The organism is Phytohabitans sp. LJ34, assembly GCF_052068095.1.
GTDB lineage: Bacteria > Actinomycetota > Actinomycetes > Mycobacteriales > Micromonosporaceae > Phytohabitans.
This window is the reverse complement of the sequence record NZ_JBQHDG010000014.1, coordinates 114,104-171,151: the sequence shown is the minus strand read 5'-3', so window position 1 is coordinate 171,151 and position 57,048 is coordinate 114,104. Positions and strand designations below refer to the sequence as shown.

General features: G+C 71.3%; 51 protein-coding genes (2 of these 51 only partly in view). 19 read left to right on the top strand and 32 right to left on the bottom strand.

Annotated elements, in window-relative coordinates; all coding sequences use genetic code 11:
- From ACTMTJ_RS24870 to ACTMTJ_RS24830, 9 genes are all read right to left on the bottom strand, one after another.
- Window positions 1–386, bottom strand: partial view of a TIR domain-containing protein gene (locus tag ACTMTJ_RS24870; RefSeq protein ID WP_441220120.1) — the 5' portion only. It extends 2,695 nt beyond the left edge of the window; the window shows 386 of its 3,081 coding nt (coding positions 1–386); its start codon is at window positions 384–386; the stop codon falls past the left edge of the window.
- Between the two features lie 113 nt (window positions 387–499).
- Complete coding sequence (locus tag ACTMTJ_RS24865) at window positions 500–2,110, bottom strand: pectate lyase family protein (protein ID WP_441220119.1); 1,611 nt, start codon at window positions 2,108–2,110, stop codon at window positions 500–502.
- Window positions 2,111–2,250: 140 nt separating this feature from the next.
- A complete protein-coding gene (locus tag ACTMTJ_RS24860) occupies window positions 2,251–3,840 on the bottom strand; it encodes a pectate lyase family protein (RefSeq protein WP_441220118.1) in 1,590 nt (529 codons plus the stop codon).
- A 15-nt stretch (window positions 3,841–3,855) separates the two neighbouring features.
- Entirely contained in the window at window positions 3,856–5,169 is a 1,314-nt protein-coding gene (locus tag ACTMTJ_RS24855; RefSeq protein ID WP_441220117.1) for a pectate lyase family protein, read from the bottom strand.
- 199 nt (window positions 5,170–5,368) lie between these two features.
- A complete protein-coding gene (locus ACTMTJ_RS24850; RefSeq protein ID WP_441220116.1) occupies window positions 5,369–6,538 on the bottom strand; it encodes a Gfo/Idh/MocA family protein in 1,170 nt (389 codons plus the stop codon).
- Window positions 6,535–8,010, bottom strand: coding sequence for a mannitol dehydrogenase family protein (locus ACTMTJ_RS24845; protein WP_441220115.1), 1,476 nt, complete (start codon window positions 8,008–8,010; stop codon window positions 6,535–6,537). Before ACTMTJ_RS24845 ends, ACTMTJ_RS24850 begins: the two co-directional genes overlap by 4 nt.
- A complete protein-coding gene (locus ACTMTJ_RS24840; RefSeq protein WP_441220114.1) occupies window positions 8,001–9,281 on the bottom strand; it encodes an enolase C-terminal domain-like protein in 1,281 nt (426 codons plus the stop codon). Before ACTMTJ_RS24840 ends, ACTMTJ_RS24845 begins: the two co-directional genes overlap by 10 nt.
- Window positions 9,278–10,687, bottom strand: coding sequence for a glucuronate isomerase (gene uxaC / locus ACTMTJ_RS24835; protein WP_441220113.1), 1,410 nt, complete (start codon window positions 10,685–10,687; stop codon window positions 9,278–9,280). The genes ACTMTJ_RS24840 and uxaC overlap by 4 nt, the downstream gene beginning before the upstream one ends.
- Before the next feature lie 9 nt (window positions 10,688–10,696).
- Window positions 10,697–12,019, bottom strand: coding sequence for a Gfo/Idh/MocA family protein (locus ACTMTJ_RS24830; protein ID WP_441220112.1), 1,323 nt, complete (start codon window positions 12,017–12,019; stop codon window positions 10,697–10,699).
- 233 nt (window positions 12,020–12,252) lie between these two features.
- Between ACTMTJ_RS24830 and ACTMTJ_RS24825 the strand changes: the two genes are divergently transcribed.
- The 6 genes from ACTMTJ_RS24825 (at window position 12,253) to ACTMTJ_RS24800 (ending at window position 18,496) form a co-directional block, all read left to right on the top strand.
- On the top strand, window positions 12,253–13,257 hold the full coding sequence (locus ACTMTJ_RS24825) for a LacI family DNA-binding transcriptional regulator (protein WP_441220111.1): 1,005 nt from the start codon (window positions 12,253–12,255) through the stop codon (window positions 13,255–13,257).
- A gap of 83 nt (window positions 13,258–13,340) precedes the next feature.
- A complete protein-coding gene (locus ACTMTJ_RS24820) occupies window positions 13,341–14,639 on the top strand; it encodes an ABC transporter substrate-binding protein (protein ID WP_441220110.1) in 1,299 nt (432 codons plus the stop codon).
- Between the two features lie 28 nt (window positions 14,640–14,667).
- Window positions 14,668–15,651, top strand: coding sequence for a carbohydrate ABC transporter permease (locus tag ACTMTJ_RS24815; RefSeq protein WP_441220109.1), 984 nt, complete (start codon window positions 14,668–14,670; stop codon window positions 15,649–15,651).
- Window positions 15,651–16,532, top strand: coding sequence for a carbohydrate ABC transporter permease (locus ACTMTJ_RS24810; RefSeq protein WP_441220108.1), 882 nt, complete (start codon window positions 15,651–15,653; stop codon window positions 16,530–16,532). Before ACTMTJ_RS24815 ends, ACTMTJ_RS24810 begins: the two co-directional genes overlap by 1 nt.
- Window positions 16,529–17,131, top strand: a complete 603-nt coding sequence (locus tag ACTMTJ_RS24805) for a hypothetical protein (RefSeq protein WP_441220107.1) — start codon at window positions 16,529–16,531, stop codon at window positions 17,129–17,131. The genes ACTMTJ_RS24810 and ACTMTJ_RS24805 overlap by 4 nt, the downstream gene beginning before the upstream one ends.
- Window positions 17,132–17,209: 78 nt before the next feature.
- Complete coding sequence (locus tag ACTMTJ_RS24800; RefSeq protein WP_441220222.1) at window positions 17,210–18,496, top strand: ABC transporter substrate-binding protein; 1,287 nt, start codon at window positions 17,210–17,212, stop codon at window positions 18,494–18,496.
- A 234-nt stretch (window positions 18,497–18,730) separates the two neighbouring features.
- Here ACTMTJ_RS24800 and ACTMTJ_RS24795 read toward each other — a convergent pair whose 3' ends face one another.
- From ACTMTJ_RS24795 to cysS, 3 genes are all read right to left on the bottom strand, one after another.
- Entirely contained in the window at window positions 18,731–21,361 is a 2,631-nt protein-coding gene (locus tag ACTMTJ_RS24795) for an Hsp70 family protein (protein WP_441220106.1), read from the bottom strand.
- Window positions 21,362–21,455: 94 nt separating this feature from the next.
- Window positions 21,456–22,577, bottom strand: coding sequence for a 23S rRNA (guanosine(2251)-2'-O)-methyltransferase RlmB (rlmB, locus tag ACTMTJ_RS24790; protein WP_441220105.1), 1,122 nt, complete (start codon window positions 22,575–22,577; stop codon window positions 21,456–21,458).
- Window positions 22,567–23,979 carry a cysteine--tRNA ligase gene (gene cysS / locus ACTMTJ_RS24785; RefSeq protein ID WP_441220104.1) on the bottom strand — a complete coding sequence of 471 codons (1,413 nt, stop codon included), beginning with the start codon at window positions 23,977–23,979 and terminating at the stop codon, window positions 22,567–22,569. The genes rlmB and cysS overlap by 11 nt, the downstream gene beginning before the upstream one ends.
- A 48-nt stretch (window positions 23,980–24,027) precedes the next feature.
- Here cysS and ACTMTJ_RS24780 point away from each other — a divergent pair, with 48 nt between their 5' ends.
- Together ACTMTJ_RS24780 and ACTMTJ_RS24775 are read left to right on the top strand one after the other, a co-directional pair.
- Complete coding sequence (locus tag ACTMTJ_RS24780) at window positions 24,028–24,678, top strand: IclR family transcriptional regulator (RefSeq protein ID WP_441220103.1); 651 nt, start codon at window positions 24,028–24,030, stop codon at window positions 24,676–24,678.
- Between the two features lie 123 nt (window positions 24,679–24,801).
- Entirely contained in the window at window positions 24,802–25,722 is a 921-nt protein-coding gene (locus ACTMTJ_RS24775) for a hypothetical protein (RefSeq protein WP_441220102.1), read from the top strand.
- On the opposite strand, the gene ACTMTJ_RS24770 is transcribed toward ACTMTJ_RS24775, so the two are convergent.
- The 5 genes from ACTMTJ_RS24770 to ACTMTJ_RS24750 all read right to left on the bottom strand — a co-directional run bounded on the left by ACTMTJ_RS24770 (window position 25,676) and on the right by ACTMTJ_RS24750 (window position 34,261).
- Window positions 25,676–26,407: an HAD family hydrolase gene (locus tag ACTMTJ_RS24770; protein WP_441220101.1), complete on the bottom strand. Its 732-nt coding sequence runs from the start codon at window positions 26,405–26,407 to the stop codon at window positions 25,676–25,678. The genes ACTMTJ_RS24775 and ACTMTJ_RS24770 overlap by 47 nt on opposite strands.
- A 5-nt stretch (window positions 26,408–26,412) precedes the next feature.
- Complete coding sequence (locus ACTMTJ_RS24765; protein ID WP_441220100.1) at window positions 26,413–27,804, bottom strand: class II fumarate hydratase; 1,392 nt, start codon at window positions 27,802–27,804, stop codon at window positions 26,413–26,415.
- Between the two features lie 49 nt (window positions 27,805–27,853).
- Entirely contained in the window at window positions 27,854–30,871 is a 3,018-nt protein-coding gene (locus ACTMTJ_RS24760; RefSeq protein WP_441220099.1) for a BTAD domain-containing putative transcriptional regulator, read from the bottom strand.
- 243 nt (window positions 30,872–31,114) lie between these two features.
- Window positions 31,115–32,782 carry a fumarate hydratase gene (locus tag ACTMTJ_RS24755; RefSeq protein WP_441220098.1) on the bottom strand — a complete coding sequence of 556 codons (1,668 nt, stop codon included), beginning with the start codon at window positions 32,780–32,782 and terminating at the stop codon, window positions 31,115–31,117.
- Window positions 32,783–32,857: 75 nt separating this feature from the next.
- Window positions 32,858–34,261, bottom strand: coding sequence for a hypothetical protein (locus tag ACTMTJ_RS24750; RefSeq protein ID WP_441220097.1), 1,404 nt, complete (start codon window positions 34,259–34,261; stop codon window positions 32,858–32,860).
- A 131-nt stretch (window positions 34,262–34,392) separates the two neighbouring features.
- Between ACTMTJ_RS24750 and ACTMTJ_RS24745 the strand changes: the two genes are divergently transcribed.
- The 3 genes from ACTMTJ_RS24745 to hisC all read left to right on the top strand — a co-directional run bounded on the left by ACTMTJ_RS24745 (window position 34,393) and on the right by hisC (window position 37,140).
- Window positions 34,393–35,016, top strand: a complete 624-nt coding sequence (locus ACTMTJ_RS24745; RefSeq protein WP_441220096.1) for an RDD family protein — start codon at window positions 34,393–34,395, stop codon at window positions 35,014–35,016.
- Window positions 35,017–35,137: 121 nt separating this feature from the next.
- The gene (locus tag ACTMTJ_RS24740; protein WP_441220095.1) at window positions 35,138–36,067 is read left to right on the top strand and encodes an RDD family protein; all 930 of its coding nucleotides are present in this window, start codon (window positions 35,138–35,140) and stop codon (window positions 36,065–36,067) included.
- On the top strand, window positions 36,064–37,140 hold the full coding sequence (gene hisC, locus ACTMTJ_RS24735; RefSeq protein WP_441220094.1) for a histidinol-phosphate transaminase: 1,077 nt from the start codon (window positions 36,064–36,066) through the stop codon (window positions 37,138–37,140). Before ACTMTJ_RS24740 ends, hisC begins: the two co-directional genes overlap by 4 nt.
- Window positions 37,141–37,679: 539 nt before the next feature.
- On the opposite strand, the gene ACTMTJ_RS24730 is transcribed toward hisC, so the two are convergent.
- Window positions 37,680–38,282: a GNAT family N-acetyltransferase gene (locus ACTMTJ_RS24730; RefSeq protein WP_441220093.1), complete on the bottom strand. Its 603-nt coding sequence runs from the start codon at window positions 38,280–38,282 to the stop codon at window positions 37,680–37,682.
- 200 nt (window positions 38,283–38,482) lie between these two features.
- Here ACTMTJ_RS24730 and ACTMTJ_RS24725 point away from each other — a divergent pair, with 200 nt between their 5' ends.
- Window positions 38,483–39,325: a helix-turn-helix domain-containing protein gene (locus ACTMTJ_RS24725; RefSeq protein WP_441220092.1), complete on the top strand. Its 843-nt coding sequence runs from the start codon at window positions 38,483–38,485 to the stop codon at window positions 39,323–39,325.
- 25 nt (window positions 39,326–39,350) lie between these two features.
- Complete coding sequence (locus ACTMTJ_RS24720) at window positions 39,351–39,560, top strand: DUF397 domain-containing protein (protein ID WP_441220091.1); 210 nt, start codon at window positions 39,351–39,353, stop codon at window positions 39,558–39,560.
- Window positions 39,561–39,671: 111 nt separating this feature from the next.
- Here ACTMTJ_RS24720 and ACTMTJ_RS24715 read toward each other — a convergent pair whose 3' ends face one another.
- The 3 genes from ACTMTJ_RS24715 to ACTMTJ_RS24705 form a co-directional block, all read right to left on the bottom strand.
- A complete protein-coding gene (locus ACTMTJ_RS24715; RefSeq protein ID WP_441220090.1) occupies window positions 39,672–40,928 on the bottom strand; it encodes an outer membrane protein assembly factor BamB family protein in 1,257 nt (418 codons plus the stop codon).
- A gap of 19 nt (window positions 40,929–40,947) precedes the next feature.
- The gene (locus tag ACTMTJ_RS24710) at window positions 40,948–41,424 is read right to left on the bottom strand and encodes an SRPBCC family protein (protein ID WP_441220089.1); all 477 of its coding nucleotides are present in this window, start codon (window positions 41,422–41,424) and stop codon (window positions 40,948–40,950) included.
- A gap of 74 nt (window positions 41,425–41,498) precedes the next feature.
- Window positions 41,499–42,356 carry a hypothetical protein gene (locus ACTMTJ_RS24705; RefSeq protein ID WP_441220088.1) on the bottom strand — a complete coding sequence of 286 codons (858 nt, stop codon included), beginning with the start codon at window positions 42,354–42,356 and terminating at the stop codon, window positions 41,499–41,501.
- A 96-nt stretch (window positions 42,357–42,452) separates the two neighbouring features.
- On the opposite strand from ACTMTJ_RS24705, the gene ACTMTJ_RS24700 reads away from it, so the two are divergent.
- Window positions 42,453–43,622, top strand: a complete 1,170-nt coding sequence (locus ACTMTJ_RS24700; protein WP_441220087.1) for a homogentisate 1,2-dioxygenase — start codon at window positions 42,453–42,455, stop codon at window positions 43,620–43,622.
- A 226-nt stretch (window positions 43,623–43,848) separates the two neighbouring features.
- Here the strand turns inward: ACTMTJ_RS24700 and ACTMTJ_RS24695 are convergent, their stop codons facing one another.
- The 4 genes from ACTMTJ_RS24695 to ACTMTJ_RS24680 are packed head-to-tail and all read right to left on the bottom strand — an operon-like array spanning window position 43,849 to window position 46,579.
- Window positions 43,849–44,868, bottom strand: a complete 1,020-nt coding sequence (locus tag ACTMTJ_RS24695; protein ID WP_441220086.1) for a tetratricopeptide repeat protein — start codon at window positions 44,866–44,868, stop codon at window positions 43,849–43,851.
- Window positions 44,869–44,883: 15 nt separating this feature from the next.
- Window positions 44,884–45,357, bottom strand: coding sequence for a 2-C-methyl-D-erythritol 2,4-cyclodiphosphate synthase (gene ispF, locus ACTMTJ_RS24690; protein ID WP_441220085.1), 474 nt, complete (start codon window positions 45,355–45,357; stop codon window positions 44,884–44,886).
- On the bottom strand, window positions 45,354–46,049 hold the full coding sequence (gene ispD, locus ACTMTJ_RS24685) for a 2-C-methyl-D-erythritol 4-phosphate cytidylyltransferase (protein WP_441220084.1): 696 nt from the start codon (window positions 46,047–46,049) through the stop codon (window positions 45,354–45,356). Before ispD ends, ispF begins: the two co-directional genes overlap by 4 nt.
- Window positions 46,050–46,093: 44 nt before the next feature.
- Entirely contained in the window at window positions 46,094–46,579 is a 486-nt protein-coding gene (locus tag ACTMTJ_RS24680; protein ID WP_091551228.1) for a CarD family transcriptional regulator, read from the bottom strand.
- Window positions 46,580–46,882: 303 nt separating this feature from the next.
- Between ACTMTJ_RS24680 and ACTMTJ_RS24675 the strand changes: the two genes are divergently transcribed.
- Window positions 46,883–47,644 (top strand): hypothetical protein, encoded by a 762-nt coding sequence (locus ACTMTJ_RS24675; protein WP_441220083.1) that lies wholly within the window; start codon window positions 46,883–46,885, stop codon window positions 47,642–47,644.
- Window positions 47,645–47,655: 11 nt separating this feature from the next.
- Here the strand turns inward: ACTMTJ_RS24675 and ACTMTJ_RS24670 are convergent, their stop codons facing one another.
- The 4 genes from ACTMTJ_RS24670 to ACTMTJ_RS24655 all read right to left on the bottom strand — a co-directional run bounded on the left by ACTMTJ_RS24670 (window position 47,656) and on the right by ACTMTJ_RS24655 (window position 51,180).
- Window positions 47,656–48,156 carry a DUF6023 family protein gene (locus ACTMTJ_RS24670; protein WP_441220082.1) on the bottom strand — a complete coding sequence of 167 codons (501 nt, stop codon included), beginning with the start codon at window positions 48,154–48,156 and terminating at the stop codon, window positions 47,656–47,658.
- Between the two features lie 82 nt (window positions 48,157–48,238).
- The gene (locus ACTMTJ_RS24665; protein ID WP_441220081.1) at window positions 48,239–49,291 is read right to left on the bottom strand and encodes a type III polyketide synthase; all 1,053 of its coding nucleotides are present in this window, start codon (window positions 49,289–49,291) and stop codon (window positions 48,239–48,241) included.
- A complete protein-coding gene (locus ACTMTJ_RS24660) occupies window positions 49,285–50,454 on the bottom strand; it encodes an acyl-CoA dehydrogenase family protein (RefSeq protein ID WP_441220080.1) in 1,170 nt (389 codons plus the stop codon). The genes ACTMTJ_RS24665 and ACTMTJ_RS24660 overlap by 7 nt, the downstream gene beginning before the upstream one ends.
- Window positions 50,455–50,475: 21 nt before the next feature.
- Window positions 50,476–51,180 (bottom strand): methyltransferase domain-containing protein, encoded by a 705-nt coding sequence (locus tag ACTMTJ_RS24655; RefSeq protein WP_441220079.1) that lies wholly within the window; start codon window positions 51,178–51,180, stop codon window positions 50,476–50,478.
- Between the two features lie 47 nt (window positions 51,181–51,227).
- Here ACTMTJ_RS24655 and ACTMTJ_RS24650 point away from each other — a divergent pair, with 47 nt between their 5' ends.
- The 4 genes from ACTMTJ_RS24650 (at window position 51,228) to disA (ending at window position 55,635) form a co-directional block, all read left to right on the top strand.
- Window positions 51,228–52,064: a UbiA family prenyltransferase gene (locus ACTMTJ_RS24650; protein ID WP_441220078.1), complete on the top strand. Its 837-nt coding sequence runs from the start codon at window positions 51,228–51,230 to the stop codon at window positions 52,062–52,064.
- 97 nt (window positions 52,065–52,161) lie between these two features.
- Window positions 52,162–52,866 (top strand): hypothetical protein, encoded by a 705-nt coding sequence (locus ACTMTJ_RS24645; RefSeq protein ID WP_441220077.1) that lies wholly within the window; start codon window positions 52,162–52,164, stop codon window positions 52,864–52,866.
- A 37-nt stretch (window positions 52,867–52,903) separates the two neighbouring features.
- Entirely contained in the window at window positions 52,904–54,346 is a 1,443-nt protein-coding gene (gene radA, locus ACTMTJ_RS24640; RefSeq protein WP_441220076.1) for a DNA repair protein RadA, read from the top strand.
- An 89-nt stretch (window positions 54,347–54,435) separates the two neighbouring features.
- Complete coding sequence (disA, locus tag ACTMTJ_RS24635) at window positions 54,436–55,635, top strand: DNA integrity scanning diadenylate cyclase DisA (RefSeq protein WP_441220075.1); 1,200 nt, start codon at window positions 54,436–54,438, stop codon at window positions 55,633–55,635.
- Window positions 55,636–55,645: 10 nt separating this feature from the next.
- Here the strand turns inward: disA and ACTMTJ_RS24630 are convergent, their stop codons facing one another.
- The 3 genes in view from ACTMTJ_RS24630 to ACTMTJ_RS24620 are tightly spaced (at most 52 nt apart) and all read right to left on the bottom strand, a layout consistent with a single transcriptional unit that may run on beyond the window.
- Entirely contained in the window at window positions 55,646–56,332 is a 687-nt protein-coding gene (locus ACTMTJ_RS24630; protein WP_441220074.1) for a hypothetical protein, read from the bottom strand.
- A 52-nt stretch (window positions 56,333–56,384) separates the two neighbouring features.
- Window positions 56,385–56,936, bottom strand: coding sequence for a peptide deformylase (locus ACTMTJ_RS24625; RefSeq protein ID WP_441220073.1), 552 nt, complete (start codon window positions 56,934–56,936; stop codon window positions 56,385–56,387).
- Window positions 56,933–57,048: the final stretch of a glycine cleavage system protein R gene (locus ACTMTJ_RS24620; RefSeq protein WP_441220072.1), read on the bottom strand. 397 nt of this gene lie beyond the right edge of the window; 116 of the gene's 513 nt are visible here — the last part of the coding sequence; its start codon lies off the right edge, out of view — the gene reads right to left on this strand; the stop codon is at window positions 56,933–56,935. Before ACTMTJ_RS24620 ends, ACTMTJ_RS24625 begins: the two co-directional genes overlap by 4 nt.

Genomic DNA, 57,048 nt, shown 5'->3' with positions numbered 1-57,048 from the left:
CCGCGCACGCCGATGGCGAGCAGGTGCTCGGCCGGGCTGAACTCCAGCACCTGGCAGTCGGGCACGGTCAACGCCGACAGCGGCCGCCAGCTGCCGACCCGCCACAGCCGGACCGCGCCGTCGTCGCCACCGGTCGCGAGGACCTTGCCACCGCGGTCGAACACCGCGGCGCGGACCAGGTCCGGATGGCCGGTGAGCGTGTGGACGTGCTGCCCGGTCGCGCCGTCCCAGACGCGCACCGTGCCGTCGCGCGAAGGGGTCGCGAGCAGCCGCCCGTCGGGCGACCACGCGATGCGGCCGATGTGGTCACTGTGACCGCGCAGCGTCGCGGCGAGGACCACGCCGTCCGGCAGGCCGGCTTTCGGGGTGCGCCTTCTCAGAGCCACGACGTCTCACACCGATGAGGGAACGGGATGAGTCATCCTAAGTGAACGCCGCCGGGGCGCGGTCAAAACCGCGACACCCGGCGGCGCTCTGTGTGGGAACAGTCGAGCTGAGGTCAGACGGTGATCCGGCCGGCGCCCGCGTTCGCGGAGACGTTGGCCTTCACGTCGCACTGCGGGGTGAGCGAGTACGAGTAGGACGGGTTCGAGACGCTGCCGCCGGTCTGGCCGGAGCCGGAGTTGACCAGGCAGTTGTTGCGCGCGACGAGGCGGCCGTCGCTCGAGTCGCCCTCACCGAGGTGGAACGGGTCGTCGACGCCCTCGAAGTAGTTGCCCTCGACGATGACGCCCGCGTTCTGGGTGGACGCGACACCGTAGTTGCCGGTGTTCAGGTAGTAGTTGTTGTAGACATGCACCTGGTCGCCGAAGCGGACCCGCGGGTTGCGCTGGTTGGTGTTGTCGAAGAAGTTGTGGTGGTAGGAGACCTTCAGCCGGCCGACGTCCTGTGCGGAGTTGTCGTCGTCGTGGCCGAGCAGCATGTTCTTGTCGGTGCCGTCCGCGTGGTTGTACGAGATCGTCACGTACGACGAGCCGCGCTTGACGTCGACGCCACCGTCCGCACCAGTCGTCCACGTGTTGTGGTCGATCCAGATGTGGTGGGAGAACATCTGCACGTTGATCGCGTCATCGTCCCAGCTGCGGAAGTTCAGGTTGCGGATGATGACGTTGTGCACGGCGTTCGCCGGCGGCGACGTGATGCTGTCGCTGAGCGGCAGGCCGATGTTGAGGCCGCCGCTGGTAAAGCCGGAGCCGGACCCGACGCCGACGATTGTCTTGTCGGAGGTCACGTCGTGCATCGGTCCGGGCAGGTCGATCATGCCCTGCACCCGGATGACGCGCGGGCCGGCGGTGGCCACCTCGGCGAGGAACTCGGCCGCGGTGTCCACAGTGACCGTCGGGCCACCGGTGCCGCCGGTGGTGCCGTTCTGGCCCCAGGCGTCCACCGAGGCCCAGCCGTCGGCCTGGTTGGGGCCCGGGTTGGTCGGCGGGCCGGTGGTCGGCGGGGTCGTCGTCGGCATGCTGGTGGGCGGCGTAGTGGGCGTGGAGCCGATCGTGCTCACCAGGACGTCGTCGAAGTTGGCCGAGCCGTAGAACGTGGCCACACCGATCCGGCCGGATGAGTACTGGCTGTCGGTCGCCTCGGTCAGCAGGTTGCCGTTGACGTACCCACGCAGTGAGGTGCCGGAGACTTCGAGCCGCACGGTATACCAGGTGTTGGTGCTCACGGTGAGGCTGGCGGTGTCCAATGTGGTGGACGAGCCGTTGACGAGCTTCTTGAGCTCGACCGTGTTGTTGCTGCGCAGGGCCACGTAGTAGTAGCTGGTGTTGCTCTGCACCCGGGCGAGCACCGCGACGAACCGGTTGCTGCCGTTGAACGCGGTCGGCTTGACGCGAGCCTGCACCGAGTACGCGGTCCAGCTCTGCGTGCCGGCGGTGAAACGCGCGTCGCTGCTGGTGCCGCCCTGGCGGAGCACGCGGCTGCCGTCGGTCGCGACCGACCAGCTCCCGCCGGAGCCGCTCCAGCCGGTGGAGTTGCCGTCTTCGAAGTCGTCCGAAAACAGGGTGTCGGCGTACGCCACGGCGCTGTAGCCGAGCGCGATGAGCACGGCGGCGAGTGCCGCGGCCATCGGTGCGAGGATCCGCATCCGGGCATGTGTGAGCTGCACAGGGCCTCCTCGGGAGGTGGGATGGGAGGACCGGCCGGGGTGGGACGCGGGAGACCCGGGCTGTGTCGCCCGTGCCCCGACCCCGGCCGGCTGTGGTGCCCGCGGGCGGTGTCTGCCCACCGCCCGCGGTCACATCTGCGTCACAGTCGCCCGGTGCCCGCGCCGGCCATCACGACCGACTTGACGGTGTTCGGGTCCGCGACCGTGTAGCGGTAGTACGTCGACGGTTCCTGCACGCTCCCGCCGCAGTCCGGCTGGCCGGATTCGCCGGCGAACACGTTGTTGCGCGCCACGCACCGGCCGGACGGGCCGGCGTAGCTGTTGGTCACCGGCTCCTCGACGTCCTCGAAGTAGTTGCCCTCGACCACGCAGCCGGCGTTCGCCTGGCAGGCCACCCCGGTGTCGGTGTTGTAGACGTAGTAGTTGTTGAACACGTGCACCGGCTCGCCGAAGCGCACGCGCGGGTTGCGCTGCGGGGTGCGGTCGAACCAGTTGTGGTGGTAGGTCACCTTCAGCTGGCCGGTGTCCTGGGCCGCGTTGCTGTCGTCGTGGCCGAGCAGCATGTTCTTGGTGTGGTTGTGGGTGTGGTTCCACGACACCGTCACGTACGACGAGCCGCGCTTGACGTCGATCAGCCCGTCGTACCCCTCGGCGAGGTCGTTGTGGTCGATCCAGACGTGGTGCGAGTACATCTGCACGTTGATCGAGTCGTCAGCCGCGTCCCGGAAGTTGAGGTTCCGGATGATCACGTTGTGCACCGCGTTGGCCGGCGGCGACGTGACGTCACTGATCGGCAGGCCGATGTTGAAACCGGCACCGGTGATGCCGGAGCTCGCGCCGACGCCGATGATCGTCTTGTCCGAGGTGACGTCGTGCATCGGGCCGGGCAGGGCGATCATCCCCTGCACCCGGATGTTGAGCGGGCCGGGCTGCGCGATGGCGGTCAGCAGTTCGGACGCGGTGTCCACGGTGACGGTCGGGCCACCCGCACCACCCGTCGTGCCGTTCTGGCCGAGCGCGTTGACCGAGGCGAACCCGATCGGCGGCGCGCTGGGGTCGAGCGGCGGCTCGGTCGGCGGGAGCGTCGGGCCACCCGTCGTCGGGCCAGGGCTGGGCGTACCGGTGACCGTGCTGACCACCACGTCGTCGACCGTGACGCTGGCGTAGCTGGCGGCGACACCGGCCCGGCCCGCGCTGAACGCGCTGTCCGTGGCCTGCACCGCGAGGTTGCCGTTCACGTACCCGTAGAGCTGGCTCCCGGAGGCCGCCAGCATGAGCGTGGTCCAGGTGCCGGTGCCGCCGGCGCCCGAGCCGGTGCCGAGCACGACCGGGTCGCCACCGGCCCGCTTGATCAGCTGTACCCCGCCCGAGCTGGTGAGCACGAGCGCGTAGTAGTTGCTGCTGCTCTGCGCGCGGGCGATCAGGCCGGCGTAGCGGTTGGCCGCGCCGAAGCCGGTCGGCTTCACCCGGGCCTGCACCGAGTAGTCGGTCCAGGTCGTGGCGCCGGCAAGGCTCCGGGCGTCACTGCTGGTGCCGGACTGCCGGTACGCGAGCGAGCCGTCCGTCACCACCGACCAGGTGCCGCCCGACTTGGACCAGCCGTTGGAGTTGCCGTCCTGGAAGTCGTCGGATAGCAGCGTGTCCGCGAACGCGTTGGTGGTGCCGAAGGCGACCAGCGCGGCGGCGAGTGCCCCCGCCAGCCCCGCGGCCGCCAGACGCTTGCGTTTCATTCGTCGACCTCCTGGTCAGAGCCGCGCGCCGGCCAGCGCCAGCGTGGCGAGTGGGACGAGCGGGGTGGGGAGCACCGGGCCGTGGCGCAGCGTGGGCGTCCAGCCGGAGTCCGCGCCGAGGTCGGGGTCGTGGGTGGCGTTGTACGCGCCGAGCAGGCTCACCGGCCGGGCCCGGTCGGAGCCGGCGCGCACCCAGCTGCCCTTCTCGGTGATGGCCGTGCCGCCCCAGTCGAAGATGACGTCCTCGGCCGCGATGCCCTCGCCCAGCGCGAAGAAGTTGTTCTCCGCGTAGATGGACGACTGGACCCCGACGCCCCAGGCGTACGAGAACGCGTCGCCGGCCAGCCGGTAGTAGTTGTTGTAGATGTCGACCTGGCCGAAGCGCACCCGCGGCAGCCGCTGCATCGTGCCGTCGAAGACGTTGTGGTGGAGCGTCACGTTGAGCCGGCCGACGTCCGGTCCGACCGTGTTGGACGAGCCGATCAACATCACCTTGTCGCGGCTGACGAAGCGGTTGAACGACACGGTGACGAGGCTGGCCGTGTGCGTGATGTCGAGCGAGCCGTCGTGCACCTGGTACGGCCGTCCGAAGTAGACCGGCTGGCCGCTGTCCGGGTTGTCGCCGTCGTTGAACGTATTGTGGTCGACCCAGACGTTTTCGCTGCGCCGCACCGACATGAGGTCGAACTGCGAGTTCCAGTTGCCGGCGTCACCGTCGTTCGGCGACCAGGCCGGGAAGCAGTCGAACGCGTCGACGAAGTTGATGTTGCGGACGATCGAGTTGCTGGCCGAATCGAGCATCAGCGTGAGGTTCTCCAGCTTCGCGCCGCGCAGGCCGACGATCGTCGTGTTCGGACCGACGTTGATCTGCGTGTAGCGAGTCTGGTTGGCCACCGACCGCACCCGCGCCTCCTCCAGCGGACCGCTCGGGTTGACACGCCCCCACACCGCCGGGTCGTACGCGGCGAGGTAGGCGTCCAGCGAGTACGCCGGGTCGGCGAGGTCGGCGCACTTGCCGGGCAGCCCTTCGAAACCGTTGATGGTGCCCCGGACCACGATGATCTTCGGGGTGGCGTTGGTGCGGTTGGTGGCGTTGTCGCCGCCCAGCGCGTCGATCAGCTCCGCTCGGGTGTCCACTGTGTGCACGTCGGCGGGAGAGGCCGCCGAGCCACCCGTCGTGCCGGGACCGGCGGCCGCCCAGCCGTCGCCCGCGGGCAGGACCTGGCGGCCCAGCCCGGACTTGCCGTGATTGTTGCCAGCTAGCGCGGCACCCGAGGGGCCCAGTGCCGCGACGAGACCTATACCGACCGCCGCGGCGGTCAATCGCATGAGTTGCATCGCACTCTCCGCGTTTGCCCAATACTCGAAGTGGATCTCGTAACAAACCCGAAATCCACTTAACGAGAAAGTAGGTATTTACGCTTAAGAGTGTCAATGCCCTGTGTTTGCAGATATGTTGCAGTAAAACCAGGCAAGGGCGAATTACTCGGCGTCGAATTGCCGAGAAAGCTGGTGTCCCGTCCGTTTTTTACGGGACGGTTGTCTCCGTAGTTTGCAGTTCGTTTTCCGATGTTGCGGCGAGGCGCACGCGATGCGGACCCACCGCCCACGGCACCGGCAGCTCCGACAGCAGCGCCAGCTTGTCCGCCGCCTGCCGGAGCGCCGCGTTTACGCCCTTGATCGTCACTTTCCGTGCCGGCGCCTCGCCTTCCTCGACAACAAGATCGCCATCGAGAAAGGCCGGCTCGGGCGCCGAGTTGAGCACGCCGAGCACCGCGGTGAACGGCTCCGTCCGCGCCAGTGGCGCGATGAGTGGAGTGCCGTCGGCGCGGTGCCGTACGAGGTTTTCCAACAGGTTTACCCGCCCGGGGATCTCCCGGAAGTCCGTGTCTCCCGGCAGCCGGAGCCGATCGGTCGGGTATTCGAGCACGGCGCGGCCGGCCGTGCCGTGCACGACGACCTCGCCCGGGATGAACTCCTCGCCGCACAGCGAGACCGCGACCACGACCGGCCGCCCGGAGGCGAGCGTGATGCGCAGGCAGGCGGTGTCGTCCACCTCGATGTCGCGGCAGCGGTAGCGTTCCAACTCGACGCCGACCGGCCGATCACCGTCCATGATGGCCAGACACTGCATCCAGGCGTGCGCGAACGGGTTGGCGAGTGCACCGTCGAGCGACGGACGACCGTCCACAGTGCGCCGGCCGGCCCACGGTGAACGCCGGTAGTACGCGTCGTCGCGCTGCCACGAGCCGACGGTCGAGATGCCGACGACCGTGCCGATCACGCCGTAGGCGATGGAGCGCCGCAGCTCGTCCAGGGCCGCCGAGCCGAGCGCCTGGAAGCCGACCTGGCAGGCGCGACCGGTCTCCCGGAGCACCTCGCTCAGCGCGCGGTGCTCGTCGAGCGAGAGCACCGGTGGCTTCTCCAGCAGTACGTCCGCGCCGGCCCGAAGCGCGTCTGTCGCGATCGGACGGTGGGTGTGCGGCGGTGTGCAGATGACCACCGCGTCGGGTGCCGCCTCGCGCAGCATCTCGCGGTGGTCGGTGAAGTGCCGGGCCGCGTCCGGTCCGGGCTCGATGGGTCGCACGTCGACGAGCGCGACGAGCTCGACGGTGCCGGCCTCGTGCAGCGCGGCGATGTGCCGCCGATGCCAGCGCCCGTGCCCATTGGCCCCGATCAGCGCGACCCTGGCGGTCATCGCAGATCCGCCAGGACCGCCTCGACGCCGTGCCGTTCGAGCGCGCCCAACCAGTCGGCGACAAGCTCGCGCACGGTGTCGTCGCCGGCGAGCTCGGCCGGGAAGACCTCGCTCAGGCCGAAGAGCGCGTCGACGACCCCCGCCGGGGTCCGCCGGCCGGCGGCGAGCGCCTTGCGGATCCGCTCGGCCAGCGGGTCGTCCAGCGGCAGCGGCTGGCCCGCGTCGCTCTCCCCCTGCACGAAGCGCATCCACGCCGCCAGCACAAGCGCACCCCACCGCGGCGAGGCACCGGCCGCACGGCGGTCGACGATCGTGTGCAGCACCCGCTGGGGCAGCTTTTGCGAGCCGTCCATCGCCACCTGGGTCGTGCGGTAGCGGATGGCCGCGTTGGCGAAGCGCTCCAGCACCGAGTCGCCGTACTCGACGACGGAGACGCCGTCGGGCGGCGTGAGGCTGCCGGCCACGTCTTCGGCCACGAAGCGCCGCAGCATCGCGGTCATGCCCGGGATCTCCAGCGCCTCGGCGATCATCTCGCGGCCGGCGAGCGCACCGAGGTACGCGATGGCCGAGTGCACACCGTTGAGCGAGCGCAGCTTGAGCCCCTCCCACGGGCTCGCGTCGCCGGTGAGCACCGCGCCGGCCCGCTCCCACGCCGGGCGGCCGGCCGGGAAGTCGTCTTCGATCACCCACTGCATGTATGGCTCGGCCGCCACGGCCGCCTGGTCGGAGACGCCGAGGACCCGCTCGGCGGTGGCCAGCGTCTCGGCCGTGGTGGCCGGGACGATCCGGTCGACCATCGTGCCGGGAAAGGTCACGTTGCCGCGCACCCATTCCACGAGCGCGTCCTCGGTGCCGCCGTACGCCAGCGCCTGCGTGACAAGGCCGCGCAGGCGCTTTCCGTTGGAGGGCAGGTTGTCGCAGCTCACCAGCGCGACCGGCCCGGCGCCGGCCCGTGCCCGGGCGATCAGGCCGCGCACCAGCAGCCCGGGCACGGTCGCCGGCGGGCCGTCGCCCACCAGGTCGGCAGCCACGGCCGGGTCGGGTCGCAGCCGCCCGGTCGCGGGATCCATCTGGTACGCCTTCTCGGTGACCGTGAGCGTCACGACCCGGATCGCGGGGTCGGCGAGCAGCGCGACCACCGCCATCGGGTCGCTGGCCGCGTGGCGCACGCCGGCGAGGGCGCCGATCACATGGGTGCGCGCCTCGCCGTTGGAGAGCGAGGTGACGCTGAAGAGGTTGTCCTGCTCGGCGAGGCGGCTGAACACCTCGGTGCTCCGCGGCGCCACGCCGACGATGCCCCAGTCGCCGCCCGCCTCCGCGATCGCCGCCTCCGTGTACACCGCCTGGTGCGCGCGGTGGAAGGCACCGAGTCCGAGATGGACGATCCCGGCCGGCACGGTGCCGGGCCGCACGCGCGGACGGCTCGCGACGGGAACCTGTCGCAGGGTGCCGATGCCCAACCTCATCGCCATGCCGGACCCTCCGGAAAGCTGAACTCCGCGATGGACGCGGGCTTCATCGTCGCGCTGTATCCCGGCTCGGCGGGCAGCAGATATCGCCCGCCGCGGGTGCGCACCGGGTCGGTGAAGTGCTCGTGCAGGTGGTCGACGTACTCCACCATGCGGCCGTCCAGCGAGGTGCCCACCCGCAGGTAGTCGAAGACGGCGAGGTGCTGCACGAGCTCGCAGAGCCCGACGCCACCCGCGTGCGGGCAGATCGGCACGCAGAACTTGGCCGCCATCAGGATCTCCGAGAGCACCTCGTTGACCCCACCGACCCGGCAAGCGTCGATCTGCATCACACCGATCGCCTCGGCCTGGAGCAGCTGCTTGAAGATGACCCGGTTGGCGGCGACCTCGCCGGTGGCGACCCTGATCGGTGTCACCGCGCGCTGGATGCGGGCGTGGCCGAGCACGTCGTCGGCGTGCGTCGGCTCCTCGATCCAGTACGGGTCGAACTCGGCGAGGCGGGCCATGTTGGCGATCGCCTCGTCGACGTCCCACACCTGGTTGGCGTCCATCATCAGCAGCGCGTCCGGGCCGATCTCCTCGCGGATGACGCGGGCGCGGCGCACGTCGTCGTCGATCGGGCCGCCGACCTTCATCTTCATGGCGCGCCAGCCCTCGGCGTACGCCTGCCGGGTCAGCGCCCGCACCTTGTCGTCCGGGTAGCCCAGCCAGCCCACCGACGTGGTGTACGACGGGAAACCGTCGCGCTCCAGCTGGGCCCGGCGATCGTCCAGACCGGACAGTCCCTTGTCGAGGATCGCGGCGGCCTCGTCCGGCGTAAGCGCGTCGGTGATGTGGTGGAAGTCGACGTTGCGGACGAGCTCGTCGGTCGGCATCTCGGCGAGCAACCGCCAGAGCGGCTTGCCTTCGAGCTTGGCGCGCAGGTCCCACACGGCGTTGACGATCGCGCCGGCGGCCATGTGGATGACGCCCTTCTCCGGCCCGAGCCAGCGCAGCTGCACGTCCGCGGTGAGCGAGCGCCAGAACGCGACCGGCTCGGCGAAGATGTCCGCCACCGAACGCCCGACCACGTGGTGGGCGAGCGCGCGCACGGCGGCGCAGGTGATCTCGTTGCCCCGCCCGTTGGTGAACGTGAAGCCAGCGCCTTCCACGCCGCTTTCCGTCTTCAACGACACGTAGGTGGCCGAGTAGTCACCTCGGTTGATCGCGTCGGAACCGTCGCCGGCGTCCGCGGTCGGAAACCGCACATCGTGGACATCAAGAGCGGTGATCACAGTCGGAAGATCCCCTTGGGCAGTCGGTAGGCCAGGTCGACGATGGTCTCGGCCGCCTCGTCCAGCGGCAGGCGGTGCTCGGCCACCAGCCGGGCGAGGAAGCCGGCGTCGATCCGGCGGGCCACGTCGTGGCGCACCGGGATGGAGCAGAACGCCCGGGTGTCGTCGACGAAGCCGGAGGTGTTGTAGAAGCCGGCGGTCTCGGTGACGGCCTCGCGGAAGCGGCGCAGCACCTCGGGCGAGTCGAGGAACCACCACGGTGCGCCGAGGTACATGGCCGCGTAGCCGCCGGCCAGCGGGGCCAGCTCGCGGGTGAACGTGTCCTCGTCCAACGTGTACACGACCAGGCGCAGCCGCGGGTCGTTGCCGTATCTCTCCAGCAGCGGGCTCAGGCTCCACACGTAGTCGGTGGCACGCGGGATGTCGCCACCGACGTCGCGGCCGTGCCGGTCGTAGAGCCATTTGTTGTGGTTGCGCACCGCGCCGGGGTGCAACTGCATCACCAGACCGTCCTCGATGGACATCCGGGCGAACTCGACGAGCATGTGCGCGCGGAAGTACTCGGCGTCGATTTGACCCGCCTCACCGCTGAGGCCGCGCTCGAAGAGGTCGGCCGCCTCCGTCTCGTCGAGTAGCTCGGTCTTGGCCGTGGGGTGGCCGTGGTCGGACGACGTCGCGCCGGCCGCGATGAAGGCCTCCCGCCGCTTGCGCAGTGCCGCTATGTAGCCGCGATAGGTCCCGGTGTCCTCATCGGAAATCTCGCCGAGCTTGGCCACGTTGTCGGCCCAGCCTTCGAACTCCATGTCGACCACGTTGTCCGGGCGGAACGTGGTGATGACCCGGCCGCCCGGCCCGCCCCAGCCGTCGGCGGCGAGCTTGGCGTGCCGGCCCAGGTCGTCCAATGGGGACTCGGTCGTCGCCAGCACCTCGATGTTGAACCGCTCGAAGAGTGCCCGCGGGCGGAACTCCGGCTCGGCCAGCTTCGCCGCGATGCCGTCGTACACCTCGTCGGCCGTCTCCGGGCTGAGCGGCGTGGTCACCCCGAACACGTTGGTGAACGTCTCCTCCAGCCACAGCCGCGAGGGGGTGCCCCGGAAGAGGCGCCAGTGCTCGGCGAACCGCCGCCAGATCGTGCGTCCGTCCGTCTCGTACGGCTGGCCGTCGCGGGTCGGCACGCCCAGCTCCGAGGGCGGCACGCCCTGGCTGAGCAGCATCCGCGTGACGTAGTGGTCGGGGCAGATGATCAGCTGGGCCGGGTCGGGAAACGGCGCGTCGTCGGCGAGTAGTGCTGGGTCGACGTGCCCGTGCGGCGAGATGATCGGCTGGTCCTTCGCGTGGGCGTACAGCTCCCGGGCGATGGCCCGCTGCGTGGGCTCGGCGGGGAAGAGCAGGTCGGCTCGGGTCACGTCGGGCTCCTATCCGAGGGTGAGCAGGTCGGCGACCTGGACGGGCTGACCGGTCTCGAACGAGCGGTTGGCGGCCAAGCCGGTGAGCAGCGCCAAGGCGCCGTCGCGGGCACTCGCCTCCCGACCCATAGGGTCATTTTCACCGCCGAACAGCACCGCGGTCATGCGGGCGTCCGCGCCTCCGTGGCCTTCGCGCGTGTGTCCGGGCACCGGCACCTCGCGCGGCCGCTCCCAGAACGGGTGCACGGTGATCCGGGCCGAGCCCTCCTCGACGGCCGCCTCGGCACCGTGCAGGGCGCCCTTGAGGCCCTTCGCCCCGGCCGGGCTGACGAAGTCGTTTTCCACCACGAGCAGCTCCAGCCGGCCACGGCTGCCGTTGAACATCACCCGGTAGCCCTCCCACGGCGAGTACGCGGTCAGGTGGTAGGTCATCGTGGCGCCGTTGGTGTAACGGGCGAGCACCGCCATGTCGTCCTCGATGGTCACTCCGGGCGCGAAGACGTTCTGGTCGCGGTGGTAGCCGTCTTCGCCCTCGGCGTCCAGGTAGAGCGCGCGCAGATGCGGGTTGGCCGCCATGTCGATGGCGAACGGGTCGCCGGCCGCCTCGGTCGAGCCGTGCGCGCGGGCGTAGTCGCGGGCGTACCCGTGGCGGTGGCCCGCCTCGCCGTAGAAGAAGAGCCGCCCGTATGCCATCACCTCGACCGGCGCCGCGCCGAGCCACCAGTTGACGAGGTCGAAGTGGTGGCTCGCCTTGTGCACCATCAGGCCGCCGGAGTTGGCCTTGTCGCGGTGCCAGCGCCGGAAGTAGTCCGCGCCGTGCCGCACGTCGAGCAGCCACTCGAAGTGCACCGAGCCGACCTCGCCGATCTCGCCGGAGGCGAGCACCTCGCGCACCTTCTCGTGCAGCGGGTTGTACCGGTAGTTGAAGGCCACGGTCACCTGGCGCCCGGTTTCCGCCACCGCGTCGAGGATGCGCTGGCAGCGGGGCACGTCGGTGGTCATCGGCTTTTCGGTCACCACGTCGCACCCGGCCTGGAGCGCGGCCACGATGTACTCGTCGTGGGTGCGGTCGACGCTGGTCACCAGCGCGACGTCGACCCGCTCCTTGTCCAGCATGGTCGCGAAGTCGCCGGCCCGGTAGGTCGGCACCGTGGGCGCGCCCGCCCCGGCCAGCCACGCGTTGTGCGCGTCCATCCGGGCCTGGTTGACGTCGGCGAATGCGACAAGCTCGGCACGGTCCGGGTGGTCGAGCAGCGACCGGACGAACATCTCCGCGCGGGAGCCGGTGCCGACGAGGGCGTAGCGACGCCGCCGCGACGCTTGATCCGGCATCGAGCATCCTCTCTGGGTATGCAAAGGTTTGCAGACGCAAGGTGCCACGAGCGGCCCCAGCGAGTCAACGCTGGCTGCCAAATGTCCCGCTATGTCGCCTTCACCGCGTGAAGCAAGCGCTTTCCACAGCCCTTGTCGTAACGAACCCGCAATCAAAGCCCGTTGACACGTGAGCAACCGTTTGCATTAATTGGCGCACCTGAGTGACGGGCGACACACGGAGAGGAGTGCGCGTGCCAGCCACGATTCGCGACGTCGCGCGTGCGTCGGGAGTGCACATCTCCACCGTGTCGCGCACGTTCTCGGCGCCGCACCTGGTCAACCCGGAGACCCGCAGCCGCGTGCTCGCCTGCGCGGAGCACCTGGGTTACCGCCCCAACCGGGCCGCCCGCGCGCTCATCACCGGCCGTACGCACAACATCGGCCTGATCGTCGCCGACATCGCCAACCCGTTCTTCCCGCCCCTGATCAAGGCGGCGGAGAGCGCCGCACGCCACCGCGACTACCACATCTTCGTCACCGATACCAACGAGGACCCGGCGGTCGAGGAGGAGCTCGTCCACGCTCTCGCCAAGCAGGTCGACGGGGTGCTGCTGTGCAGCCCACGCATGAGCAACAGCCTGATCGAGCAGCTCAGCCGCGAGGTGCCGCTCGTCGTCATCAACCGGCAGGTGACCGGCCTGCCGTCCGTGGTGATGGACGTCGGCCAAGGTGCCCGCCTCGCGGTGGAGCACCTGACTGGTCTCGGGCACCGCCACATCGCCCTGCTGGGCGGGCCGCGGGGCTCCTGGACCAGCCGCGAGATCCGCCGGGCCGCCACCGCCGCGGCCCGCACCGCCGACGCGGAGCTCACCGTGCTCGGGCCCAACCAGCCCACCGAGCACGGCGGCATCGGCCAGGCGGAGCAGGTGCGCCGCGCCGGCGCCACCGCGGTGCTCGCCTACAACGACCTGATGGCGATCGGCCTGATCGAAGGGCTCGACTCGCTGGGGGTACGGGTGCCGGAGGAGGTCAGCATCGTCGGCATCGACGACATATCGCTGAGCCGCCTCACCCGACCCAAGCTGACGACGGTGGCCAACCCCACCGGGGCCGCCGGCCGGGCGGCCGTCGACATGCTGCTACAGCACGGCGACGACCGTCGCACCACCGCACAGGTAACGCTCCAGACCGAACTGGTGATCCGCGACTCGACAGGCCCAGCACCGACGGGCAAACCGCACACTGTCAAGGAGTGAACCAAGAGATGCACCCCGGCATTCGTAGAGCCAAATCGGAATTCGGGTCAGGCGCCGCCGTGCGCGGCCGCGGCTCCTATTCGATGCTGAAAGTCCCCCGAAGCCTGCTTCGCGGGCTCGCCGCGGCAGCCATTGCCGTCCCGTTGGTCCTCGGCGCCGCTGGATGCGGCGACGACGAGGGCGGCGACGGCGGTTCCGGCGCCAACGACAAGGTCCAACTCTCCGTCTTCTACTGGGGCAGCGAGGCTCGCGCCAAGCTGACCGAGGAGGCGCTCAACGCCTACAAGGCCAAGCACCCGAACGTCGAGTTCCAGGTGACCTGGCAGGCCAACCAGGGCTACGCCGACAAGCTGGCCACGCTCGCCGCCGGTGGCGACGTGCCCGACCTGTTCGCCCTCGACGACAACATGCTCGCCGACTTCGCCACCCGCAACGTGACCGCGGACCTGACGGAGTACAAGGGCGGCAAGATCGACGTGTCCAAGTTCCCGCCGAGCCTCGTGGACTACGGCACGGTCGACGGCAAGCTGGTCGGCATCGCGGCCGGTGAAAACACGCAGGGCCTGGTCTACAACAAGACCCTGCTGACCAAAAACGGCCTGCCCGAGCCGACCACCGGCCAGACCTGGGAGCAGCACATCGACTGGGCCGCACAGGTCGCCGCGAAGACCAAGGTCCCCGGCACGCAGGACCCGAGCGCCGACTACAAGGCGTTCTGGGTATGGCTGCGCCAGCAGGGCAAGGACCTCTACAGCGGCAAGCAGCTCGGCTTCACCGAAGCCGACCTGGCCGGTTGGTTCACGCTGTGGAAGGGCGCCCGCGACAAGAAGGCCACCCCGACACCCGACGTGATCCACGAGGGCAACGTCACCGACATCAGCAAGCAGCTCGTCGTCACCGGCAAGGCGGCCACCTCCTGGGTGTGGGCCAACCAGATGCCGGAGCTGAAGAAGAACACCAAGGACGAGCTCGGCGTCGTGGCCTACCCGGGTGACCCGAGCGGCCAGTGGGCCCGCGCCTCCATGTACTGGAGCGTGGCGCGCAGCAGCGAGAAGAAGGACACCGCCATCGACGTGATCAACTTCCTGGTCAACGACTCGGCGGCCGTCAACATCCTCGGCACCGACCGCGGCCTTCCGTCCAACATGGACCTGCGGACCGCGTTCGCCAGCACCGTGACCGACGCCAACATGAAGCTGTCGATCCAGGTGGAGAACGACCTCGCCGCCAAGTTCGGCAAGGCCCCGCAGGTGCCGCCGAAGGGTCACAGCACCTTCCGCTCCGAGCTGGTGAAGGCCGCGGAGAACGTCCAGTTCGGACGCGCGACGCCGGAGAAGGCCGCCGCCGACCTGATCGCCGTCGTCCAGCCCAAGCTCGGTTAGCCGGCAAGGTACGGAGAGGAGTTCGCTCGTGGCGTTGACCACGGCGGAACAGCCGTCGGTGCGCGCGAGCCGAGTCCCCGGGATCCCCGCCAAGCGGCGGGGGTCCCGGCGTGGCCGGCGTAGCGAGGCAGTGGCGGGTTACGTCTTCCTATCGCCGTGGCTGCTCGGCCTGATGGCCGTCACCGCGGTGCCGATGCTTCTGTCGCTCTACATCAGCTTCACCAACTACGACATCCTCAGCCCGCTGAGCGAGGCCGAGTGGGTGGGGCTGGACAACTACAAGCGGATGTTCACCAACGACCCGTCGTACTGGCGGTCGGTGACGGTGACCATCTCGTTCGCGCTGATCGCCGTGCCGCTCAAGCTCGCGGTCGCGCTCGGCGTGGCGCTACTGCTCAACCGGGCCTGGCGCGGTGTCGGCCTCTTCCGGGGCCTGTTCTACCTGCCCTCCCTGATCGGCGGCAGCGTCGCGCTGGCCATCGTGTGGGTGAACATGTTCAACCGCGAGGGCGCGTTCAACGGCTTCCTCGGCCTCTTCGGCATCGAGGGCAAGCCCTGGGTCAACGACCCGTCCTGGGCGCTGGAAACCCTGATGGTGCTGGCCATCTGGCAGTTCGGCGCGCCGATGGTGATCTTCCTGGCCGGCCTGAAGCAGGTGCCGACCGAGCTGTACGAGGCGGCCTCGGTCGACGGCGCCGGGCGGTTCCGCCAGTTTCGCAGCGTCACGCTGCCGATGCTCTCCCCGGTCATCTTCTTCAACCTGGTGCTGGAGACCATCAACGGCTTCCAGGGATTTACCGCCGCCTTCGTGTTGAGCAACGGCACGGGCGGTCCGGTCGACTCCACCCTCATGTACACGCTCAACCTCTACCTCAAAGGCTTCAAGGACTTCGAGATGGGCTACGCCTCCGCGTTGGCGTGGGTGTTCCTGTTGGCGATCGGCATCATCACCGCCATCTTCTTCACGACCGGGCGGTTCTGGGTGCACTACTCGGATGGAGAGGACCGCTGATGGGCGCGCACACGGTCGCGGTTTCCCGCCGCCCCTCCGGCCTCGCGCGCGGCGCCGTCCGCATGCTGGTCCTCATCGCGATCCTCGCCGTCGTGCTGTATCCCCTCGCCTGGATGGTCGGTACGTCACTCAAGTCGCAGCCCGAGATCGCGAGCAACACGGGCCTGCTGCCGAAGGAGCTCACGCCCGGCAACTACACCGACGGGTGGAACCACTTCGACGTGAGCTTCGCGCGGTTCTTCCTCAACAGCACGCTTGTGGCGCTGCTGACGGTGGTCGGAAACGCCGCGTCCTGCCTTGTCGCCGCGTACGCCTTCGCGCGGCTCCGGTTTCCGCTGCGCGGCTTCTGGTTCGCCATCATGATCGGCACACTGCTGCTGCCACAGCACGTGCTCACCGTGCCGCAGTACATCCTCTTCAAGCAGTTCGACCTGATCGGCGGCGACTGGCCGTGGACCTACCTGCCGCTGCTCGTGCCCCAGTACCTCGCGACCGAGGCGTTCTTCGTCTTCCTGATGGTGCAGTTCATGCGCGGTATCCCGCGGGAGCTGGACGAGGCCGCGAAGATCGACGGGGCGAGCCCGTTCGGCATCTTCCGGTACGTGATGCTGCCGCTCAGCCGCCCGGCGCTGGTGACCACCGCGATCTTCTCGTTCATCTGGACCTGGAACGAGTTCTTCCGGCAGCTTGTCTACATCTCCAACCTGGAGGACTACACGCTGCCGGTGGCGATGACGCTCTTCATCGACTCGAGCGGGCAGAGCTCGATCGGGCCGATGTTCGCGATGTCGGTGCTGTCGCTGCTGCCGGTGTTCCTGTTCTTCGTCGCCTTCCAGAAGATGCTCGTCGAGGGCATCAACACGAGCGGACTCAAGGGATGACCACTGAAGATGTTCCCCGGTGGGTGCACGGCGGGTGGCGCGACACCGTCCGCAACGCCAGTGACCTGGCCCTGCTGGGCATCCTCGTCACGATTGGCTCGCTCGGCGTCGTGACGGCAGGCGCAGCGGTGGCGGCCGCCAGCGCCGCCGTGCACGACTGGTCCGCGGACGAGCGGTGGCCGGGGGTGCGGGTCACCGTCGGTCGCTTCGTCCGCGGCCTGCTGCCGGGCATCCTGCCTACGCTCGTGGCGACCGTCGGCGGGGCGCTGCTGGTACTCAACCTGGCCGCGATCACCCGTGGCGTCGTGCCCGGCGGGGTCGCCCTCGCGATACCCACGCTGCTCATCCTGGTCGCGGCCGCGGGCCTGGCCGGCCTGACGGTGGTCGAGGTGGGCAGGTCCGGCGGTGCAGGGTGGCGCGCCGCCGCCGCGGCGGCGCTCGCCCGCGGGCAGCGCCGGCCGGTCGCGGTGCTGGCGTGCGCCGGCGTGGTCGCGTTGGTCGGTGCGCTGGGCCTGATGATCATCCCGGTACTCGTACCGGTGCTCGCCGGTTACGCCGTCTTCGCCATGCACGCGGTCGCCCGGCGCCTGCCCGGGTGATCGCCCGCTGGCTGCCGTGATCGTCCGTACGGCCCTCCCACCAGGAGGAAACGCGCTCTAAGGTCGATATCCGTGCGGATGACTATCGGGATGCGCGCGATCGGGTGCCTGGCCGCGGCGGCGTTGCTCGCCACGACCGGGTGCGGTGGTGACTCGGACGACACCCCGATCCAAGACCAGAAGATCGAGATCAACGTCTTCTGGTGGGGCGGCGAAAAGCGGGCCGAGATGACCGAGCAGGCGCTCACGCTCTACACCAAGCGCCACCCCAACGTCACGTTCAAGACGCACTGGCAGGGCAACCAGGGGTACTACGACAACCTGGCCACCCAGGCCGCCGGGCCGGACGGGCCCGACCTGTTCCAGATCGACGACAACTACCTGACCGAGTACGCCGAGCGAAACGTCACGCTCGACCTCACGCCGTACGTGACGAGCGGGGCGCTCAACCTCGACAAGCTCCCCGACAGCCTCGCCAAGTACGGGCAGGTCGGCGGCCGCACGGTCGGTGTGGCGGGTGCCGAAAACACGCCCGCGATGGTCTACAACCGCAGCCTGGTGCGCCGCCTCAACCTGCCCGAGCCCACGGTCGGCATGACCTACGAGCAGCTGTTCACCTGGGCCACCCAGATCACCCAGGCCACCGACGGCCGGGTGGCGGGCACGATGGACCCGTCGGCCGACTACAAGGCGCTGTGGCTGTGGCTGCGTGCGCAGGGCAAGGAGCTGTACGCGGGCAAGCAGATGGGCTTCACCGCCAGCGACCTCACCAACTGGTTCCAGATGTGGAAGACCGCGCGCGACACCGGCGCCGCGCCCGCCACCGCGGTGATCCAGGAGGCCAACGGCGGCGACGTGACCAAGCAGCTTGTCGCGACCGGCCGCGCGGCGACGAGCTTCATGTGGTCCAACCAGCTGCCCGAGCTCCAGGGCAAGACGAAAGACGAGCTGGCCCTCGTGTCGTACCCGGGTGATCCGAAGGGGCAGTGGGCGCGCGCGTCGATGTACTGGTCCGCGTTCCGTGGAACGCGCCACCCCGAGGTGGTGGTCGACGTGATGAACTTCCTGGTCAACGACCCCGCGGCCGGCAAGATCCTGGGCACTGAGCGAGGGCTCAGCCCCAACACCGAGGTGCGGAAGGTGGTCGGCGAAGCACTGACCGACCCCACCGCCCGCGCCACGATCGAGTTCGAAAACGCGATCACCCCCCGCTTCGGCGCCGCGCCCGCACCGCCACCGAAGGGCCACGCGAAGATCCGTTCACTGCTGACCGCGGCCGCGGAGAGCGTGCAACTCGGCCAGAAGACACCCAAGCAGGCGGCCGAGCAGTTCCTCGGCCAGGCCAACGGCACACTCGCCACCTAGCCCAGCCCAGCCCCCAACCCCCTTGCGATGTCCCAAGAGGGCAGCCCTCTTGGGGGCCGAGCGTCGGCGCGCGGTGGCGCGGCGGCGCAGGTGGTGGGCTTGGACGGCGGGCCTGGCAGTGGGGGTCGGGGTTTCGGCGAGCCCTGGCGAGCCGCCGACCTCCACGGTCTCCGGCGGGAGCAGCGGCCCGCAGCTGACGCCGACCCGGGACATGAATCTGGGGGTGGGGGTTCGCTAGTCGCGGGCGAAGCGGGCGATCAGGAAGTCGGTGCTGCCGGCGCAGACGACGTGCGTAGCGTTCCAGGAGCAGCTGTCGGTCTTCACGTCCTTCAGCTGGCCCATCTCGATCACATCCGTGGAGCCGGCGTGCAGTCCGGCGACGCTGTAGTTGTCCGCGCTGCTGGAGATCTCGTCGAAGAGGAGCATGTTGGCGGCGTCGATCCGGCCGACGGCGCCCTCCCGCTTGAGGATCTCGTTGCCGTCCGGGTCGAAGACGCGGACCAGGTTTTCGCTGCTCGTGGCCCGCGCGACGACCTCCTGGTCGAAGTGGACGAGCACATCGGCGCCGGGTGCGGGCTTGCGCCAGAGCTCACCGCCCTTCTCCAGGTCGATCGCCACCAGAGAGGTCGACTCGCTGTCGGAGCCGACCGAGTCGAGCAGGCAGGCCCTCGCCTCGCCGCACATCGCGAGGACGTCGAGCTGGTGGCGGTCGTCCGGTGCGGTGTAGAGGTTGACCGGCTCGCCCATCGTGTCGAGGTCGTACGCGGACAGGCGGTATCCGTCCTCGGCCACGGCGACCAGCAGCCGCCCGTTGTAGGCCACGACGTCGTCGCCCGGGTCGGCCACGTTGGTGCGCTTCTTCAGCTCCCTGCCGTCGGTCGCGTCGAAGACGGTGGCCGAGCGGTCCGCGCCGATCTGCACGAACCGCTGGTCGTCGGTCACCGGCGCGAACGGGCGGCCGCTGGTGCTCGCCGGGCCGGTGACGTCCGCGACCGTCTGCACCGGGTAGATCGCAGTGCCGGTGAGCCCCTTCGACTTGCCCGGGTTCTGCTTCTCCCAGCGGACGTCTCCGGTCTGGAGGTCGAGCCCGAGTAGGCGCCGCTCGGCCGCCTCGGAGAGCACCAGCACGTCCTTGAACATGTACACCCGGTCGTCGCCGCGGATGAGCCGGTGCCACATCTGCTCGCCGTTGGCGGGATCGTGCACCACCATGTCTCGGGTGGCGGTGCTGGGGATGCTGCTGCTCTGGAACGCGATGACGGCGTTGGGGAGGGCGGTGATCCCATCCCACCGGTCGGTGACGCTCTGCGTCTTGGCCTTCCACAGCACCTTCGCCGTTGCCAGCTCGACGGCGATGATGGTCAGCGGCTCGTCGGTCTGCTCGTAGGCCAGGTATCCCCGATCGCCCACCACATCGGTGTAGACGTAGTACGGCTGGCTGTCGGCGGACGGGATGCGGCCCACCTCGGCCACGGTCTGGAATTTGACCTCGTCGTTGCCGAGCAGCACCAGCGCCGCGGCGGTGACCACGCCGGCGAGGGCGACCGCGGCGGCGGCGATCCACAGGACCGGGCGCTTGTAGAGCGGGCGTCCCGGTGCCGGCGGCGCCGCCGGCGAGACAGACATTCCGGGTACCGCCGAGATGGGCGCCCCAGGCGGTGACACCGGCACGGACGACACCGGCAGGCCGGGTCCACTGGTCGGCGTCGGCGCGGCCTCCGTTGCGGCGGTGGCCGCGGCCGCTGCCGGCACGCTCGCGACGGCCCGGGCCCGGGGCGCAGCGATCTCGGCGAGGGCGCCCTCCGCAACCGGCAGCTCGGGCTGCTCCAGCACGGTCGGCGCGATGCCCAGCTCGGCGTGCAGCATGCGGGCCACGAGCGGCACCCGCGACGAGCCGCCGACCAGGAAGAGGCCGGCGAGCTGGTTCGGGGTGAGGCCGCAGCCGCCGATCACCGATGCGGCCTCGTAGACGCCACGGCGCAGCAGCGGGGTGACGAGCCGCTCCAGCTCCTCGCGAGTCAGGTGGAGGGCCTGGTCGAGACCCGGCACCGGCACGGGCGCGGCGGCGGTGCGGGAAAGCATCTCCTTCGCGCCGCGAACGTCGTCCCAGAACTGCCGCCGGCTGCGCCACTGTGCGGCGTTGGCGGGATGGGTCAGCGCCTGCCACGCCTGCGGATGGGCGGCGCCCAGCACGCGGCCGAGGTGGTCGACCAACGCCGCGTCGAGGTCGAGCCCGCCCAGCTCGGCGACGCCGCCCGAGCCGATCACCGCGAACCCGCTGCCCTCGTTGCGGACGACCGCGATGTCGAGCGTGCCGCCGCCGAAGTCGAAGACCGCGAGCGAGGCGCCAACGGGCACCGGCCGGCGCAGCACCTCGGCGAAGTAACGCGCGGCGGCGACCGGCTCGGGCAGCAGCTTGGTGCCCTGGTCGCCGACCGGCGGCCAGCCGGCGCGGGTAATGGCCGCGCCGAGCACGTCGCGCCGGCGCGAGCCCCAGGCGGCCGGGTGGGTCACGACGGCCGGCGGGAGGAAGCCAACCGCCTCCACGGCGGTGCGGGCGACGGCGCTGAGCACGGCCGCGAGCAGGTCGGCGGTGGGCACCTCGCGCCCGCCGAGCAGCACGCTCGGCTCGTCGACCCGGCGCTTGGGGTTGGGCTCGAACCGCGACGGGTCGCCCTGGGCCAGCCGCTGGGCGTCGCGGCCCACGTGCAGGCCGGCGTCGTCGAGGAAGACGGCCGACGGCATGATCGGCTGGCCGTCGAAGAGCAGGGGGCGGGTGCGGCCGTCGGGCCAGCGCAAGACGGCCACGGTGTTGGACGTGCCAACGTCGACGCCGAGCGCGTAACCGCCCTCCGGGCCTGCCATCTCTGCCGCTCCTCACAGGGGGTGAGGGGATCCCCGGCCAAGCATGTTACGGGGGTCGCGCAGCCCCTCCCGCGCCTGCTGCCGGCGGCCCGCCTCAGCCCGAGGCGCGGCGGCGGGTGATCTCGGCGAGGGTGACCGCGGCCGCGACACTCGCGTTGAGCGACTCGACCGCGGAGGCCATCGGGATGCTCACCCGCAGGTCACAGGTCTCGCCGACGAGCCGGGACAGGCCACGCCCCTCGGAGCCGACCACGACCACCAACGGGTCGACGGCCGCCTCCAGGTCGTAGACGTCGGTCTCGCCGTCGGCGTCGAGGCCGATCACGACGAACCCAGCCCGCTGGCAGGACTTGATCGCGCGGGTCAGGTTGGTCACCTGGGACACGGGCAGGCGCGCGGCGGCGCCCGCGCTGGTGCGCCAGGCCGTCGCCGTCATGCTCGCGGCCCGGCGCTCGGTCATGAAGACGCCCTGCGCGCCGAACGCGGCGGCCGAGCGGATGACCGCGCCGAGGTTACGCGGGTCGGTGACCCCGTCGAGGGCGACCAGCAGCGGCGCCGCGGCCTCGGCGGACGCGGCGAGCAGGTCTTCGAAGGGCTCGTACGAGTACGGCGGGACCTGGAGCCCCACGCCCTGGTGCAGCACCCCGCCGGTCATCCGGTCGAGCTCGGCGCGGCTGACCTCCAGGATCGGGATGCCACGGTCGGCGGCCGTGCGGATCAGCTCGTTGACCCGGTCGTCGATGTCGATCCCCGACGCCACGTGCAGCGCGGTGGCCGGCACGTGCGCGCGCAGCGCCTCGACCACGGGGTTACGCCCGACGAGCAGCTCGGGTGTGCCCTTGGCCGGTGTGGACTTGCGGCCCGGCGCGACCTTGGGCCCACCGCGGCGGCCCGATGCGCCCCCGCCACCGCCACCACGCTTGGTCGGCTTGACGCCCTGGGTGCCCCGCCCCCACGTGGTGTCCTTGGTGCCCGGGACGCCCGCCTTGGGGGCGCGCCCCTCCTCGGCGGCCGCGCGGCGCTCCTTGGCCTGCTTCCACGCGGTGCGCTGGGGCACCTGCTCGGTGCCCGAATACGCCTTGTGCCATGGCCGCTCGTCGGCGGGGAGCGTGCGCCCCTTGCCGCTGAGGCCGGCGCGGTTTTTGCCGCCGGAGCCGCCTGCCGCGCCCTTCTTCGACGAGACCCGCCGGCCCCGCCGCTGTGAGTTACCGGCCATCGTCGACCGTCCAGCGCGGCCCGGCGGGCGTGTCTTCGACGATGATCCCGGCCTGCTTGAGCTGGTCGCGCACCGCGTCGGCGGCGGTCCAGTCCTTGCGGGCGCGGGCCTGGGCGCGCTGGTCGAGCGCGAGCGCGACAAGCGAGTCGACCACCTCCCGGAGGTGATCGCCGCCGCCGGCGCCCCACGCGGCGTCGAGCGGGTCGATGCCGAGCAGGTCGAGCATCGCCCGCACGCGCGCCAGCGCGTCACGGATCGCCGCCTCGTCGTTGGCGTCGAGCGCGGCGTTGCCGTGGTGGACCACCTCGCGCAGGCTGGCCAGCGCCGCGGAGGTATTGAGGTCGTCGTCCATCGCCGCCACGAACCCGGCTGGCAGCTCGCCGGCCGGCACCGGGCCGACCCGCTCGACGGCCCGCTGGACGAAGCCCTCGATCCGCCGGAGCGCGACCGCCTTCTCCCGCAGGCTCTCGTCGGTGTAGTCGATCCGCGAGCGGTAGTGCGACTCGAGCAGGTAGTAGCGCAGCTCGATCGGGCGGATGCCCATCGCGGCCACGTGGTCGAGGTCGATGACGTTGCCCAGCGACTTGCTCATCTTGGCCTCGCCGAGGTTGAGCAGCGCGTGGTGCACCCAGTAGCGGGCGAACGGCAGTCCGGCCGCGCGCGACTGGGCGATCTCGTTTTCGTGGTGCGGGAACGTCAGGTCGAGCCCGCCGCCGTGGATGTCGAACTCGGGGCCGAGGTAGCGCCAGCACATCGCGGAGCACTCGATGTGCCAGCCGGGACGGCCGCGGCCCCACGGCGAGGGCCAGGTGGCGTCGGCCGGCTCGCCGGCCTTCTCGCCCTTCCACAGCGCGAAGTCGTTGGGGCTGCGCTTGGCCCGCGCCGGGCCGTCGTCGGGGGCCTGCATCGCGTCCGGCTGCTGGCCGGACAGTGCGCCGTACCGCGGGTACGAGCGCACGTCGAAGTAGACGTCTCCGGAGCCGTCTCCCGCCACGTACGCATGGCCGTCGGCGATCAGCTTTTGGATCAGCTCGAGCATGTCGGGGATGTGCCCGGTGGCCCGCGGCTCATACGTCGGCGGCAGCACGTTGAGCGAGCGGTACGCCGCCGCGAGCACGACCTCGTTCGCGTACGCGATGGACCAGAAGGGCCGACCGTACTCGATCGACTTGGCCAGCACCTTGTCGTCGATGTCGGTGATATTGCGGATGAAGGTCACCTCGTAGCCGGCGCGCAGCAGCCACCGGCGCAACACGTCATAGTTGACCCCGGAGCGAAGGTGGCCGATGTGCGGCTCGGACTGCACGGTGAGGCCACACAGGTAGATCCCCACCCGGCCGGCCTCACGCGGGACGAAGTCCCGCACCGATCTGGTGGCGGTGTCATACAGGCGTAGCGTCACCGTACAAGGGTACCGGCCCGCCGACTCCCGTACTCGTAGGCTCACCTCGTGAGCGAAGAGACCGCCCGTGGCCCGGAGACGGCGCAGACCCTCGACCGGGGGCTGCGGCTGCTCTTCCTCGTCGCCGACGCGCCCGGCGGGATGACGGTCACCGAGGCGGCGACCCGGCTCGGCGTGGGCCGCGCGGTCGTGTACCGGCTGGTCGGCGCGCTCGTCGAGCACGGCATGGTGCGCCGCGACGGGCGCGGGCGGCTGCGGCTCGGCGCGGGGCTGTTGCACCTGGCCAACCGGGCCCAGCCACTGCTGGCCGACGCCGCGCGGCCACCCCTGCGACGGCTGGCCGAAGCGGTGGGGGCGACCGCGCACCTGACGATCGCGGAAGGCGGCGAGGCGGTCGCGCTGGCCGTCGTGGAGCCGAGCTGGACCGCGTTCCACGTGGCGTACCGGGCCGGGTCGCGGCACCCGCTCGACCGCGGCGCGGCCGGACGGGCGATCCTCGCCGGGCGGCAGGGTGACGCGAGCGTGGTCGCGACGGCCGGCGAGCTCCAGCCGGGCGCGCACGGCGTGGCGGCCCCGGTGCTCGGCCTGGAAGGGCTGGAGGCGAGCGTGGGGGTGGTCGCATTGAGCCCGCTCGACCCGGAAGTGGTCGGCCCGCAGGTGGTCAGTGCTGCGGCCGCGGTGGCGCAGGCGCTGGGCTGAGGCCGCGCATCGTACCGACTTCCTCCTGGCCCGTGGAGTTATCCACAGGCCACAGTGGATCAACGGGCCGCCGTTGTCCACAGGGGGTACTGATCACGTGTACGGGCCGCGAGCCTAGGGCGCATGGCTCGCACATCCCATCGACCGTCACCACTGGAGTGGCAGGTGTTTCGGGGCAGTGACGCGGTCCGGCGCGATCTCGTCTCCTCCAACCAGTTGCGGAGCACCGCCTGGGTGCGGGTGCGCCACGACGTCTACGCCGACTCGAGGATCCGGCTCGACCACACCCTCGCCTGCCGCGCGACGGCGCTCCGGCTGCCGGTGACCGCGGTGTTCGCCGGTCCCTCCGCCGCGTTCCTGCATGGGGTAAAGCACGCCGCCGGTTACAACGACGACGTCCACGTCATCCTTCCGCCCGAGGTGCGGCTCCGGTCCCACCAGGGGCTGCGCATCCACGCCACCGAGATCGAGTCCGACGAGATGGAGTGGCGCGACGGCCTGCGCCGCACCGTCGCCACCCGCACGGTGTGGGATGTGGCCTGCTGGGCCGAGCTGACCCACGCGGTGTCGATCGTCGACCGGCTGCTCCGGCGCGACCAGGTCGGCCCGGCGGATCTGGCCGGCCTTGTCGAGCGCCACGGCACCCACCTCAGCCGCAGCCGGGCGCTGCGCGTCTTCGAGCTGGCCGATCCGCGCGCCCGGTCGGCCGCCGAGTCCAGCCTGCGCATCCGGCTCGTCACCGCGGGCATCCCGCGTCCCACCGCCCGCCACCCGGTCAAGCTGGCAAACGGGCGGGTGCTCCATCCCGAGCTGGCGTGGCCCGAGTTTCGGGTGGCCGTCGAGCTCGACCACCAAAGCCCCGGCGAGCGCTCCCCCTGCCTCGACGACATCGACCCCGAGCTGATGCGGCGCTACAGCCGCGGCCAGCTCACCGCCTCCGGCTGGACCGTGTTGCCGGTGACGCTCCACCAGATGCGCCTCGGCTTCACCGACTTCGTCACCTCGGTGCGCCGCGCCCTTCTCGATCGCGGCTGGCAGCCGTGACACCGGCGGCAAGGTCGGCGAGCGTCCGGGGCAGGTCGGCGAGCGACCGCACCTCGCCGTCGGGCGCCGGCCCGGTCGGGCGGGCCGCGCCGCCGCGGTTGAGCCACACCGTCCGCAGGCCGGCCTCCCGCGCCGCCAGCACATCGTGTGCCCACGAGTCGCCGACGTGCACGACCGCCGCGGGCACGCAGCCCGCCGCCTCGACCACCGCGGCGAAAAACTCGGGCGCCGGCTTCTTGGGCAGGCCACCCTCATGGGCGTAGACCTCGAAGGCGAATTCGCCGGCCAGTCCGCATCGCTCCGCGCGGCTGTTGCCGTTCGTGGCAAAGCCGACCGTGTAGTCGAGGCGCAGCGCGGCCAGCGCCGGCAGCACATCGGCGAAGGGGCGGCTCAGTGCGAAGCGCCGGGCGAAGAAGATCTCGGCCATGCGGTCCAGCTCCGCTTCCAGGCCGACGCGGGCGAGCGACCTGGCGAGCGCCGCGCGCCGGATCTCGGGGGTGGGCGCCGCGGCCATGGTGGCGAAGACCGCCGGCCAGTCCTCGGCCAGGTCGGCCAGCGTCAGCGCCTCAGCCGCCGGGGTCAGCCGCCGCATCTCGTCCAGCACGGCGCCGAGGGCCCCGGTCACGGCGGGCGAGAGGTCGACCAGCGTCTCGTCCGCGTCGAAGACGACCGCGGTGATCGGCACCACTGTCACGGTCGGGTCATCCGGAGCACGTCGAGCGCCTCTTCCAGCTGCTCTTCGGTGATCCTCCCGGCCTCCACGTGGCCCCGATCGCGTACGACGGCGCGGATCGACTGCCCGGATGCGAGCGCCTGCTTCGCGATCGAGGCGGCCTCCTCGTACCCCAGAAAGCGGTTGAGCGGGGTGACGATCGACGGCGACGACTCGGCGTATTCGCGGGCGATCTCGACGTTGGCCACCAGCCCGGTGACGCAGCGGTCGGCGAGGAGGCGGCACGCGGCGGCCAGCAGCCGGATCGACTCCAGCAGGTTGCGGGCCATCACCGGGAGCATGACGTTGAGTTCGAAGTCGCCCTGTGACCCGGCGAAGGCGACCGTGGCGTCGTTGCCGATGACCTGGGCGCACACCTGGCGCACCGACTCGCAGACCACCGGGTTCACCTTGCCCGGCATGATCGACGAGCCGGGCTGGAGGTCGGGGATCTGTAGCTCGCGCAGGCCGGCGCGAGGGCCGGAGCCCATCCACCGGATGTCGTTCGCGATCTTGTATAGACCCGCGGCGATCGTCCGCAGCTGGCCAGACGTCTCCACGAGCGCGTCCCGCGCACCCTGCGCCTCGAAGTGGTTGCGGGCCTCGGCGAGCGGGAGGCCGGTCATCTCCCGCAGCTTCGCGATGACCTCGGGGGCAAAGCCGGGCGGCGTGTTGACCCCGGTGCCGACCGCGGTGCCGCCGAGGGGCAGCTCCGCCAGTCGGGGCAGGCTCGACTCCAGCCGCTCGATGCCGTATTGCACCTGCGCGGCATACCCGGAAAATTCCTGCCCGAGCGTGATCGGCGTGGCGTCCATCAGGTGGGTGCGGCCGGCCTTCACCACGCTGGCAAACTCGTCGACCTTCGCCTCCAGGGCAAAGCCGAGATGCCGCAGCGCGGGCAGCAGGTGGTGCATGACCGCGTCGGTCGCCGCCAGGTGGATCGACGAGGGAAAGACGTCGTTGCTCGACTGCGAGGCGTTGACCTCGTCGTTCGGGTGCACCGGCCGGTCGAGCTCGCGGCTGGCGAGCGTGGCGAGCACCTCGTTGGCGTTCATGTTGGAGGAGGTGCCGGAGCCGGTCTGGAAGACGTCCACCGGAAACTGGTCGTCGTACCCGCCCTCGGCCACGTGTGCGGCGGCGGTGGCGATGGCCTCGCCGACCTCGGGTGGCAGCACGCCCAGACGCACGTTCACCTGCGCGGCGGCGCCCTTGATCTGGGCGAGTGCCTTGATGTGCGCCGATTCGAGCCCACGGCCGGAGACCGGAAAGTTTTCCACGGCCCGCTGGGTCTGGGCCCGCCAGAGGGCGTCGGCCGGCACCTGGACCTCGCCCATCGTGTCTCGTTCTACGCGCCAAGCCTGCTCAGTCACACACCCATCCTTGCCCAATGATCGTGAAACTGCCTCCTCGTCCGGTGACTCAGCCGCGGGCCGCCGCGGTCTGCTCCGCGTCCAGCTCCGCGATGTGGCGGGCGACGGCCGCGACCTCCGGGATGCCCATTTCGCGGCGGATGGTCAGGCAGCGCTCCCAGTAGCGCCGCGCCAGCGGTGGGTCGGCTCGGCGCAGGCCGACGGCCAGGCCGTCGAGGGCCCGCGCCTCCTCGTACCGGTGCTTGATCCGCCGGGCGATGGCCAGCGCCTGCGTGTGCTGCTCGCCCGCCTCGGTGGGCCGGCCGCCGGCGGCGAGTGTGATCCCCAGGTCGTTACGGACCAGCGCCTCACCCCGCCGGTCGCCGATCTCCCGCATGATGGCGAGCGCGTCGCGGTGATAGCGCTCCGCCGTGGTCCGGTCGCCGCAGAGCCGATACGCCACGCCGAGGTCGTTGAGCACCTCGCCCTCGCCATACCGGTTGCCCGTGCGCCGCTTGAGCTGCACGGCCGAGCGCAGGAGGCGGATCGCCACCGGCAGCTGGCCGAGCCGCAGCCGCACCTGGGCGATGTGGCCGAGCGCGACGCCCACCTGAAAGTCGAGCGCGTGCTCGGCGGCGAGCAGCAGGTGCCGGCGGTGCAGGTCGAGCGCCTCGTCATACCGCCCGAGCAGCATGTACGACATGCCCAGGTCGGCCAGCGCGGAGGAGATGCCCTGCTCGTTGGCCAGCCGGCGCCAGGTGGCCAGCGCCTGGAGCGAGCACTCCACACCCTCCGAGAGGCGGCCGAGCTGGATCATCACCACGCCCAGGTTGCCCCGGCAGATGGCCGCGTCGCGCTCGTGTCCCAGGCGCTCGCGCAGCTTGAGCGCGGCCTCCACATGCTCGATCGCGTCGAGATATTCGCCCGCGCGAAAGTACACCGACGCGAGGTAGTTGTGCATCGTCGCCACCGCCGAGTCGTCGCCCGAGCGCTGTGCCGCGGCCAGGCCGTCGAGCTGGGTGGCGAGGAGGTCGTCGCTGTAGCAGCGGATAAAGAGAAACCGCCACATCGCGCGGGCCAGCTTCCACGCGTATTCATGGTGGCCGGTCTCGGCCGCGCACCGCACGAAGGCGGGCAGGTTGAGCCGCTGCTCCTCCAGCCAGGCCGAGCCGTCGTCGCCAAACGCCACCACGAGGTCGGGGCGCATCGGCCGGCGGAGGCTGAGCGAGCCGTGCAGCAGCCCGCGCTCCAGCTCGGCGGTGGCACCCGCCACGGTGTGCAGCGCCCAGTCGAGCACCCGGCCGACGGCGGCCTGGCGGGCGGCTTCCGGCTCGGTGGCGGTGACAAGCTCCCGGGCGTATTCGCGCATGAGGTCGTGCAGCCGAAACCGCCCGGCACCGGGCTCTTCCACAAGGTGGCGGTCGACCAGCTCGTCGAGCTGATCCTGCGCCTCGGCGAGCGGGAGGTCGGCGATCGCGGCCGCGCCGAGCGCGTCAAACCACGCGCCCGGATAGAGCCCGAGCAGCCGAAACATGCGCTGCGCCGGCTCGGGCAGCTGCCGATACGACAGTGCGAAGGCGCTCGCGACCGTGCGGTCCTCGGCCGCCAGCTCGGGCAGCACCGGGCGCTCCCGGCGCAGCCGCGCGGCCAGGTCGGCCACCCGCCAGCTGCGGCGGTGGGCCAGCCGGGCGCCGGCGAGGCGGATGGCGAGCGGCAGGTAGCCACAGCGGCGCACGACCTCGACGGCCGCCGCCGGCTCGGCGCCGATCCGCTCGGGTCCGGCCACCCGGGCGAGCAGCTCGACGGCCTCCGGCTCGGCGAGCACCGGCAGCGGCTCGGGGTGCACACCGTCGAGCCCGACGAGCCGCCGGCGGCTCGTCACCAGCGCCAGGCAGCCGGGTGCGGCGGGCAGCAGCGGGCCGACCTGGGCGGTGCTCGCCGCGTTGTCGAGCACCACGAGCACCCGCCGGGCGGCCAGCTCGGTGCGCCACAGCGCCACCCGCTCGTCCGGCGAGGGCGGGATCCGCTCGCTCGGCACGCCCAGCTGCCGCAGCAGGGTGACGAGCGCGGCCGTCGGCTCCAGTGGCCGCCGCTCGCTGTGCCCGTGCAGGTCGACAAAGAGCTGCGCGTCCGGATAGCGGCTGGAGAGCAGCGTCGCCACGTGCACGGCCAGCGTCGTCTTGCCGCTGCCCGCCATCCCGTCGATGAGCTGGATCACCGGGCCGCTCGGGTCGGCCTGCTCGACCGCCTCGACGAGGCGGGCCACCACCTCGTTGCGTCCGGTGAAGTCGGCGGCGGTGCGGGGTAGGCAGCGGGCGGGCGGATGCGGGCGGCGCTCGTCGGCCGGCGCACCCACGTCGCCGACCAGGATCCGCTGGTGCATGTCGCGCAGCGCCGGGCCGGGCTCGATGCCCAGCTCTTCGGCGAGCACCGCGCGCGCCTCCCGATAGACGGCCAGCGCGTCCGCCTGCCGCCCGGCCCGATAGAGGGCGAGCATGAGCTGCGCCCGTAGCCGCTCCCGGAGGGGATACCGCTCGACCAGGTCGGTCAGCTCGCCGAGCAGCTCGCGCTCGCGGCCCAGCCGCAGCTCGACCTCGACACACTCCTCGATCGCGACGGCGTGCTGCTCGTCGAGGGCCGCTGCACCGCGCTGCACGGCCCGGCTCGTGACGCCCGAGAGCGCCGGCCCGCGCCACAGCTTCAGCGCGGCGCGAAACGACTCCCGTGCCTCCTCCGGCCGGTCGCCGTCGGCGGCGGCCCGCGCCCGCGCGGTCAGCCGGTTGAAGACGGCCGCGTCAAGGTCGTCGAGGTCGACTCGCGCGGAGTAGCCGGCCGGATCGGTGACGATCACCTCGTCGCCGACCGTCGCGGCGAGCGACCGGCGCAGGCGGGAGATGCAGGTCTGGAGCTGACCGCGGGCAGTGTTGGGCGGGGTGCCGTCCCACATCGCGTCGACGAGGCGGTCGACCGGCACCACCCGGCCCGCATTGAGCAGGAGCATGGCGAGGACCACCCGGTCCCGCCCGGCGGTGACCGTGGCGTCCTCGGTGCCGCCCACCCGCAGCGGCCCCAGGATCCCGAACCGCATTTCCGCTCCCGGTAGATCGGCCTTCATGAAATCTATCGCTGTTTCACACCAGTGAAAGCGCCGTCCCACGCCCGGGACCCACCGCTGGCTGCGCTCTTCGAGAGTCAGATGGCAGCGGATCGAGAGCCTGGGCCACCAGGATGGACGCGCGGGAACCAGGTGACGGGGCCCGTGCCGCTCATAACGGGGGGTCGTCTTTCCGCAAAATCGGGCAGGCGGCTATATGGGCGGGCGCCGAGGATCTCAGCGCCGGCCGACGGTCAGCACGGGTTTTGTCACCTCGGCGAAGAAGTCGTTGCCCTTGTCGTCGACGACGATGAACGCCGGAAAGTCTTCGACCTCGATCTTCCAGACGGCTTCCATGCCCAGCTCGGGGTACTCGAGCACCTCGACGTGCTTGATGCAGTCCTGGGCGAGGCGCGCGGCCGGCCCGCCGATCGAGCCGAGGTAAAAGCCGCCGTGCTGGTGACAGGACTCGGTCACCCCGCGCGAGCGGTTGCCCTTGGCGAGCATCACGTGCGAGCCGCCCGCCGCCTGAAACTTCGCGACGTAGGCGTCCATCCGCCCCGCGGTAGTGGGGCCGAACGAGCCGGACGCGTACCCCTCGGGCGTCTTCGCCGGCCCGGCGTAGTAGACCGCGTGGTCGCGCAGGTACGCCGGCATCGGCTCGCCGGCGTCGAGCCGCTCGGCGATCTTCGCGTGGGCGATGTCGCGCGCCACCACGAGCGGGCCGCTCAGCGACAGGCGGGTCTTCACCGGGTACTTGGCGAGCTCAGCCCGGATCTCGTCCATCGGCCGGTTGAGGTCGATCCGCACGACCTCCTCGGTCTCCAGGTGGGCGTCCGTCACGTCCGGCAGAAAGCGGGCCGGGTCGGTCTCCAGCCGCTCCAGCCACACGCCCGACGGGGTGACCTTGGCCAGCGCCTGGCGGTCGGCCGAGCAGGACACCGCGATCGCCACCGGGCAGGAGGCGCCGTGGCGGGGCAGCCGGATGACGCGCACGTCGTGGCAGAAGTACCGCCCGCCAAACTGGGCACCGATCCCGAACTGGCGGGTCAGCTCCAGGATCTCCGCCTCCAGGTCGAGGTCGCGAAAGCCGTGCGCCAGCATCGAGCCCTCGGTCGGCATGCCGTCGAGGTACTTGGCCGAGGCCAGCTTCGCGGTCTTCAGCGCGTACTCCGCCGACGTGCCACCGATCACGACCGCCAGGTGGTACGGCGGGCAGGCGGAGGTGCCGATCAGCCGCAGCTTCTCGTCCAGAAAGCGCATCATCCGGTCGGGATTGAGCAGCGCCTTGGTCTCCTGGTAGACGTACGACTTGTTGGCCGAGCCGCCGCCCTTGGCCATGAAGAGGAACTTGTACGCGTCGGGCTGCCCGCCCGGGTCCTCGGCGTAGAGCTCGATCTGCGCCGGCAGGTTGGAGCCGGTGTTGCGCTCCTCCCACATCGTCAGCGGCGCCAGCTGCGAGTAGCGCAGGTTGAGCCGGGTGTAGGCCTCGTACACCCCGCGGGCGATCGCCTCCTCGTCGGTGCCGTCGGTCAGCACGTGCCGGCCGCGCTTGCCCATCACGATCGCGGTGCCGGTGTCCTGGCACATCGGCAGCACGCCACCGGCCGCGATGTTGGCGTTGCGGAGCAGGTCGAGCGCGACGAAGCGGTCGTTGGGCGAGGCGGCCGGGTCATCGATGATCGAGCGGAGCTGCGTGAGGTGGGCCGGGCGCAGAAAGTGCGCGATGTCGTGCATCGCCTCGGCGGTGAGCTGCGTCAGCACCGCCGGCTCGACGGTCAGAAAGCGCCGGCCGCCGGGGCCGTTGACGACATCGACTCCCTCGTCGCTGACCAGGCGGTACTCGGTCTGGTCGGCACCGGTGGGTAGCAAGGGAGCGAAGGAGAAGGCGGCGGCGCTGCTCATGAGCGGCAAGCCTAGGCCAGCGCCCGCGGTCCGTCCCACCCGGTCACTGCGCCACCGTCGATCGGTCCCGCTCTCTCACTTGCCCTGCCCGCAGAGGGGTTCCTTGGGGCCGTCGCAAAGCGAGGTATCGGCAGGGGTCGGGTCGCCGCCCGACGAGCCCGGTGGGGCGACCCCGTTGAACGGAATGAAGCCGATCTCGCGCTGCGCCCCGATGATCATGCCGGTCGGCCCGACGGCCAGGACCTTCGCCGACGACCGCACGTCGGCCAGCGTGCGTCCGTTGGCGGGTGAGAGCGCCACGATGCGGTCCGGGTCCTCGGGCGCGACGATCGCCGCGAACCGGGTGATCGCGGCGCCCGCCTTCGGGTCGGCCGTCGCGAAGCTCCAGCGCGCCCGCTTCACCCCGAGCTCGTACGAGGTGACGGCCTTGCCGCCGGACGGGCGCACGAGCGCGTACTGGTCGTCGACCGCGAGCAGCTTGTCTCCGTGGCCGCCGAGCCAGAGCACCCGTCCGTCGTACGCGTCGAGCACGGCCTCCCGCCCGTCCGCGGTCACGCCGACGATGACGTTCTGCCCGCCGGCGGGGTCCTCCCGCTGCGCGCATCCGGCCCCTTCGGCGGTACGCAGGTTGACCGCCTCGTGCCGCCACACCTCGCGCTGAAGCGCCGGGTCGGTGGCGACGACCGTGAAGTAGCAGGTGCCGTCCGCCGACCGGGCCTGCACCCGGATCACCCGGCCGCCCACCACCACGTGCCGGTCGTGGCGGTCCGGCTCGAAGTCCTGCACGACCCGGCCGGCCGCGGTGTCGACGACGCGCACGTTGCCGTCGATGGGAAAGCCCAGCAGCGACGGCATCAGCACCGGGCCGCCGGCGCCGCCGTCGACCCGGCGGGTGTTGAGTGGCTTGGCGTCGAGCAGGTCCGGGTTGTCGGCGAAGAGCACGAACCCGACGCCCGGCAGGTCTACCGTCCACATCGGACTGCTGCCGCGCGGCTCCCAGGCCGACAGCTGGCACTCCTTCGCGTCGTCGCAGTGCACGTCGAGCAGCGCGTTGCGGTACGTCCACACCGCCACCGCCCGCTTGTCGGTCCGCCGCACCGCTCCGGTGAGGGGGTCGAGCACCTCGTACCCCTTGGTCAGCAGCTCGCCCACGACGACGACCGAGTCGAGGCCCTCGCCGGCGACCGCCGCCCAGTCTTTGTCCCGCTCCCACAGTTGAGCACCCGAGCTGATGCCGCGCGCCTCGACCGACGTGCGGTGTTCGACCACGACCGCGTTGCCGGCGAACGTCACGCTATTTGGCCCACTGCCGAGCCGCTGCTGCCAGGCGACGCTCGGCGTGGAGAGGGGTTGGCTGGCGCTGACCCACTCCCAAATGCCCGGAAAAGGGTTCCAGGTATTAGTGCTAACCAGGATGACCAGCACAATCAGGGCGGCGACGATCCACCCTGTCCTGCCGCTGGCCGTCCCTTTCGCCACGCCGCCACGGTAACGACACGCGGGATCTAAGCCCGAGAGCGCGATCCGTCCGTGTCGATCCGATTTGAGGTGATCTTCCCGTAAGCGATCTGGGGCGCTGGCGCCTCGCGGAAACCTGTAACACTGTCCGCGTGACGCAACCGTCCACCCCTCCGTCCGCGCCACAGCAGGCAGGCTGGCAGCTGCCACCGCCGCCCTGGGCCACGCCGCCGCTGCGGCCGCCACCGCCGGCGCCCGCGCTGAGCCCCGCCGGGCAGCCGCTCGCGACGTTCGGCGACCGCTTCTTGGCGTACCTGATCGACTACGCCGTGTTCTTCGGCATCGCGCTCGTGCTCGCGGTCCCCGCCGTTCTGATCCTCTTCCTCACCGTCGCGCCAGACTTGTTCGAGGTGCAGCCCGACGGCACCCCGGTCGACCCGAGCTTCATGGAGTTCTTCGTCCCGCTGCTGCTGATCGAGGCCGGCCTCGTCCTCGTGCTCCTGCTCGTGTCGTACGGCTACTACGTGGAGATGCTCTTCCGCGGCGGGCAGACGCTCGGCAAGCGCGCGCTGAAGATCAAGGTCGTGCCGCTCGCCTCGGACGCGAAGCTGACCCGCGGGATGACGGCCAAGCGCTGGCTGGCCGGCTACGTCGCCGCCAGCTTCCTTCCGGGCTTCATCTACGTCGACGGACTGTGGCAGCTGTGGGACAAGCCATACCAGCAGTGCCTCCACGACAAGTTCGCCGCCACCGTGGTCGTTAAGGTTCCAACGTGAGCGAGCGAACTGGCGCGGCGGCGTCTGGACGGAGCCGCCCCGCCGACGAAGTCGGGGTTTCGGGGTGGCGAAGGAAGACGTCGCCTTCAGCGCCGCGTGAGCGGGCGAACCCGGAGGCAGAGTGAGCGTCGCACCTGGCTGGTACAAAGACCCGGCTGAACCGAACACCCAGCGTTACTGGGATGGCGAAGGCTGGATAGGCGATTCGCTGCCCGCGGACGCTACGCCGCCGCCGGGCCCGCCCCCGGTGGCCCCGCCGCCGCCCCCACCCCCGCCCGCGGCGCCGACGACACCGGCACCGCCACCGGCCCCGGCCGGGCCGCCCGCGGCTCCCGCTCCCCCGCACAATGGGGCGTTTCCGCCGGGCGCCCCCGGCCCTCAGCCGTGGCCGCCGATGACGCCGCCACCGCCCGGCATGCGGCCGCCACCTGGCTACCCCTACCCACCGCACGCGTATCGGCCGCCCGCCCCACCGCCCCGCCCGCACGGCCTGCGGATCGCCTCGCTCGGCCCGCGGGTGGTCGCCCGGCTGATCGACATCGGCATGGTGCTGCTGCTCAACGTGCTGGTCAACGGGTGGTTCATCTACCGCTGGATCCAGGAGTACGAGCCGGTGTTCCGCGAGTGGAACCGCCGGGTCGAGGCCCGCGAGCCGCTCCTGCAAAACCTGCCCCAGCCGGGCGGGCAGGCAGACGCCCTCCAGGTCGCCATCTTCATCATCGGCGTCGCGCTCTGGTTCGCGTACGAGGTGCCCGGCACGGCCAATACCGGTCAGACGCTCGGCAAGCGCATCATGCGGATCAAGGTGATGCGGGTGGAGAGCACCGAGCGGATGGGCTTCGGCCGTTCGCTGCGCCGGTGGAACCTCATGGGTTTGCCCACGTTCCTGTGGTCGTGCTTCTGCATCGGCTTCGTCCTTCAGATCGTCGACTGCATCTTCCCGTTCTTTGACCGGCCGCTGCACCAGGCGCTGCACGACAAGTCCGCGCAGACCGTCGTCGTCGAGGTGCCACAGACCGCGACCGCGGACGCACCTGGAGGTACCCAATGACCAAGTTGACCCGCGCCGACCTCGAGGCGTTGCCCAGCTACGTGCCCGGCCGCAGCCCGGCCGACCTCGCCCGCGAGCTGGGCCTGCCCGAGGCGATCAAGCTGGCCAGCAACGAGGTGCCGTACGGCCCGCTGCCCGGCGTGGTCGAGGCGATCACGGAGGCGGCCGGTGGCGTGCACCGCTACCCGGACATGGGCGTGGTGGCGCTGCGGGCGGCGCTCGCCGAGCGCTACGACGTGGCACCGGAGCGCATCGCCACCGGCTGCGGCTCGGTCGCCCTCTGCGAGCACCTGGCCCGCGCCACCTGCCTCCCCGGTGACGAGATCCTCTACTCGTGGCGCTCGTTCGAGGCGTACCCGATCATCGCCGCCACGACCGGTGCGGCGAGCGTGCGCGTCCCCAACACCGCCGGCCACGGCCACGACCTGGCGGCGATGGCGGCCGCGGTGACCGACCGCACCCGGATGATCCTGGTCTGCAACCCCAACAACCCCACCGGCACCTCCGTCCGCCGCGCCGACCTCGACCGCTTCCTCGACGCGGTGCCGGACGACGTGCTGGTGGTGCTCGACGAGGCCTACCGCGAGTTCGTCACCGACCCGGACGTGCCGGACGGCCTGCGGGTCTACGGTGACCGGCCCAACGTGGCGGTGCTCCGCACCCTGTCCAAGGCGTGGGGCCTCGCCGGCCTGCGGGTGGGCTTCCTGGTCGCGCAGCCCGAGGTGGCCGCCGCCGTACGCAAGGTGGTGACCCCCTTCTCCACCAGCGCGGTCGCCCAGGCCGCGGCGCTCGCGGCGCTGGAGCAGCACGAGGAGGTACAGCGCCGCTGCACGCTCGTGATCGCCGAACGCGACCGGCTCGGCGAGGCGGTGCGCAAGCTCGGCGTCGACGTGCCCGACAGCCAAGCCAACTTCATCTGGCTCCCGCTCGGCGACCGGTCCGCCGCGTTCGGGGCGGCCTGCGAGTCGCGCGGCGTGATCGTGCGCCCGTTCCCCGGCGACGGCGTGCGGGTCACCGTCGGCACCCCGGCCGAAAACGACGCCTTCCTAGCCGCGGCGGAGGCAGCCCTCTAGAGAGCGTCCGGCGCCGGGTAACTTCGGCCACAGAGATTGAGCTACCGCGATGTCCGTCGTGGTCCGGACCGCTGCTCCCGCGGCCTCACCCATCCGCCGCTGGTCACGCCCACCCCACCGACCTGGCCGGCCCCTTGCGGGCCCGGCGAGCTCCCCCTGGAGCGTGCGAGGCCGCGCGGACCCAATGCCACTCGCCGCAAGTCGACCATGGTCTGGCTCACCCTCGCGTTTGGTCGCAGTCGCCCCTCTTACCTCGGCGGATGCGCGGCCCGCGGTGCAGGGGTGTTTGCCTACGATGCCTGCCGCCGAACAGCCGGCGAGAGATTGGAACAGGGCCTTCGTCGCCCTGAGTAACCGCCGCCATCGTGCACGCTGCCCAAGATTCGAGATCCAGGAGAGTTAGGGCGCCATATCAACCCCAACTCTCCTAGCATCTCGAAGTTCTTACCCGAGCCTGCTGACGCCGCGTCACGGACGGTGGGGAATTGGGTCTAGACCACCGCAGACGTCGCGGTAGCTCAAATCTCGATTTTGCTCCGCTAGCTCCGGTCGACGGGGAGGTAGGGCTCGCGCCACATCGGCCAGACCGGGGCGCCGTCCGGCACGGCGAACATCTCGCCCGTGCGGTAGCCGTGCCGGGCGTACAGGTCGCGGCTGGGCGAGCTGCTCGCCTCCAGGTAGGCGCCGATGCCGGCCGCGTCCAGGCGGGCGTGGTGGTGGCGCAGGAGCATCGAGCCTATGCCCTCGCCCCGGCGGTCGGGGTGCACCGCCAGGTAGGTCAGGTGGTGGTGCGGCCGGCGGGGGTGATGTGCGGCGAAGAGCTGGTCGAGGGTGCGAAACCTGTCGGTCCACTGGCCGCACGCCTTCAGGAGCCGCTCCTCGTAGTCGGCCGGTGCGGGGAGGCGCCGGTCGTGCGGCAGCCACACCGCGACACCGAGCCGGTCGGCCGTCACGTGCACGTAGCCGTAGCGCATCGCGTGCTCGATGTGGATGCGGACCTGGCCGTGCAGCACCGCCCACCGCTCCGGCCGCCGGGGCACGAGCCAGACCGAGACGGCCAGGTGCTGGAACGAATCGGTGATCAAGTCGATGATGGCGTCGACGTCGCCGTGGTCGGCTCGCACGATCGACAGGTGCCTCAACGGCGTTCTCCCCCGATTTGGGCTTAATTATTGAGAACAGAACGCAGCGACTCGTGCACCGGGCGTAAGGCAGTTGACATATGCCAATTCACCCGGTAGCCACACCAGAATGCACCTAACACACATGCAACGCAACTCCCGTTTTGATTCGCGGACGACCTTGGTGGCGCGCCGTGGATAGAGGTGCGAAACTCGCGGTCGTGTCTGGAAGCCCTACAGTTCGCCGCCGTCGCATCGCCCGCGAACTCCGTCACCTGCGCGAGCGGGCCGGCATGAACCTCGAGCAGGCGGCGCGCCAGCTCGATATGTCCAAAAGCAACCTCTCCCGGATTGAAAACGCACAGATCGGGATAAAGCCCCGCGATGTGCGCGCGGCTCTGGCTTTGTATCAGGTGACCGGCACAGACGCCGAGGCGCTGATCGACATCGCCCGCGGCGCCCAGCAGCGTGGGTGGTGGCAAAACTACAGCGATGTACTTCCCGTCTGGTTCGAGTTTTATGTCGGCCTTGAGGCGGAAGCCGCCGCAGTTTGGACTTATGAGGCCGAAACGGTGCCAGGCCTCATGCAGACCGAGGATTACGCGCGTGCCGTTTACCGGCTCACCGCCGGCGAGGAGGACCTCGACCGCAAGGTCGCGGCCCGCATCCGCCGGCAAGAGGTACTGCACCGGGAAAATCCCGTCGAGTTGTCAGCAGTACTCAACGAAGCGGTTCTCTTGCGCTCAGTGGGCGGCCCCGAGGTCATGAGCCGGCAACTCGACCATCTGGCAGACCTATCGGAGCTACCTAACGTAACTATTCAGGTACTGCCTTTTTCCGTTGGTGGCCATCCGGCAATGACAACACCCTACGTGATCATAAGCTTTCCCGACGCAGCCGACGAGCCGGTCGTCTATCTCGAGAATTTGACAAACGGACAAGCCTTGGAAGAGCAGGATCACGTGCGCGGGTATACACTCGTGCACGAGAGGCTGCGCAAAATGGCGCTCGGTCCCGACGAATCGACTGCCTGGATTCGCAAGGCTTCTCGCAACCGTCCGTAATCAATCTAGGGACAAGGGGTGCGGAATGGCCGCCCTGGACCTGACCCGTGCCGCGTGGTTCAAGAGCACGCGCAGTAGCGGGAACGGCAACTGCGTTGAGGTCGCGATCCTCGACCGCGGGGTCGCGGTGCGCGACACGAAAGACCGGAGCGGACCGGTGCTGCTCTTCACGCCGGCCGAGTGGGACAGCTTCGTCGCTGGCACCAAGAACGGGGAGTTTGATCTTCACAGCTGACGACTGAACTGCACAACCGCGCGGCCTCTCCGATTCCCTAGGGGGCCGTAGTTTGCTTTTCGGGGGCACCTTACCGGGTGCCCCCGTTTGCTTGCTGTCGGTAAAGGCTTTCTAGGTGCGGGCGAGGATTACCGGCAACGCACCAAAATACTCATCCGCCTCATCGGCATCAGCGTTGTCAGCCTTGACCAGCCGCTCTACCGCGACGAAGCCGTCACCGGCTCGAACCAACCCCGGTTGCCAGTCGACGCCTTCCCGTCCGTACGCGAGCAGGAAGCGTGACTTCTCTCTTCCGGTCGCCGGATCGAGAGTGACGAGGTCGCAATTTTCAGTTAGCACATGCACGGATCCGGACTGCGCGCCGAGCAGTTCTGCGGAGCCGTCTCCACGCCACCGCCACACTTCCGCACCGCCGCGAAGAGCGCGTGCCACCATGTCGCCGCCGACGTACGTCACGCCGACCTCGCCGGCCAGCATGGCACCCGGTGGGTCGAGGGCGGGGGCGGCCGTGACCGGTGTCTTGCCGGCCGCGTCCGGCTCGCCCAGGAGCCAGCCGCGCGATCCGGCGGCGTCGAGCGTGCGCAGGGCGGTGCAGGCGGACTGGGCCGGCGCGCAGCCGAGCGGCTCCACCTCCAGCGCGGCACCGGCCGACGGCGGCTCCCACCGACCCTGCATGCGGCCGGTCGCCACGTCGTAGAACTCGACCGCCGGAGCTGTCCCACACGTGTCGGTGGTGACGAACCGCCCACCTGCCGTCGTGAACCCGCCCTCGCGGCAGTCGGCCATCGGCGTGCGCCACAGCTCCCGACCGGTCGCGATGTCGAGGGCGCGCAGCTCGGCGGCGTCGCGCACGAGCACGCGGCCGCCGGCGGTGTACAGCCCTTCGGGCTCGTAGACGGTCTCGGCCCCGGTGCTCCCGCCCTTGTATCCGGACTTTTCCGGCGGCTTGCCGGCGGTCCGCCAGGTGACCTTTCCGGTGCGGGCGTCGAGTGCGACGACATCGCCGTCGGACCAGCGCCCGACAACCGTCGTGCCGGCCGCTACGACCCCCAGAAGCTCCTGTGGCCACCGGCGGTAGGACCAGTACGGGGTGCGCTGCGTGCGCGCGTCGACGGGCCCGTCGGCGCGCACCTGTCGGGTGGCGGCGTAGATGCGCAGCCGGCCGTCGACGATGAGGGGTGCGGCGGGCAGCGAGCCGATCACGCCGGGCTGCGCGGCCGGCGCCGCGGGATAGGCGGTCGTGGCGACCGTGACGGTCTCCGCGGGTGCCAGCACGCGGTAGGCGACCACGCCGCCGACGGCAATGACACCGGTGGCCGCGACGGCGACCGCGCCCACGCGGATCCAGGTCGATGGTCGGATGCCCACGCCGGGCAGGTTACCTAACCTAGGCAGCCGCGGGCCGAACGGCGGCGGTGGCCAGGTCGGTGAGATCCTGCCGCAGCGCGCCCTCGACGGTGCGCGCGGCGAGGCCACCGAAGACCAGGACGAGCAGGCGGCCGCCCGGCGCGGAGGGCGCGCCCTCCTGCACCACCGTCACCGCGGTGCCGCCGCGGTGGCGGCCGACCTCGACGGGTGTAAGCGTGTACGTCATCCGGTAGTCGGCGCCGATCCCGGGCGAGGCGACCACGAAGCGGGTCGGCGGGTCGCACCGCAGCACCGTGAACTCCTCGGTCACCTGCACGTCACCCGGCATGGTGCGGGTCTCCCGCCACACGGTGCCGGGCGCGAAGGGCCCGGGTGTCATCACCTCGATCGCGTCCACAGTGGAGAGCCAGGCGGCCCGCGCCGGCAGGTCGGTGAAAACCCGCCACACGCGCGTCGCCGGAGCATCGATCAACCGCGTAACCGCCACCGTGGACATAGCGCCTCCCCCGACGGTTTACGGTACGCCCGTCACCCCCTGTATCCCAGCCAATTACCCGACAACGTCGATGTCTATTGGTAGCCACCGTTGACCAGGCCGAGGCGGATCAGGTCGGTGAGCGGCTCCACGACGCTGCACGAGCCGAAGCCGATCCAGAGTGGACGCGGCCGGTCGCGCAGCGAGCGGGCTGGCTCGATCAACGGCACCGGATCGGTCGCGGCGAGCAGCTCGGCCACGTCGGCCACCTCGGCGCCGTCGACGGCCGCGGCGGTGGCGACCAGCACGTTGAGAAACCCGTGGTGCACGAACCCGGTCTCCGGGTCGGTGTGCCGGATCGCGTGGTGCAGCCCGGCCGTGAGCTTGAACGGCAGCTCCCGGTCGCGGCAGGCGCAGACCACGGCGGCCAGCTCGACCGGAGTGGGGAAGAGCTCCGCGGCCAGCCCACCGGTGCGAAATTTGGCGGCCACCGCCACGCCGCTCGCCCGCGCCTGGGCGGCCGTGTCCAGGGCGGCCAGCAGGCCCCAGGTGAGCGGGATCTCCGCGTACCCGGTCAGGGACGGCCGATCGGCGAGCACCGCGAGCAGCCGGCGCAGGCCGGGCTCCGGATCCTCGCCACGCTTGGCGACCGCGACCTCGACCTGCCCGATGGCCAGCCGCGCGTCGGCGGCCTCGATGGCGGCGGGCAGGGCGTCGACGCCGGCATCGCCGATGAGGCCGACCTCGACCCGCTCGCCGGGCTCCAGGAGGCGGGCCGCGTCGGCCAGCGACGACGAGGGCAGCAGGAGACCGCCGACGAGTTCGGCGTACCACGCCGCGCGGTGCTCACGATGCCCGATGATCGCCTCAGGCAGCGGCGCGCTCCCCGGTGGGAACACGGCGGCGTCATCCACGAGGCGAGTGAAGAGCGCCGGAATCAGTCCGGTTGACACGAACAGAGAACCTAATGGACGCTACAAGGAGCGGACAACACCGTCCGATAATCGGACGCTATCGGCCGGTGAACAGGACATAACGGAGGGTAGGACATGCCCTACTACCGGAGTGTGGGGGACATCCCGCGCAAGCGACACACGCAGTTCCGGCAGCCCGACGGCAGCCTGTACGCCGAGGAGCTGATGGGTCAGGAGGGCTTTTCCTCCGACTCGTCCCTCCTCTACCACCGCCATCTGCCCACGGCGATCGTGGCGGCGGAGGAGCACGACCCGCCGGCCTGGACCCGTACGGCCAACCGGCCCCTCAAGCCCCGCCACCTGCGCACCCACAAGCTCGACTCGGGCGGCGCCGACCCGGTGCTCGGGCGGCAGCCGCTGCTGGCCAACGACGACGTGCGCATCTCGTACGTCGTGGCCGACCGCCCCTCCCCGCTCTACCGCAACGCGATCGGCGACGAGTGCGTGTACGTGGAGTCGGGCACCGCCCGGATCGAGTCGACGTTCGGGTCGCTCGACGTGGCCAGCGGCGACTACGTGCTGATCCCGACCTCGGTGATCCACCGCATCGTGCCCACCAGCGACCTCGTTCGCCTGCTCTCCATCGAGGCCACCGGACACATCGGACCGCCGAAGCGCTACCTCTCGGTGCGCGGCCAGTTCCTGGAGCACTCGCCGTACTGCGAGCGGGACGTGCGCGGCCCCGACACACCGCTGCTGGTCGAAGGCACCGACGTGGAGGTGTACGTCCAGCACCGGCGCGGCTGGACCCGCTACGTGTACGCACACCACCCGTTCGACGTCGTCGGCTGGGACGGCCACCTGTACCCGTGGGCGTTCTCGATCCACGACTTCGAGCCGATCACCGGGCGGGTGCACCAGCCGCCACCGGTGCACCAGACGTTCCAGGGGCCAAACTTCGTGATCTGCTCGTTCGTGCCCCGCAAGGTCGACTACCACCCGCTCGCGATCCCCGTGCCGTACAACCACCACAACGTCGACTCGGACGAGATGCTCTTCTACACCGGCGGCAACTACGAGGCGCGGCGCGGCTCCGGCATCGAACAGGGCTCGATCTCGCTGCACCCGGCCGGCTTCACGCATGGGCCGCAGCCGGGCGCGCCCGACCGGGCGATCGGGGTCGACTACTTCGACGAGCTGGCGGTCATGGTCGACACGTTCCGGCCACTCGACCTCTGCGCGCCGGCACTGTCCTGCGAGGACACCGGTTACGCCTGGACCTGGGCCGGCCGCACCACGGGGTAGGACACCCCAAGCAGATGGCCCGGGCCGCGTCAGCTGCGGACCGCCGCTCCCGCCGGAGACCGCGCAGGCCGGCGGCTCGCGGGGCGAGCCGAGATCCCCGGCCTCCGCTGCCACGCCCGCGGTGCAAGACCGGACTGCGGGACCAGCGGCGGACGGGTGAGGCCGCGGGAGCGACGGTCTGGACCACGGCGGACGTCGCGGTAGCTCGAATCTGTCTTGTGGGTCTTCAGCCCATGCGGGTCAGGAGGGTGAGTCCGGCGACCGCGGAGAGGATCGCGAGCACGAGCGGCCAGGGTGTGCCGATGAACGCGTAGAGCAGGATCAGGCACGGGCCGGCCGCCACGGCGAGCGTCGCCAGCCGGCCGGCGCGGCCGCCGAACCTGTCGCCGCGCGGAAGCCGGCCGACGAGCACACCGAGCGCGAGTAGGCCGATGCCGCCGAGCACGCCCGCCAGCAGCCGGGAGCCGGCACCGCCGGCCGCCGCCACGAACGCCACCAGGATCGCCGTCACCAGGCTGTGTGCGGCACCGAAGACCACCAGCGGCCGGATCCGCTCCACGGGACGCTTGACGGCTGGCTCGGGCGCCGGCTGGAAGGTCGGCATCGGCTGGAACACCGCGGTCTCGGAGACCTTCTCCAGCGCGCGGGCGTAGCGCCGGCGGTCGAGCCGCACGATGCCCGGCTCGCCGGCCGCCTCGGTGAGCGTGGGATCGAGCTGCAACGCCTCGTGGTAGGCCCGCTCGGCCAGCTCGAAGCGCCCCAGGCGGCCGGCCACGAGCGCGAGCACGAGGTGGGCGAGCGGGTCGCGGGGTGCGAGCTGCGCCGCCCGCCAGGCCGCGTCGATGGCGATCTGGCCGTTACGCGAGTCGGCGAGGACCGCGGCTGCGCTGCGCTGCGCGTACGCGTCGGCCGGACCGAGCCGCAGGATCTCTTCGGCGACGGCGGCGGCCTCCGCGAACCGGCGCAGGTCGGTCAGCGCCATCGCCCGGCTCACCAGCGCCGGCAGGTCACCGGGAGCGCCGGCCAGCGCCGCGTCGGCGGCCTGGAGTGCCTCGGCGGGCTGGTCGGCGGCGAGGTGGACGTTGGCCAGCGTCGCGTACGCCGCGGCGTGGTGCGGATCTAGCGCGAGCGCGTCGGCCAGCTCGCCGGCGGCCTCGTCGTAGCGGCCCAGATCGGCCAGGAGCGCGGCACGCTGCACGTAGCTGTCCGGGGTGGCGTCCCGGTCCGACGGCGCATCGCTGGGCACGAGGCCGAGCCTACGTCAGCGTGGGTAGACCACGGCCACCGCGAGACCGGCCAAGCCTTCACCCCGACCGGTGAGGCCGAGCCCGTCGGTGGTGGTGCCGGAGACCGTCACGGTGGCCGCCACGGCCGCCGAGAGCGCCGCCTCGGCCTCGGCCCGGCGCGGACCGATCTTCGGCCGCACTCCGACGACCTGGATCGAGACGTTGCCGATCTCGAAGCCGGCGGCGCGTACCCGTCTGGCGGTCTCGGTGAGCAGCGCGACACCGGAGGCGCCGGCCCACTCAGGGCGGTCGGTGCCGTAGTTGCCGCCGAGGTCGCCGAGACCGGCGGCGGAGAGAAGCGCGTCACAGGCGGCGTGCGCGGCCACATCGCCGTCCGAGTGCCCGGCCAGGCCGTCGACGCCGGGCCACTCCAGGCCGGCCACCCAGCACGGCCGCCCGGCGGCGAACGCGTGTACGTCGGTGCCGATGCCCACCCGAGGAATGATCACTCTAGGAGCTCCAGGAGCAGCTCGGCGACGGCCAGGTCGAACGGTCTGGTGATCTTCAGGGCGTGCTCGTGGCCGGGGACGCAGGTCACCGGCACCCCCTGCTTTTCCACCAGGCCGGCGTCGTCGGTGAGGGACGCGGCGGCGCTGGCGTGCGCGGCGGCGAGCACCGACCGGCGGAAGCCCTGCGGGGTCTGCACGGCGCGCAGCGCGGACCGGTCGACCGTGCCGAGGACCACACCGTCGGCGCCGACCTCCTTGACCGTGTCGACCACCGGCAGCACCGGAATGACGGCGGGGTTGCCGGCCCGCACGGCGGCCGCCACCGACTCGACGAGCGACGGCGGCGCGAGCGCCCGGGCGGCGTCGTGCACGAGGATGATGTCGGGCCCTTCGGGCACCGCGGCGAGGGCGGCGGCCACCGACTCCTGCCGCTCCGCCCCACCCGCCACGACGATCACAGGAGCCACCGGTGCGAGCAGGGCGCGCACCGCCTCGACGTCGGGCGGTGGCGCGGCCACCACGATCGCGCGCACGGACGGTGCGGCGGCCACTCGACGGATGGCGTGCACGAGCATCGGCTCGCCGCCGAGCTGGCGGAGAGCCTTGGGCCCACCGGCGCCCAACCGCACGCCGGCGCCGGCAGCAGGAACGAGGACCGCGACGTCACCGCGCGGATTGAGCTGCGCGGTCACGTCGCGGTCCCCGTGGAGAAGGTTGTAACGGGTCAGCCGGAGGATCAGGCCTCGGTGAGCACCTTGTCGAGGAGGATCTCCGCCTCGTCCTTGGTGCTCTTTTCCGCAAGGGCGACCTCGCCGACGAGAATGTCGCGAGCCTTGGCCAGCATGCGCTTCTCGCCAGCCGACAGGCCCCGCTCCCGCTCCCGCCGCCACAGGTCACGGACAACCTCGGCCACCTTGAGCGGGTTGCCAGAGGCCAGCTTCTCCAGATTCGCCTTGTAACGCCGCGACCAGTTGGTCGGCTCCTCGGTGTGTGGAGCGCGGAGGACGTCGAAGACCTTCCCGAGGCCTTCCTCGCCAACCACCTCGCGCACGCCAACGATCTCGGCATTCTCGGCGGGCACCCGCACCGTCAGGTCACCCTGAGCGACCCTGAGGACGAGATACTGCTTTTCCTCGCCCTTGACGACCCGAGTCTCGATTGCCTCGATGAGTGCGGCCCCGTGGTGGGGGTAAACAACGGTCTCGCCGACACTGAAAACCATAGGTTCGAAACCCCTTTCGCTGTGTCTAGGGTAACACGCTCAGGCACCGATGTCCCGTCCCGGTCCTGACCGTTAGCGCAGCTCAGGGGCCCTGTGAGAGGCCTTTCTCCAGCTTGACAAGAGGATTCCATCGACCATCCGCCACGCAGAGTAACTCTCAAATCAGCAATGCGCGACGCCGGCCGGCGCTTCCGGACGCACGGTAAGGACCGGTGCCCCCTAGCGGTCCCACCCCTCGGTGCGAGACCCTAGAGGTTGACCCCGATCGACTTCGCGGCGTGCCGCTGGGGGGATATGGGAATCGTGGGCGACGGCAATGGTGGCACCCCGTCCGATGGCGGCGGACGCCCCGAAGGCGTGCCCGACCTGCCCCCGGAGTGGGGCACCGTGGTCATTCCCGACGACCTGAGCGCGCTGGCCGAAGAGTCCGCGGCGGTGCGCAAAGACCTGCGCCGCCAGGCCCGCCGAGACACCTGGCGACGGCGGCTCGGCTGGCCGGTCCGCGGCGGGCCCAGCCGGTCCTCTCTGCGCATCCCTTTGCTGATCATGGCGGTCGCGGTGCTCGCGACCCTTACCAGCCTCTTCGCGGTCACCTGGCCGGGCCGGCAGCAGGTGCCGCCGCCCGCCATCCGCCAGTCCGGCAGCGCCCCAGCGCCGACCCGCACGATGCCGGCGCTCGACCTCATCGACGTCGACGGATCCCCGGTCTCGCTGCGCGGCCTTCTGCCGGCCGCCGTGATGCTCACTGACGGTTGCGACTGCGCGCGGCTGATCGCCGACACCGCCGCGGCGGCGAAGCCGGGAGTCACCGTGGTCACCGTCGCGAAGACGTCCGCGCCGCCGCCGCGCGCCAGCACGCCCCGCGCGCCGGGGACGGGTGCCACGAGCATCCGCACGCTCGCCGATCCGACCGGCGAGCTTCGCGGGAGCCTCCAGCTCGGCACGCAGGGCACCGGCCAGGTGGCCACCGTGCTGCTGGTCGCCCGCACCGGCGAGATCGTCTCCACGGTGCCGGCGGCGTCGACCATCGACCAGTTTCGCGGAGACCTCGCCAAGCTCGGCTGAGCCACCAGGGCCTAGTCGACGTCGATGACCTGGAAGCCGACGTCGGCCGGCTCCGGACCGGGCCGGCGCACCGAGATCACCACATGGTCGCCCGCCGACACGAAGGCGAACGCGCTGAGATTGCCCTCGCAGTCGACCCGTTGGTGGACGTCACCCTCGACCGTGCCCCGGATCAGCACCGAGAGCTCACCCGGCCCGAGGCAGACGAACTGGAGCCGGTACTCGCCGTCCTTTTCCGACGGGACCTGCATCGACTGCGCCGTCTCGGGCTCGATGCGGCCGACCTCGCGGCGCACCGTGTTGTCGAACTCGGGCAGGAAGCTCTCCAGATCGTTTTCCACCTGCTCGGGCGCGATCTCCTCGGGCACCACGACCGGCGGGATCGCCTGGGGCGGCTCAGCCCCGATCTCCGGAGCGGCCGCCACCCACCAGGCCACCCCGGCGGCGAGCACCAGGGCGGCGCCAGCGCCCAGCACAGCCAAGCTCAGGCGCCCGTCCGTCCGCTCGCTCACTGCACCTCCGGGTTTGCTCGCTCGCGCGGCGCTGAAGGCGACTCGCTCGCTCACGGGGTGACTGTAGCGGCTGGCGCCGATGTCAGGTGTGCTCCAGAAGCGTCGCGTACAGCGTCAGGCCGGGGCCGAAGGCCAGCGCGACCACCCATTTCGGCGGGTCGGTCCGCTGCCGCATCGCCTCCAGGATCAGCAGCACGGTGGGCGAGGAGCAGTTGCCGTACTCGGAGAGGGTGGCGCGCGAGTCGCCGAGGGCCGTGGCCGGGAGGGCGAGCTCGCGTTCCACCACGTTGAGGATGCGCGGCCCGCCCGGGTGCACCGCCCAGCCGTCCACATCGGACAGCGTGAGGTCGTGCCGGGCGAGCAGGTCGTCGACGAACCGGCGTACGTGCATCGACAGCACCTGCGGCACCCGGGGCGAGAGGCCCATCCGGAAGCCCAGGTCGGTGACGTCCCAGGTCATGTGGTCCACGGCCGAGGTGTCGGTGACCGAGGCGACCTCGCGGACCGTGTACCCGCCGGTGCCACCGGGAAGGAGCACGGCGGCGGCCGCGGCGTCCGAGAAGAGCGCGTGGGCGACGATCTGCTGGGTGTCCACCCGCGCGGACGCGGGCTGTAGGTGCAGGCTCGTCAGTTCGTTGCAGAGCACCAGCGCCGGGCGGCCGCGGGCGGTCACGAAGTCGGCCGCCGCCCCGATCGTCGGCATCGCCGCGTAGCAGCCCATGTGCCCCACGAAGAGCCGCTGCGTGTCGCTCGCCATGCCCATGTCGCGGGCGAGCAGGATGTCCAGCCCCGGCGTGACGTAGCCGGTGCACGAGCAGACCGCGAAGAGCCCGATGTCGCCGGCGGAAACACCCGCGTCGACGAGCGCGCGGTCGACCGCTTCCTTGCCGAGCGGGAGAGCCTCGATCAGGTACCTCTGCATGCGGCGCTCGGTCGGCCAGCCGGACACGTCTTCGATCAGCGGGTTGGCGACCGCGTGGCGGGTGCGTACGCCGGCGTTGGCGAAAATCCGCTCGGCGAGCGCGCGGGTGCTCCCCGAGTAGTGGCTGGCGAAGAAGCCTCGCCACAGCTCGTCTTGGTGGGCCTGTGCGGGTACGGCGATCCCCAGGCCGGCGATCGTGGCTGGGCTCACCATCGCGGGTTGGTCCCCTCGCGGTCCGGGTCGCCGCCGATCGCCGCCACACCCAGCCAGTCGGCGCACACGTCGGAGGTGGCCGGGTGCAGCGAGCCGCAGCGGGCGTCGCGGTAGAGGCGTTCGAGCGGATGGCCGCGGCGGGTGGCCGAGGTGCCGGCCGCCTCCAGCATCGACGCACCGACCTCGGCCGCGGTGGTGCCGGCCAGCAGCTTCGCGCGCCACACCCAGCGGTTGGTCTCCTCGGCGCCGGGCTCCTCGTCGACCCGGCGGGCGGCCTCCGCCACGACCAGGCGGGTGGCCGCCACGGCCGCGTCGGCGCGACCGATCCGGGACCGCACCGACGGCAGCTCGGACACGCCGCGCTTGACCACGTGCGCGACCGCGGCGTCGACGGCCGCCTGCGCGACGCCGACGTACACGGCCGCGTAGCTCGCGATCAGCCAGTGCGGCATCAGCTGGGCGACGACGAGCGCCAGCCCTTCGACGCCGCCGAGCAGGGTGTCTTCCGGCACGACGGCGTCGATGTGCAGGTCGTGCGAGGCGGTCGCGCGCATGCCGAGCGAATCCCAGGTCTGCTCCACCCGCAGCCCGTCCACCGTCGCCGGCACCAGAAACTGCGACACCACCGACTGGTCGGTGGCGCTGCGCGCGGCTACCAGGTAGGCGTCGGCGTGGCCCGCGCCGGAGCAGAACGTCTTCGCGCCCTTGATGTGGTAGCCGCCGTCGACCGGCTCGTAGATCGTGGCGAGCTTGGAGAGGCGGGAGCCGGCGCCGCGCTCGCTCATCGCCACGCCGTACCACGATCCGGCGGCCGCGCCGGCCAGCATCCGGTCGCGCGCGGCCAGCGCCTCGTCGGATACGCCCAGCGACTCGGCCACGTCTTCGTTGACCGCGCTCAGGGCACCGGTCACGGAGGCGTGCATGTTGAATACGAGGGCGGTCGCCCCGTTGCCCCGGGCCAGCTCGTAGGCAACGGTCGCGTACTCCGCGAAGCCAGCCTCCCGACCACCCAGCCGGCCCGGCACCATCAGCCCGAACAGCCCCGCGGCTCGTAGGTCGGCGAAGTCGTCGACCGGAAACGTGCCGTCCCGATCGTGTTCCGCCGCCCGCGCCGCCAGCCTCGGCGCCAACCGCCGCGCAGCCGCTATCGCGTCACCCGCCATTGCCTGCCCCTCTCCTGGGCGCTAGCCCTTCTTGATGCCCCGCCCCTGGTAGAGAATCGCGGCCGACCAGGTCGGGACGATCCGGCCGCGACCACCACCAATCCCGGCCAGCCAGGCGACCAGCCCTGGCACGCTCGGGCGTACGCCGCGAACGGCGAGCGCCACCCCGTGCCGAGCGCACTCGCGCTCTAATACCCGCGGATCGACGAAGAGTGCGGGGTCGTGCAGGCCGCGTGGTACGCCGCGGACGCGCTCGGCGAGCGTCACGGCGACGAGCCGGCTCAGCGCGGTGGAGTTGAGGGTGTCGAGCACGAGCAGGCCACCGGGACGCAGCACGCGGCACGCCTCGGCGACGGCGCGGGGTAGGTCCGGGACGTGTTCGAGGATCTCGCCCGCGACCACGACGTCGGCGCTGCCGTCGGCGAGCGGGAGGGCGCCGGCGTCGGCCCGGACCGGCGTGAGGCCGTGGTCCGCGGCGTGCTCGAGCGCGGACGTGGTGAGGTCGAGCCCGATGTGCCGGTAACCCTTTCCGTGCAGGTGCGGGGTGAGGAGCCCGCCACCGCAGCCCACGTCGGCGAGGATCGCGCCCGGTCGCGACGCCGGCGGCACGAGCCGCGCGCGGGCCTCGGCCAGCCAGTGCAGGATCGCGAAGGCGCCTTCGGGCCGCCACCATTCCCCGGCAAGATCGTCGTACTGCCGGGGATCATTGCGCGGCAGGATGCGCATGGGTTCGAGCGTGGCACGACTCCCCGGTAACGGCCAGACTTCCCGGTATGCGTAAGCCGTGGGCTCTCCTGCGCGCCAGCCACCCGGAGCCGGGTGCGGCCGTGACCGTCGCCGCCACCCTCCTCGCCATCGGTGCCGGCCACAGCGCCGCCGGTGCCGCCCTGGTCGGCCTCACCGTCCTCGCCACCCAGCTCGCCGTGGGCTGGACCAACGACTGGCTCGACGCCGAGCGGGACAGGGCGGTGGGGCGCACCGACAAGCCGCTCGCCGCCGGTGCCGTGAGCCGCCGCGCGGTGGGCATCGCCGGTCTGCTGGCCGCCGCCGCGACCCCGCTGCTCGGGCTCGCGTCCGGGCTGCCGGCCGCGGTCACGATTACGGCGGCCCTGGTCAGCGCGCTGCTCTACAACTGGCCGCTCAAGTTCACGCCGGCCTCGGTGGTGCCGTACGCGTTCTCGTTCGCGGCGCTGCCAGCGTTCGTCATCCTGGCTCTGCCGGACGCGCCCCGGCCGCCGCTGTGGATCGTCACCGCCGGTGGCCTGCTCGGCGCCGGCGCGCACTTCGCCAACGTGCTGCCCGACCTCGACGACGACGAACGCACCGGCGTGCGCGGGCTGCCGCACCGCATCGGGCCGGTCTGGTCACGCGCGGCCGCCGCCGGGCTGCTCTTCGCGGCGACGGTCACCCTCGTCTTCGGCCCGCCCGGACGCCCCAGCTGGTACGGCATAGCGGCCGTCGCCGCCGCCGTCGTGGTCCTACCCGCGGGGTGGTACGCGGGCCGCCTCGCCTCATCCCGCGGCGCCCGCCCGGTGGCGGTCTTCCGCGCTGTGCTGGTCGTGGCCCTGATCGACGTCCTGCTGCTCGTCACCAGCGGTCGTGTGGTCTGAGCCGGCGTTCGTCCGACACAAGTGGCGGGCCAGGCGCGAACGGGCGATCACGGGCAACTACGCTGGGCCCCGGTCAGACACGACAGGGAGGACCGACGTGAGGCGCTCGATGACGCTGCTTGCCGGCGCGGCCGTGATGACCGCCCTGCTGGCATCGGGGTGCGGCGCAGGACAGATCGCCGAGACGGCCGAGCAGGTGCCGGCGGTGCCTGGTGCCAACGGCCAGGTCGATGTGCCCGGCGGCACCGTGTCGGTCCGCAACGCGATGGTCGTCTACCACGCCGGGGGCTACGAAAAGGGCGAGGACGCCCCCCTTGAGCTGCACATCTTCAACGACACGGACAAGCCGGTAACGGTGACCGTGACGAGCGAGTCGGCCGAGTCGGTCTCCCTCGTCGCGGGCTCGAAGGGCACACCGTCGCCATCGGCTTCCCCCTCGGCCTCCCCGACGCCCACCACGTCGCCCACACCCACCGCCACGGCGACCGCGACGGCGACCGCGACGGCGACACCGAGCGGCACACCGACCGCAGAGCCGACGCCGAGCGCTGAGCCGACGCCGAGCGAGGCGCCCGCGCGGCCCGTGACGATCGAGATCGCCGCCGGCAGCTTCGCGGTGCTCAGTCCGAACGGCACGCAGTTCGTCCAGCTGATCGGGCTCAACGACGAGCTGACCGGTGGCAAGAGCGTCAAGCTGACCTTCGACGTCGGCGGCGCCACGCTGCCCTTGGAGGTGCCGCTGGGCGTGCCGCTCACGCCGGTGCCCCGGGGCTCGGCAGAGCCGGGCGAAGGCGAGCACTGAGCGCCTTTTCGTCGTACCCGCTGGTTAGCGTGCCCGCGTGACGACGTCGAGATCGATCCCGCGCGGCCCGGCCAAGGCCCGCCCCGCGGCGCGTGAGCCGCGCCCGGCGTATGAGTGCGACGCCTGCGGGCACCAGCCACCCAAGTGGGTCGGTCGCTGCCCCGAGTGCGGTGAGTGGGGTTCGGTCGTCGAGTCCACCGTGACCGGTCCGATGGCGGCCGGGCGCGTGGTCAGCTCGCGGATGCCGGCGGAGCCGGCCCGGCCGATCGCGGAGATCAGCGCCACGCCGGCCCGGGCCCGCCCCACGGGGGTGACCGAGCTCGACCGGGTGCTCGGCGGTGGCCTCGTGCCCGGCGCGGTCGTGCTGCTCGCCGGCGAGCCCGGCGTCGGCAAGTCGACGCTGCTGCTCGACGTCGCCCAGCAGTGGGCGGCCGGCGCGGGCAGCCCGTCGCTCGTGGTCAGCGGCGAAGAGTCGGTGAGCCAGGTGCGCCTGCGGGCGGAGCGGATGGGCACGCTCCACGAGCAGCTCTACCTCGCCTCCGAGAGCGACCTGAGCGCCGTGCTCGGCCACCTCGACGCGGTCCAGCCCGGCCTGCTGGTGCTCGACTCCGTGCAGACCATCTCCATGCCGGGCACCGAGGGCGTGCCGGGCGGGGTCACCCAGGTGCGTGCGGTCACCGCCGCGCTCGTCGCGGTCGCCAAGGAGCGGGGCATCGCCACGATCCTGGTCGGCCACGTCACAAAGGACGGTCAGGTCGCCGGCCCCCGGGTGCTGGAGCACCTCGTCGACGTCGTCCTGCACTTCGAGGGCGACAAGCACTCGTCGCTCCGGCTCGTGCGCGGGGTGAAAAACCGGTTCGGCACCGCCGACGAGGTGGGCTGCTTCGAGATGCACGAGAGCGGCATCTCCAGCCTGCCCGACCCGTCCGGCCTCTTCCTTACCCGGTCCAACGAGGCGGTGCCGGGCACCTGCGTGACCGTCGCGATGGAGGGGCGCCGCGCGCTGGTCACCGAGGTGCAGGCGCTGATCGGCGCGGCGGTGCCCGGCTCACCCCGGCGCACCGTGTCCGGGCTCGACAGTGCCCGCCTCGCCATGGTGCTGGCCGTCCTCCAGCGCCGCACCGACAGCCTCAAGCTGCACGACCGCGAGGTCTTCGCGGCCACGGTCGGCGGCATCCGCGTGGTCGAGCCGGCCGCCGACCTGGCCGTCGCGCTCGCCGTGGCCTCCGGGGGTCTCGACCTCGCGGTCGCGCCGCACCTCGTGGCGATCGGCGAGGTGGGGCTCACCGGAGAGGTCCGCCGCGTGGGAGCGGTCCCGCGGCGGCTGGCCGAAGCGGCTCGGCTCGGCTTTACGTTCGCGCTGGTGCCGGCGGGTTGCGGGCCTGACGCGACGGGCGTGCGCACCAAGGGCATGCGGGTCGTCGAGGTGGCAAATGTGCGGGCAGCGCTACAGTGGGCGGCACGCGCCTCTGCCGAGTAGCGTCACGCGTCAGATTCTCGACGTCACGCTACGGATCTGCCGCCGAACCGCAACAGCACAGGTCGGATGACGGTCCGTAGACTGTGCCCGTGCCGATCGACCGCGATGCGAATAGAACCGCCGCCGCCAGCCTGGCCGGCCGCGCGGGCGTGGTCGGCTCGCCCGCGCGCACTGTCAGCGCTGGAGCGGCCGCCCCGCCCGGCCCGGCAGCCGGCCCAGCCCCGGGAGGTGATCCCCTGCGCGCCAATCTGGCGTTGATGGCGCCAGGCACCGCCCTGCGCGACGGGCTGGAGCGGATCCTGCGGGGCCGCACCGGCGCGCTGATCGTCCTCGGCTACGACAAGGTGGTCGAGTCGCTGTGCACCGGCGGCTTCCCCCTAGACGTGGAGTTCTCGGCCACCCGCCTGCGCGAGCTGTGCAAGATGGACGGTGCGGTCGTGCTCTCCAGCGACGGCACCCGCATCGTGCGCGCCGCGGTGCACCTCATGCCCGATCCGTCCATCCCGTCCGAGGAGTCGGGCACGCGTCACCGCACCGCTGAGCGGGTCGCCAAGCAGACCGGCTTCCCGGTGATCTCGGTAAGCCAGTCGATGCGCATCATCGGGCTGTACGTCAACGGCCAGCGCCACGTCCTCGACGACTCGGCCGCGATCCTCTCCCGGGCCAACCAGGCGCTCCAGACGCTGGAGCGCTACAAGCTGCGGCTCGACGAGGTGTCCGGCACGCTCTCCGCGCTGGAGATCGAAGATCTGGTGACCGTGCGCGACGCGGTGGCCGTGGTGCAGCGCCTCGAGATGGTCCGCCGGATCGCCGACGAGATCGCCGGTTACGTGGTGGAGCTGGGCACCGACGGCCGGCTGCTGGCCCTCCAGCTCGACGAGCTGATGGCCGGCGTCGACGCCGACCGCACGCTCGTCATCCGCGACTACCTGCCGGCCGGGCGCAAGGCCCGCACGCTCGACGAGGCGCTTGTCGAGCTCGACCTGCTGACGGCCACCGAGATGATCGACCTCGTGGCGGTCGCCAAGGCGATCGGCTACCCGGGCGCCTCCGACTCGCTCGACGCGGCGGTCAGCCCGCGGGGGTTCCGGCTGCTGGCCAAGGTGCCCCGCCTGCCCGGCACCGTCGTCGACCGCCTGGTGGGCCACTTCGGCAGCTTGCAGCGCCTGCTCGGCGCCACAGTCGAAGACCTACAGGCCGTCGACGGAGTCGGCGACGCGCGGGCGCGCGGTGTCCGCGAGGGCCTTTCCCGCCTTGCCGAAGCCTCGATCCTGGAGCGCTACGTCTAAACCCGCTCTGCTATGTGAGCGTGAGCTTGACCGGGGTGCTGAGGTCGGTGCCCAGCCGGCCGAAGACCTGGTATTCGCCAGGGTCGGGGGCTTTGCCGGTGGCCGCGCCGTTTTGGCAGCCGGTGCTCTGGCGACCGTTCCAGGTGGCCTGAAACGCCATCTCGTGGTCGGGCGGGAAGGGCTTTATCTCCGAGCCGCGGAAGGTGCTGCACCGGTCGGACGACCAGATGACCTGCGCGCCCTTCTTGATGTAGATCTCCTGCTCGTCCGGGCCGACGTCGCGGTCGCACTGGCGGTTGGACTCATTTTTGATCCGCAGCTTGATCACGATGGTCTGGCCGGCGGGCGCGTTGGTGAGGCTCGGCGCCGCCGTGACCTTGATCTCGGCGTCGGTGCAGCCGCCCGCAGGTGGCTGGGCGGGTGCGCCGGTCGTGGCTGCGGGCGGCGCGACCGGCGCGCCGGTGGTGGGCGCCTGGCTCGGCGGCGGCGTGGCCGACTGCTCGGTGTCCGGTGCGGCCGGTGCCTCGCTGGTCTTGACGGTCGGGGTGCTGGTGGCGCTGGTCTTGGCCGCCCCGGAGCCGCCACCGCCACGGCACGTGGTGAAGAGCACCAAGAGGACGATGAACAGGGCACCGAGCACAATGGCGCGACGCCGCCAATAGACGGCGGAAGGAAGGGGACCAACCGTCAGTCTCATGATGCCCTCACGGTATAGGGGTGGACCGCGAGGATCCTGGCGACGCGCCGCCCTACAGGTAAACCTTGCGTTGGTGGATCGCGTGGGCGCCGGCGACGCGGTCGAGAAAGAGGCGGCCGGCGCAGTGGTCGATCTCGTGCTGTAGCGCCCGTGCCTCGAACGCGTCGGTGGTGAGCCGCACCTGCGCGCCCGTGCCCGGGAGCGCGGCCTCCACCACCACCCGCGCGGCGCGCTTCACGTCGCCGGTCAGGTCGGGCACCGACATGCAGCCCTCACGGCCTGGTCGCCAGCGGCTCGCCTCGACCACCTTGGCGTTGCAGAGGGCGAACGCGCCGTGCACCGTGGCCGCCTTCGGATGACCGGTGACGTCGACCACGAAGACCTGCGCGGAGACGCCTACCTGCGGCGCGGCCAGGCCCACGCAACCGGGCGAGACACGCATCGTGGCCATCAGGTCGGCGGCGAGGCGCACAACCTTCGGGTCGCTGGGGTCGACCTCGGGGCCGGGCCGGCTCAGCACCGCGTCGGGTGCGGTCACCACCGGCAGCACCTCGCCCGGGTCGCCGAGCGCGTCCGGAGTCCAGCCGTGGAACGGACCTGTCACAGGACATCCGTCTCCGTGGGGCGGAGCGTGACCTCGACGTCCATCCCGGCGGCGACCTCGGCCAGCCGCTTGGCGACCCGGTCGGCCGTGCCGGCCGGGAGGTCCACTTCGG

What these genes read in the sequence shown, in the direction of transcription:
- ACTMTJ_RS24850 (WP_441220116.1), bottom strand. Translation starts at nt 6,538, where the DNA reads ATGACCGCCAGGGTCGCGCTGATCGGGGCCAATGGGCACGGGCGCTGG.
- ACTMTJ_RS24680 (WP_091551228.1), bottom strand. Translation starts at nt 46,579, where the DNA reads ATGGTTTTCAGTGTCGGCGAGACCGTTGTTTACCCCCACCACGGGGCC.
- ACTMTJ_RS24700 (WP_441220087.1), top strand. Translation starts at nt 42,453, where the DNA reads ATGCCCTACTACCGGAGTGTGGGGGACATCCCGCGCAAGCGACACACG.
- ACTMTJ_RS24655 (WP_441220079.1), bottom strand. Translation starts at nt 51,180, where the DNA reads ATGCGCATCCTGCCGCGCAATGATCCCCGGCAGTACGACGATCTTGCC.
- ACTMTJ_RS24800 (WP_441220222.1), top strand. Translation starts at nt 17,210, where the DNA reads ATGACTATCGGGATGCGCGCGATCGGGTGCCTGGCCGCGGCGGCGTTG.
- ACTMTJ_RS24795 (WP_441220106.1), bottom strand. Translation starts at nt 21,361, where the DNA reads ATGGCAGGCCCGGAGGGCGGTTACGCGCTCGGCGTCGACGTTGGCACG.
- ACTMTJ_RS24755 (WP_441220098.1), bottom strand. Translation starts at nt 32,782, where the DNA reads ATGAGCAGCGCCGCCGCCTTCTCCTTCGCTCCCTTGCTACCCACCGGT.
- ACTMTJ_RS24760 (WP_441220099.1), bottom strand. Translation starts at nt 30,871, where the DNA reads ATGCGGTTCGGGATCCTGGGGCCGCTGCGGGTGGGCGGCACCGAGGAC.
- ACTMTJ_RS24805 (WP_441220107.1), top strand. Translation starts at nt 16,529, where the DNA reads ATGACCACTGAAGATGTTCCCCGGTGGGTGCACGGCGGGTGGCGCGAC.
- ACTMTJ_RS24820 (WP_441220110.1), top strand. Translation starts at nt 13,341, where the DNA reads ATGCTGAAAGTCCCCCGAAGCCTGCTTCGCGGGCTCGCCGCGGCAGCC.
- ACTMTJ_RS24665 (WP_441220081.1), bottom strand. Translation starts at nt 49,291, where the DNA reads ATGGTGAGCCCAGCCACGATCGCCGGCCTGGGGATCGCCGTACCCGCA.
- hisC (WP_441220094.1), top strand. Translation starts at nt 36,064, where the DNA reads ATGACCAAGTTGACCCGCGCCGACCTCGAGGCGTTGCCCAGCTACGTG.
- ACTMTJ_RS24660 (WP_441220080.1), bottom strand. Translation starts at nt 50,454, where the DNA reads ATGGCGGGTGACGCGATAGCGGCTGCGCGGCGGTTGGCGCCGAGGCTG.
- ACTMTJ_RS24855 (WP_441220117.1), bottom strand. Translation starts at nt 5,169, where the DNA reads ATGCGATTGACCGCCGCGGCGGTCGGTATAGGTCTCGTCGCGGCACTG.
- ACTMTJ_RS24630 (WP_441220074.1), bottom strand. Translation starts at nt 56,332, where the DNA reads ATGAGACTGACGGTTGGTCCCCTTCCTTCCGCCGTCTATTGGCGGCGT.
- ACTMTJ_RS24720 (WP_441220091.1), top strand. Translation starts at nt 39,351, where the DNA reads ATGGCCGCCCTGGACCTGACCCGTGCCGCGTGGTTCAAGAGCACGCGC.
- ACTMTJ_RS24845 (WP_441220115.1), bottom strand. Translation starts at nt 8,010, where the DNA reads ATGGCGATGAGGTTGGGCATCGGCACCCTGCGACAGGTTCCCGTCGCG.
- ACTMTJ_RS24810 (WP_441220108.1), top strand. Translation starts at nt 15,651, where the DNA reads ATGGGCGCGCACACGGTCGCGGTTTCCCGCCGCCCCTCCGGCCTCGCG.
- ACTMTJ_RS24830 (WP_441220112.1), bottom strand. Translation starts at nt 12,019, where the DNA reads ATGCCGGATCAAGCGTCGCGGCGGCGTCGCTACGCCCTCGTCGGCACC.
- ACTMTJ_RS24710 (WP_441220089.1), bottom strand. Translation starts at nt 41,424, where the DNA reads ATGTCCACGGTGGCGGTTACGCGGTTGATCGATGCTCCGGCGACGCGC.
- ACTMTJ_RS24650 (WP_441220078.1), top strand. Translation starts at nt 51,228, where the DNA reads ATGCGTAAGCCGTGGGCTCTCCTGCGCGCCAGCCACCCGGAGCCGGGT.
- ACTMTJ_RS24775 (WP_441220102.1), top strand. Translation starts at nt 24,802, where the DNA reads ATGGCTCGCACATCCCATCGACCGTCACCACTGGAGTGGCAGGTGTTT.
- ACTMTJ_RS24860 (WP_441220118.1), bottom strand. Translation starts at nt 3,840, where the DNA reads ATGAAACGCAAGCGTCTGGCGGCCGCGGGGCTGGCGGGGGCACTCGCC.
- rlmB (WP_441220105.1), bottom strand. Translation starts at nt 22,577, where the DNA reads ATGGCCGGTAACTCACAGCGGCGGGGCCGGCGGGTCTCGTCGAAGAAG.